Source organism: Rheinheimera sp. (assembly GCF_036782235.1).
Taxonomy (GTDB): domain Bacteria; phylum Pseudomonadota; class Gammaproteobacteria; order Enterobacterales; family Alteromonadaceae; genus Pararheinheimera.
In genome coordinates, this window is sequence record NZ_DAIPZL010000006.1 from 114,376 (window position 1) to 172,046 (window position 57,671).

Annotated in this window: 53 protein-coding genes and 1 tRNA gene (1 of these 54 running past the window's edge); 25 read left to right on the top strand and 29 right to left on the bottom strand. The window is 50.3% G+C overall.

Translation table 11 applies throughout. The features are described 5' to 3' along the window. Window positions 1-71: 71 nt before the first annotated feature. A complete protein-coding gene (locus tag V7P87_RS09130; protein ID WP_333797160.1) occupies window positions 72-542 on the bottom strand; it encodes a YybH family protein in 471 nt (156 codons plus the stop codon). 271 nt (window positions 543-813) lie between these two features. On the opposite strand from V7P87_RS09130, the gene V7P87_RS09135 reads away from it, so the two are divergent. The 3 genes from V7P87_RS09135 to V7P87_RS09145 all read left to right on the top strand — a co-directional run bounded on the left by V7P87_RS09135 (window position 814) and on the right by V7P87_RS09145 (window position 3,842). Beyond that, window positions 814-1,500, top strand: coding sequence for a heavy metal response regulator transcription factor (locus V7P87_RS09135; RefSeq protein ID WP_260658149.1), 687 nt, complete (start codon window positions 814-816; stop codon window positions 1,498-1,500). After that, entirely contained in the window at window positions 1,490-2,902 is a 1,413-nt protein-coding gene (locus tag V7P87_RS09140; protein ID WP_333797161.1) for a heavy metal sensor histidine kinase, read from the top strand. Before V7P87_RS09135 ends, V7P87_RS09140 begins: the two co-directional genes overlap by 11 nt. Before the next feature lie 133 nt (window positions 2,903-3,035). Further along, a complete protein-coding gene (locus V7P87_RS09145) occupies window positions 3,036-3,842 on the top strand; it encodes a hypothetical protein (protein WP_333797162.1) in 807 nt (268 codons plus the stop codon). Window positions 3,843-3,989: 147 nt separating this feature from the next. Here V7P87_RS09145 and V7P87_RS09150 read toward each other — a convergent pair whose 3' ends face one another. The 12 genes from V7P87_RS09150 to V7P87_RS09205 form a co-directional block, all read right to left on the bottom strand. Then, on the bottom strand, window positions 3,990-4,463 hold the full coding sequence (locus V7P87_RS09150; protein WP_333797163.1) for a GNAT family N-acetyltransferase: 474 nt from the start codon (window positions 4,461-4,463) through the stop codon (window positions 3,990-3,992). A gap of 75 nt (window positions 4,464-4,538) precedes the next feature. Beyond that, window positions 4,539-6,368 carry a glutamine--fructose-6-phosphate transaminase (isomerizing) gene (gene glmS / locus V7P87_RS09155; protein WP_333797164.1) on the bottom strand — a complete coding sequence of 610 codons (1,830 nt, stop codon included), beginning with the start codon at window positions 6,366-6,368 and terminating at the stop codon, window positions 4,539-4,541. A 2-nt stretch (window positions 6,369-6,370) separates the two neighbouring features. Then, window positions 6,371-7,159: a DeoR/GlpR family DNA-binding transcription regulator gene (locus tag V7P87_RS09160; protein WP_333797165.1), complete on the bottom strand. Its 789-nt coding sequence runs from the start codon at window positions 7,157-7,159 to the stop codon at window positions 6,371-6,373. 96 nt (window positions 7,160-7,255) lie between these two features. Continuing rightward, window positions 7,256-11,134 (bottom strand): two-component regulator propeller domain-containing protein, encoded by a 3,879-nt coding sequence (locus V7P87_RS09165; protein ID WP_333797166.1) that lies wholly within the window; start codon window positions 11,132-11,134, stop codon window positions 7,256-7,258. Between the two features lie 72 nt (window positions 11,135-11,206). Next, entirely contained in the window at window positions 11,207-11,398 is a 192-nt protein-coding gene (locus V7P87_RS09170) for a hypothetical protein (RefSeq protein WP_333797167.1), read from the bottom strand. Between the two features lie 264 nt (window positions 11,399-11,662). Continuing rightward, window positions 11,663-13,075, bottom strand: coding sequence for an HDOD domain-containing protein (locus V7P87_RS09175; RefSeq protein ID WP_333797168.1), 1,413 nt, complete (start codon window positions 13,073-13,075; stop codon window positions 11,663-11,665). 141 nt (window positions 13,076-13,216) lie between these two features. Continuing rightward, a complete protein-coding gene (locus V7P87_RS09180; protein WP_333797169.1) occupies window positions 13,217-13,540 on the bottom strand; it encodes a DUF2288 domain-containing protein in 324 nt (107 codons plus the stop codon). Between the two features lie 45 nt (window positions 13,541-13,585). After that, window positions 13,586-14,938, bottom strand: a complete 1,353-nt coding sequence (locus V7P87_RS09185) for a sigma 54-interacting transcriptional regulator (protein ID WP_333797170.1) — start codon at window positions 14,936-14,938, stop codon at window positions 13,586-13,588. Window positions 14,939-14,940: 2 nt separating this feature from the next. Next, complete coding sequence (locus V7P87_RS09190) at window positions 14,941-15,519, bottom strand: hypothetical protein (RefSeq protein ID WP_296298166.1); 579 nt, start codon at window positions 15,517-15,519, stop codon at window positions 14,941-14,943. Then, the gene (locus V7P87_RS09195) at window positions 15,516-16,934 is read right to left on the bottom strand and encodes a sensor histidine kinase (RefSeq protein WP_333797171.1); all 1,419 of its coding nucleotides are present in this window, start codon (window positions 16,932-16,934) and stop codon (window positions 15,516-15,518) included. Before V7P87_RS09195 ends, V7P87_RS09190 begins: the two co-directional genes overlap by 4 nt. 188 nt (window positions 16,935-17,122) lie before the next feature. Next, window positions 17,123-17,317: a hypothetical protein gene (locus V7P87_RS09200; protein WP_296298171.1), complete on the bottom strand. Its 195-nt coding sequence runs from the start codon at window positions 17,315-17,317 to the stop codon at window positions 17,123-17,125. A 393-nt stretch (window positions 17,318-17,710) separates the two neighbouring features. After that, complete coding sequence (locus V7P87_RS09205) at window positions 17,711-19,687, bottom strand: TonB-dependent receptor plug domain-containing protein (protein ID WP_333797172.1); 1,977 nt, start codon at window positions 19,685-19,687, stop codon at window positions 17,711-17,713. A 58-nt stretch (window positions 19,688-19,745) separates the two neighbouring features. Between V7P87_RS09205 and V7P87_RS09210 the strand changes: the two genes are divergently transcribed. Next, a complete protein-coding gene (locus tag V7P87_RS09210; protein ID WP_333797173.1) occupies window positions 19,746-20,360 on the top strand; it encodes a YfiR family protein in 615 nt (204 codons plus the stop codon). Next, window positions 20,357-21,952, top strand: a complete 1,596-nt coding sequence (locus V7P87_RS09215) for an ATP-binding protein (RefSeq protein WP_333797174.1) — start codon at window positions 20,357-20,359, stop codon at window positions 21,950-21,952. Before V7P87_RS09210 ends, V7P87_RS09215 begins: the two co-directional genes overlap by 4 nt. Before the next feature lie 62 nt (window positions 21,953-22,014). Here the strand turns inward: V7P87_RS09215 and V7P87_RS09220 are convergent, their stop codons facing one another. Then, window positions 22,015-23,244: an adenosine deaminase family protein gene (locus tag V7P87_RS09220; protein WP_333797175.1), complete on the bottom strand. Its 1,230-nt coding sequence runs from the start codon at window positions 23,242-23,244 to the stop codon at window positions 22,015-22,017. Window positions 23,245-23,378: 134 nt separating this feature from the next. Beyond that, window positions 23,379-23,465 (bottom strand) — tRNA-Leu (locus V7P87_RS09225). Window positions 23,466-23,956: 491 nt separating this feature from the next. Between V7P87_RS09225 and leuA the strand changes: the two genes are divergently transcribed. From leuA to leuD, 4 genes are read left to right on the top strand one after another with little or no spacing between them, the layout of a single operon-like run. After that, window positions 23,957-25,510, top strand: a complete 1,554-nt coding sequence (gene leuA, locus V7P87_RS09230; protein WP_333797176.1) for a 2-isopropylmalate synthase — start codon at window positions 23,957-23,959, stop codon at window positions 25,508-25,510. Between the two features lie 53 nt (window positions 25,511-25,563). Next, window positions 25,564-26,634 carry a 3-isopropylmalate dehydrogenase gene (gene leuB, locus V7P87_RS09235; protein ID WP_333797177.1) on the top strand — a complete coding sequence of 357 codons (1,071 nt, stop codon included), beginning with the start codon at window positions 25,564-25,566 and terminating at the stop codon, window positions 26,632-26,634. Between the two features lie 2 nt (window positions 26,635-26,636). Then, a complete protein-coding gene (gene leuC / locus V7P87_RS09240) occupies window positions 26,637-28,097 on the top strand; it encodes a 3-isopropylmalate dehydratase large subunit (RefSeq protein WP_333797178.1) in 1,461 nt (486 codons plus the stop codon). Then, complete coding sequence (leuD, locus tag V7P87_RS09245) at window positions 28,094-28,696, top strand: 3-isopropylmalate dehydratase small subunit (protein ID WP_333797179.1); 603 nt, start codon at window positions 28,094-28,096, stop codon at window positions 28,694-28,696. Before leuC ends, leuD begins: the two co-directional genes overlap by 4 nt. A gap of 194 nt (window positions 28,697-28,890) precedes the next feature. Here leuD and V7P87_RS09250 read toward each other — a convergent pair whose 3' ends face one another. Together V7P87_RS09250 and proB are read right to left on the bottom strand one after the other, a co-directional pair. Next, complete coding sequence (locus V7P87_RS09250; protein WP_333797180.1) at window positions 28,891-30,159, bottom strand: glutamate-5-semialdehyde dehydrogenase; 1,269 nt, start codon at window positions 30,157-30,159, stop codon at window positions 28,891-28,893. Beyond that, entirely contained in the window at window positions 30,159-31,292 is a 1,134-nt protein-coding gene (gene proB / locus V7P87_RS09255) for a glutamate 5-kinase (RefSeq protein ID WP_333797181.1), read from the bottom strand. The genes V7P87_RS09250 and proB overlap by 1 nt, the downstream gene beginning before the upstream one ends. Window positions 31,293-31,502: 210 nt before the next feature. On the opposite strand from proB, the gene V7P87_RS09260 reads away from it, so the two are divergent. Continuing rightward, on the top strand, window positions 31,503-32,141 hold the full coding sequence (locus V7P87_RS09260) for an OmpA family protein (protein ID WP_333797182.1): 639 nt from the start codon (window positions 31,503-31,505) through the stop codon (window positions 32,139-32,141). A gap of 202 nt (window positions 32,142-32,343) precedes the next feature. Continuing rightward, window positions 32,344-33,189, top strand: coding sequence for an EamA family transporter (locus tag V7P87_RS09265; RefSeq protein ID WP_333797183.1), 846 nt, complete (start codon window positions 32,344-32,346; stop codon window positions 33,187-33,189). Window positions 33,190-33,204: 15 nt separating this feature from the next. On the opposite strand, the gene V7P87_RS09270 is transcribed toward V7P87_RS09265, so the two are convergent. Both V7P87_RS09270 and speE read right to left on the bottom strand, forming a co-directional pair. Continuing rightward, window positions 33,205-33,657, bottom strand: a complete 453-nt coding sequence (locus V7P87_RS09270; protein WP_333797184.1) for a DUF4124 domain-containing protein — start codon at window positions 33,655-33,657, stop codon at window positions 33,205-33,207. A 141-nt stretch (window positions 33,658-33,798) separates the two neighbouring features. Further along, on the bottom strand, window positions 33,799-34,659 hold the full coding sequence (speE, locus tag V7P87_RS09275; RefSeq protein WP_333797185.1) for a polyamine aminopropyltransferase: 861 nt from the start codon (window positions 34,657-34,659) through the stop codon (window positions 33,799-33,801). A 129-nt stretch (window positions 34,660-34,788) separates the two neighbouring features. On the opposite strand from speE, the gene speA reads away from it, so the two are divergent. The 3 genes from speA to V7P87_RS09290 all read left to right on the top strand — a co-directional run bounded on the left by speA (window position 34,789) and on the right by V7P87_RS09290 (window position 38,596). Continuing rightward, a complete protein-coding gene (speA, locus tag V7P87_RS09280) occupies window positions 34,789-36,675 on the top strand; it encodes a biosynthetic arginine decarboxylase (protein WP_333797186.1) in 1,887 nt (628 codons plus the stop codon). 98 nt (window positions 36,676-36,773) lie between these two features. After that, window positions 36,774-37,664 (top strand): acyltransferase, encoded by an 891-nt coding sequence (locus V7P87_RS09285; RefSeq protein ID WP_333797187.1) that lies wholly within the window; start codon window positions 36,774-36,776, stop codon window positions 37,662-37,664. Further along, on the top strand, window positions 37,661-38,596 hold the full coding sequence (locus V7P87_RS09290; protein ID WP_333797188.1) for an acyltransferase: 936 nt from the start codon (window positions 37,661-37,663) through the stop codon (window positions 38,594-38,596). The genes V7P87_RS09285 and V7P87_RS09290 overlap by 4 nt, the downstream gene beginning before the upstream one ends. Here V7P87_RS09290 and V7P87_RS09295 read toward each other — a convergent pair. Continuing rightward, window positions 38,542-39,774, bottom strand: a complete 1,233-nt coding sequence (locus V7P87_RS09295; protein WP_333797189.1) for a methyltransferase — start codon at window positions 39,772-39,774, stop codon at window positions 38,542-38,544. The genes V7P87_RS09290 and V7P87_RS09295 overlap by 55 nt on opposite strands. A gap of 145 nt (window positions 39,775-39,919) precedes the next feature. On the opposite strand from V7P87_RS09295, the gene V7P87_RS09300 reads away from it, so the two are divergent. Further along, window positions 39,920-40,309 carry a response regulator gene (locus V7P87_RS09300; protein ID WP_333797190.1) on the top strand — a complete coding sequence of 130 codons (390 nt, stop codon included), beginning with the start codon at window positions 39,920-39,922 and terminating at the stop codon, window positions 40,307-40,309. On the opposite strand, the gene V7P87_RS09305 is transcribed toward V7P87_RS09300, so the two are convergent. From V7P87_RS09305 to V7P87_RS09320, 4 genes are all read right to left on the bottom strand, one after another. Then, on the bottom strand, window positions 40,306-41,277 hold the full coding sequence (locus V7P87_RS09305) for an FHA domain-containing protein (protein WP_333797191.1): 972 nt from the start codon (window positions 41,275-41,277) through the stop codon (window positions 40,306-40,308). The two genes, V7P87_RS09300 and V7P87_RS09305, sit on opposite strands and share 4 nt — an antisense overlap. Beyond that, window positions 41,268-42,521: a S1 family peptidase gene (locus tag V7P87_RS09310; RefSeq protein ID WP_333797192.1), complete on the bottom strand. Its 1,254-nt coding sequence runs from the start codon at window positions 42,519-42,521 to the stop codon at window positions 41,268-41,270. Before V7P87_RS09310 ends, V7P87_RS09305 begins: the two co-directional genes overlap by 10 nt. A 68-nt stretch (window positions 42,522-42,589) precedes the next feature. After that, window positions 42,590-43,429, bottom strand: coding sequence for a tetratricopeptide repeat protein (locus tag V7P87_RS09315; RefSeq protein WP_333797193.1), 840 nt, complete (start codon window positions 43,427-43,429; stop codon window positions 42,590-42,592). A 41-nt stretch (window positions 43,430-43,470) separates the two neighbouring features. Then, window positions 43,471-43,749 (bottom strand): hypothetical protein, encoded by a 279-nt coding sequence (locus V7P87_RS09320; protein ID WP_296298217.1) that lies wholly within the window; start codon window positions 43,747-43,749, stop codon window positions 43,471-43,473. 84 nt (window positions 43,750-43,833) lie between these two features. Here V7P87_RS09320 and V7P87_RS09325 point away from each other — a divergent pair, with 84 nt between their 5' ends. Together V7P87_RS09325 and ilvN are read left to right on the top strand one after the other, a co-directional pair. Next, a complete protein-coding gene (locus tag V7P87_RS09325; protein ID WP_296298219.1) occupies window positions 43,834-45,582 on the top strand; it encodes an acetolactate synthase 3 large subunit in 1,749 nt (582 codons plus the stop codon). Window position 45,583: 1 nt separating this feature from the next. Next, window positions 45,584-46,075: an acetolactate synthase small subunit gene (gene ilvN / locus V7P87_RS09330; RefSeq protein ID WP_296298221.1), complete on the top strand. Its 492-nt coding sequence runs from the start codon at window positions 45,584-45,586 to the stop codon at window positions 46,073-46,075. An 85-nt stretch (window positions 46,076-46,160) separates the two neighbouring features. On the opposite strand, the gene V7P87_RS09335 is transcribed toward ilvN, so the two are convergent. After that, entirely contained in the window at window positions 46,161-47,450 is a 1,290-nt protein-coding gene (locus V7P87_RS09335) for a cation:proton antiporter (protein ID WP_333797194.1), read from the bottom strand. 270 nt (window positions 47,451-47,720) lie between these two features. Between V7P87_RS09335 and V7P87_RS09340 the strand changes: the two genes are divergently transcribed. The 3 genes from V7P87_RS09340 to V7P87_RS09350 all read left to right on the top strand — a co-directional run bounded on the left by V7P87_RS09340 (window position 47,721) and on the right by V7P87_RS09350 (window position 50,854). After that, a complete protein-coding gene (locus V7P87_RS09340) occupies window positions 47,721-47,993 on the top strand; it encodes a hypothetical protein (protein WP_333797195.1) in 273 nt (90 codons plus the stop codon). A 36-nt stretch (window positions 47,994-48,029) separates the two neighbouring features. After that, window positions 48,030-49,940 carry a tetratricopeptide repeat protein gene (locus tag V7P87_RS09345; RefSeq protein WP_333797196.1) on the top strand — a complete coding sequence of 637 codons (1,911 nt, stop codon included), beginning with the start codon at window positions 48,030-48,032 and terminating at the stop codon, window positions 49,938-49,940. A 131-nt stretch (window positions 49,941-50,071) separates the two neighbouring features. After that, window positions 50,072-50,854, top strand: coding sequence for a peptidylprolyl isomerase (locus tag V7P87_RS09350; RefSeq protein WP_333797197.1), 783 nt, complete (start codon window positions 50,072-50,074; stop codon window positions 50,852-50,854). Between the two features lie 28 nt (window positions 50,855-50,882). On the opposite strand, the gene V7P87_RS09355 is transcribed toward V7P87_RS09350, so the two are convergent. From V7P87_RS09355 to V7P87_RS09365, 3 genes are read right to left on the bottom strand one after another with little or no spacing between them, the layout of a single operon-like run. Beyond that, window positions 50,883-51,110, bottom strand: a complete 228-nt coding sequence (locus V7P87_RS09355) for a cysteine-rich CWC family protein (RefSeq protein ID WP_333797198.1) — start codon at window positions 51,108-51,110, stop codon at window positions 50,883-50,885. Next, window positions 51,110-52,297, bottom strand: a complete 1,188-nt coding sequence (locus V7P87_RS09360; RefSeq protein ID WP_333797199.1) for a benzoate/H(+) symporter BenE family transporter — start codon at window positions 52,295-52,297, stop codon at window positions 51,110-51,112. The genes V7P87_RS09355 and V7P87_RS09360 overlap by 1 nt, the downstream gene beginning before the upstream one ends. 28 nt (window positions 52,298-52,325) lie before the next feature. Further along, window positions 52,326-52,592 (bottom strand): GNAT family N-acetyltransferase, encoded by a 267-nt coding sequence (locus tag V7P87_RS09365; protein WP_333797200.1) that lies wholly within the window; start codon window positions 52,590-52,592, stop codon window positions 52,326-52,328. Between the two features lie 222 nt (window positions 52,593-52,814). Between V7P87_RS09365 and purT the strand changes: the two genes are divergently transcribed. The 3 genes from purT to V7P87_RS09380 all read left to right on the top strand — a co-directional run bounded on the left by purT (window position 52,815) and on the right by V7P87_RS09380 (window position 55,171). Then, complete coding sequence (purT, locus tag V7P87_RS09370) at window positions 52,815-53,996, top strand: formate-dependent phosphoribosylglycinamide formyltransferase (RefSeq protein WP_333797201.1); 1,182 nt, start codon at window positions 52,815-52,817, stop codon at window positions 53,994-53,996. Window positions 53,997-54,168: 172 nt separating this feature from the next. Continuing rightward, a complete protein-coding gene (locus V7P87_RS09375) occupies window positions 54,169-54,867 on the top strand; it encodes a nucleotide-binding protein (RefSeq protein WP_260658182.1) in 699 nt (232 codons plus the stop codon). Window positions 54,868-54,880: 13 nt separating this feature from the next. Beyond that, the gene (locus V7P87_RS09380; protein ID WP_333797202.1) at window positions 54,881-55,171 is read left to right on the top strand and encodes a ribbon-helix-helix protein, CopG family; all 291 of its coding nucleotides are present in this window, start codon (window positions 54,881-54,883) and stop codon (window positions 55,169-55,171) included. A gap of 18 nt (window positions 55,172-55,189) precedes the next feature. Here V7P87_RS09380 and V7P87_RS09385 read toward each other — a convergent pair whose 3' ends face one another. Beyond that, window positions 55,190-55,552: a hypothetical protein gene (locus tag V7P87_RS09385; RefSeq protein ID WP_333797203.1), complete on the bottom strand. Its 363-nt coding sequence runs from the start codon at window positions 55,550-55,552 to the stop codon at window positions 55,190-55,192. 355 nt (window positions 55,553-55,907) lie between these two features. Between V7P87_RS09385 and ccoG the strand changes: the two genes are divergently transcribed. Then, complete coding sequence (gene ccoG, locus V7P87_RS09390; protein ID WP_333797204.1) at window positions 55,908-57,326, top strand: cytochrome c oxidase accessory protein CcoG; 1,419 nt, start codon at window positions 55,908-55,910, stop codon at window positions 57,324-57,326. A 114-nt stretch (window positions 57,327-57,440) separates the two neighbouring features. Further along, window positions 57,441-57,671, top strand: the 5' portion of a protein-coding gene (locus tag V7P87_RS09395) for a serine/threonine protein kinase (protein WP_333797205.1). Its footprint extends 753 nt past the window's final position; only the first 231 of its 984 coding nucleotides appear in the window; it begins with the start codon at window positions 57,441-57,443; the stop codon falls past the right edge of the window.

Sequence of the window (57,671 nt, forward strand, 5' to 3'; positions counted from 1 at the left end):
ATGTGGTGCGACAAGCTGTAAAGGGAAAAACAGGCTGCAGTTACACCACAGCCTGAACAGAGGGACAGCAGTCAGGACCAATGCACCAAGACTATTTGCCACTGACCTTGGATATGACGCAGCACCAGCGACTCGGTGCCGGTGCGGTCAATTTTTTTGCCTTTGATCTCGCCTTTTTGGCTGCTGCGGCTCACGGCATAAGCAACATCACCAATAATTTCAATTTGCTGCTCCAGCAATTTACTGCTGATCTGTTTTAAATAATTGATATCGGCGTCCAGGTGATGTGCTTTGTATTCATCGCGTGAACGCTCCACGGCCCCCCCTTCAAAAATTTGTACTGATGGTGAGAGTTGCGCCAGCACAAGATCGCGGTTGCCTTGTTGCAGCGCCTGATGAAACTGCTGCACCACCTGACCGGCCGCGCTTTGGTACACTGCGCTGTTCACGCCTTCAGTGCTGCTGCTTTTGCCATGGGCCCAGAGCGGGCTGCTAAAAGCCGCCAGCAACAAGGCCAGAGAAAAGTTGTGATAAAACTGCATTGTGGTTCCCTTGTTAATTTTTATGATGCTGAAAAAGACCTGGCTGTTGTTCAGCAGTGACTCAACTGCTGGTGCAATAGAGTTTGCTGTTGAGCTTGTAGCCAACAAACCAGGTTTCAGGCAGTGTGCCGCCTGCTGCATTGCAGTACTCTGTCACAAAGATGACAATATTGTCATTTATTCCTCAGGCCACAGCCCCCTGCTATGCCTGCCTGACAGATTGGGCTAAGCTGGAGGCCGCTGTCGCCCTGGCGAAACCGTGGATACTCAGATGCGTTTATTAATAGTTGAAGATGAAATTAAAACCGGTGATTACCTGAAACAGGGTTTTACTGAAGCTGGTTTTAACCCGACTTTATGCCGCAATGGTCTGGACGGGCATCACCTGGCCATGACCGAAGACTTTGAACTGATTATTCTGGATTTAATGTTGCCCGACGTTGATGGCCTGCGCATTTTAACGGCGCTGCGTCAGGCTGGCCGTTATACCCCGGTGTTGTTACTCAGCGCTCTGGACAGTGTGGACGACCGCGTGCGCGGGCTGGAGCTTGGCGCTGACGATTATCTGGTGAAACCTTTTGCTTTTAACGAACTACTGGCGCGGGTACGCACTTTGCTGCGCCGTGGCCAGTTGCAGCCCCAGGCCGACAGATTACAGGTGGCTGATTTAATTCTGGAATTTAGTAAACACAAAGCCAGCCGCAACGGTAAAAAGCTGAACCTGACACAAAAAGAATTTGCGCTGCTGGAGCTTCTGATGCGCCGCGAAGGGGAAGTATTACCGCGGTCCTTGATTGCCAGTCAGGTCTGGGATATGAATTTTGACTCAGACACCAATGTGATAGACGTGGCGATACGGCGGCTACGCAGCAAAGTGGACGACGACTTTGCGGTAAAACTGATTCATACAGTGCGTGGCATGGGTTACAAAATAGAGGCGCCTGAGCATGAGCTTTAACAGGGCGCCGCTGTCACTGGCCAACAGGGTGATGCTGTTTGTTGCTGTGGCCGTGTTGTTATGTGCCATGTTGCTGGCGTCGATGTTACAAAACTCCATTGAACAACATTTTTCCGAACAGGATGCCGGTGAATTACAGGCAGTGGCGCACTCGGTATTACATGCACTGGAAGATGATCAATTATCCCCACAAAATTATCAGGCGCATTTGCATCAGGTATTAACCGGCCATCATCAGAGTTATTACCTGGTGCTGGACAGCAGCGCCCAGCCGGCACTGAGTGCTGACGGCGCCGATCTCACCCCTTTGTTAAAACTCACGACCCCGGTGCGGCAAATCCGGCCGACAGATTTAGTCAGCTGGCAGCAGGACAACAGGCATTTTCGTGGTGCTATTTTACAGGGCGACAGCGGCGTTAAAGTGGCTGTGGCCATGGAAATGGAATTTCACCTGCATTATCTGCATTTATTACGCTGGACTTTATGGCTGACTATAGCGGCTGCGGTGGCGGTGATTCTGCTGGCCGCCTGGTTTGGGGTACGACAGGGGCTGCAACCTTTGGCCAAACTCAGCAGTGACATTCGCCATATCAGCGCCGAACATTTGCACCTGCGGCTGGAACCTTCGGCGGTGCCACAGGAACTGCGCGAGCTGGTAGAAAGTTTTAACGAGATGATCAACAACCTGCAGCAGGGATTTACCCGCTTGTCGGAGTTTTCTGCCGACATCGCCCACGAACTGCGCACGCCGTTAAGTAACCTGATCACCCAAACCCAGGTGACACTGGGTAAAGAGCGCAGCCTGGAAGAATACCGCGAACTGTTGTATTCCAATCTGGAAGAGCAGGAACGGCTGGCCAAAATGGTCAGTGATATGTTGTGGCTGGCCAAAACCGACCATGGTTTGCTGAAACTAAACCCACAACAAGTGGCGCTGCAGCCATTAATGAATCAGCTGTTTGAGTTTTTTGAATTATTAGCCGACGAAAAACAGGTCAGGCTGACTTATACAGGGCCAGAGTTGCAACTGCTGGCCGACAAAGTAATGCTGCAACGTGCTTTGTCAAACCTGTTATCCAATGCCATTCGCCATGCCGACGCCGGTAGCACCGTCAGCGTTAAGCTGAGCCAACAACCCCACTCTTGTTGTATACAGGTGAGCAACAGCGGCACCACTATAGCGCCCCAACATTTACCTTTGTTATTTGACCGTTTTTACCGGGTGGATCCGTCCCGGCAGCGCCACAGCGAAGGTGCCGGACTGGGCCTGGCCATGGTGAAGTCTATTGTAGAACTGCATGGTGGTCAGGTGGCTGTTAGCTCAGAGCAAGGCCTTACCTGTTTTAGCCTGTACTGGCCAATAGCAGCAGCGCAGCCAGCGCCCGGCAAAACTCAGCATTAACACTCAGACAAGCTCTGCTTCTTTGTGGTCTGCTGCAGGCTGAGCAGGCGGGCTTTTGCTACAGTAATAACATTCTTTTGCAAAAGTGGCAGCGCTGCTGACAGGATGCCGGCCTTTGCTGCAGGTGAGCCTTATGCAAACCCTGTATATCGGCGTTTTTTTGTTGTTATTGCCCTGCTGCGCCCCGGCGGCGCCGGAACAAATGTGGTTGCTGCTGAATAACACCAGCGACAGCAGAGACAGCCGCGGTGATGTGGATATTCAAATTCTGGCTTTGTTGCAGCAGCTGGCGCCGCCCGATTTAAAAATAGAACCGCTGCGCCTCGGCGATGCCCGCACCTGGAAGCTGCTGCAGGCCGAAGGCAATTATTGCGCCTTAAGTAAAATCCGCACTGCTGAACGCGAAGCTTTTTTATTATTTTCCAAAAGACCCACTTCGGTCTATCCGCCCGTACAGCTTATCAGCAATCACAAACTGGCCGACCATCCTGTTGATTTGCAATTGTTATTCCGCCAAAACCCCAGAATGAAAATTGGCATAGTGCAGGGGCGCAGTTATGGGGAAAAACTCGATGAGCTGATCAATCAATATCCTCAGCATTTTTATCAGCGCAGTGGTGAATACGCCGCCGAAACTTTATTACAAATGCTGGCCAAACAACGGCTGGACGCACTGTTGGAATTTGCCGCCACTGCGCGCGGCCATCAGGCACAGGTGCCACAAAGCAGCCATTTTGTCGCGCATCAGTTACTGAATCAGCCGGTAATTATGGGTTATCTGGTGTGCACCCAAAGTGAAAACGGCAAAAAGCTGATTAGTCTAATCGATGCCAAAATGCAGTTACCGCACTACCGCAAACAAGCCATTGAACTGCACCGGCAATATTTTACGCCAGAAGATTTTTTGCTGATTGAAGCGGATTTACTGCAGATTTTTTAGCACTGCAGCTTGGCCAAACTGCAGGATTAAATGCTCAATCTGAAGCTTTGCTAGTGAAGCCAGACCCATCCCAATAACAGTATCAACAGGCACTTCACCTGCAGCAAATTTAAGTTTTGCACACTGCTGACTGGTTGTGATGGTCGTTCAGCCACTGGCAACAAGCTGACACTGCATCACAGTGACCCAATGGCCTTCATACCATTCGGTATGATGCAGCTGCCAGCCCAAACGCTGATAAAATGCCTGCTGATCTTCGGTAAACAGATACAAGGTGTTGATGTGCAGCAAGGCGGCTTGCTGCATTAATTGTTGCACCAGCCAGCTGCCTAAACCTTGTCCGCGCACCTCGGGCCGCAGATAAATATTGGCCAGCCAGGGACTGAGTTCCTGATTGGTGGTCATATCGTGCACCAATATTGACCCAGTACCAACAACCTCTCCGGCTGCATCCAGCAACAACCAGCTTTGCGGTACTGCATCCTGGGTCAGGCACAAGGCTAATTCTGCCGAAAAATCCGCCAGGCTGCGCTCAGGAAACAAGGCGCCCCACTCGGCAAAATGCCAGGGTGCAATAAGCTTAATAGCCTCAGGCCTTTGGCGTAGATTAATCAGTTGCATCACTGTGCTCTTGTGTTCTCGAAACAATAAAAAACCCGGCATCAGCCGGGTTTTATTTAAAAACAACGACTTAAATTATTCCACAGTCACAGATTTTGCCAGGTTACGTGGCTGGTCTACATCTGTGCCTTTGATAATGGCAACATAGTAACTTAATAACTGCAGCGGAATAGTGTACACAATAGGTGCGATCAGCGGATGCACGTGTGGCACGTTCACTACACGCTGAGTCGCGTCTGATTTAAAGTGGGCATTGGCGTCGGCGAACACATACAAAATACCACCACGGGCACGCACTTCTTCCACGTTCGACTGCAGCTTTTCCAGTAGTTCGTTGTTTGGCGCGACGACGATGATTGGCATTTGAGCGTCAATCAGCGCTAAGGGGCCATGTTTTAATTCACCGGCGGCATAAGCTTCAGCGTGAATATAAGAAATTTCTTTGAGTTTCAGCGCACCTTCCATTGCAATCGGATACTGGTCGCCACGGCCTAAAAACAGCGAATGGTGTTTATCGGCAAACTCTTCCGCCAGCGTTTCAATGCTACCAGCCAGCTTTAATGTTTCTTCCAGCTTGGCAGGTAAAGAACGCAGCGCTTCAACCATGTCTTTTTGCTGGGCAGCAGTTAAACCATTGTATTTACCAATGGCCAGCGTCAGCATAGCCAAACCAACCAGCTGAGTGGTAAAGGCTTTGGTTGAAGCCACACCAATTTCAGCACCGGCGCGGGTCATAAAGGCTAAATCAGATTCACGCACCAAAGACGAACCGGCCACGTTACAAATGGTTAAGCTGCCAACATAACCAGCTTCTTTGGCCAGACGCAGCGCTGCTAAGGTATCGGCAGTTTCACCCGACTGAGAAATGCTGACTAACAGGCTGTTTGGCTGTACAAAAGATTTGCGGTAACGGAATTCCGACGCAATCTCAACGTTACAGGAAATGCCACCTAAAGATTCCAGCCAATAACGGGCCACCATGCCTGAGTGATACGAAGTACCACAAGCCACAATTTGTACGTGTTTTACTTTTTTAAACAGTTCTGCAGCGCCGTTACCAAAGGTTTCGTCCAGCACAGACTCACTGCTTAAACGGCCTTCCAGCGTGTTGTTAATGGCATTTGGCTGCTCATAAATTTCTTTGAGCATAAAGTGGCGGTATTGGCCTTTGTCGCCGGCGTCATAACTGACGTTGGACTCATGCACTACACGGTCAACCGCCATACCGTCTTTATCAAAAATGCGCACTGTGGTGCGGGTAATTTCCGCCACGTCGCCTTCTTCTAAAAACATAAAACGACGGGTCACCGGCAATAACGCCAGCTGATCAGAGGCAATAAAGTTTTCGCCAATGCCTAAACCTATCACCAGCGGGCTGCCAGAACGGGCAACCACTAAACGGCTTGGGTCGGTTTTGTCCATTAAAACAGTACCATAGGCACCGGAGAATTGTTTCACCGCTTTTTGTACTGCGGCTAATAACGACTCGGCGGTTTTTAATTCTTCTTCCACTAAGTGTGCAATGACTTCAGTGTCAGTGTCTGAATTAAACACATAACCTTTGGCTTTAAGCATATCGCGCAGCGGGTTATGGTTTTCAATAATGCCGTTGTGTACTACGGAAATTTTGCCGGAAACATGAGGGTGGGCGTTACGCTCTGAAGGTTCACCATGAGTGGCCCAACGGGTGTGTGCAATACCGGTGCCGCCTGGGGTTGGCGTCAGTTTTACCGCGTCAGCCAACTCTTTGACTTTGCCTAAACGGCGAATGCGCTGCAGCTCACCGCCCGGGCTAACCACGGCCACACCTGCTGAGTCATAACCACGGTATTCCAGGCGGCGTAAGCCTTCTACCAGAATGTCGACTACATCACGTTGCGCTACTGCGCCTACTATTCCACACATATTTACTCCGAAAATTCCGTATTGAGTTGCACAGGGGCACAAATCACTCTGACACCCTGCTGTTCTATTTGCCTTTTTGCCGTGTCGGGTAACTTGTCATCTGTTACCAGGATTTTTATCGACGTCCACGGCAGTTCGAGATTATGAATTTTGCGGCCGATTTTATCGGACTCAACCATCACCACTACTTCACGTGCCACCTCAGCCATTACCCGGCTTAAGCTGGTCAGTTCATTAAAAGTGGTAGTGCCGCGTTGTAAATCAATGCCATCAGCACCGATAAACAGCTGATCAAAATCGTAAGCGCGCAGCACTTGTTCCGCCAGCTGGCCCTGAAAAGACTCAGACTGAGCGTCCCAGCTGCCGCCGGTCATCAGTAATTTGGGTTCGTGTTCCAGTTCGCGCAGGCTGTTGGCAATAAACAACGAATTGGTCATTACCACCAGCCCCTGTTTTGCAGACAGTTCCGGTAACAAAGCGGCTGTGGTGCTGCCGCTGTCAATAATAATGCGGTAGTGGTCACGGATAAGGCCGGCAGCGGCTTTGGCCAGCGCCTGTTTACGGGCTGAAATTTTACCTGCGGATTCGGCCATTAGCTCTTGTGGTAGCGGCACTGCACCACCGTATTTACGCAGCAATAAACCGTTATCTTCCAGCGCTGTTAAATCTTTTCGAATGGTGACTTCTGAAGTTTCAAACCGTAACGCCAGTTCATCCACACTGACTTCGCCCTGCTGATTCAGCAGTTCCAGAATAGCTCTGCGGCGTTGTTGGGTATTACGTTTATTCATCAGTTTCCGCTTAAGTTTCGATTCGAAAGATAAATAACAAACTCGAAAGACATTCTATCTATTCGAAAGATAATTGCAAGACGAAAACGGCGGCTTTTATGCAGGCCGCCGTTGTACTGGTAACAGAATGCGGTAATACACGCCCTGACCTGTTTCACTGCTGACATAAATGCTGCCACCCAGTTGTGCTGTGACCAGATTGTAGACGATATGTGCGCCCAGGCCGCTGTTGCCGGCACTGCGTTTGGTGGTAAAAAACGGGTCAAATAACCGTTTTAACGTATCACTGTCCATACCCACACCATTGTCGCGGTATTCCAGCTGAATTTGCCCGCCCTGACGGCTCAGTTTTAAGGTGATTTTTGGCTCGGCCGACAAATCTCCGGTAAAACCATGCTGCACCGAGTTCATCACCAGATGGGTTAACAACTGCGCCAGCGAACCGGCGTCTGCATACAGGGTTAAAGCTTCGTCACTGTCGAGCTGCCATTGGCAATGACAACGGTTCAGCTCAGGCTGCAACGACGCCATCACTTCCTGCAGATAAGCCGACAAATCAAATTCACGGGCGCCACTGGCCGACTTATCCACCGCCACCTGTTTAAAACTTTGAATCAGCTGCGCCGCCCGCAGAATATTACTACTGAGGATCTCTGCTGTTGCAGTGGCGGTTTCGAGAAAACGGTTAAATGCCTGCGCGCCAAGCTGTTGTTGCTGATGGGCTTTATTCACACTATTTAGTTCGGACTGCAGATGACTGACGGCTGTCACGCAAATGCCCAGCGGGGTATTCACTTCATGTGCCACGCCGGCCACCAAACCGCCCAAAGAGGCCATTTTTTCCTGCATCACCAGCTGCTGCTGAGTTTGTTGCAACCGCGCCACTATATTGGCATTAGCCACCGCAATGGCAATATTGCTGGCCAGGGTGCGTACCAGATTCACTTGCTGTGGGCTAAAAGCAGCCTCCACCGGACTTTGGACTGTCATACAACCGATTTTTTCGTGATTGACCACCAAAGGCAAATACAACACCGACTGCATAGGTTCGCCCATCAGCGGCTGCGGAATTGCGCTGAGGAAGTTCAGGAAATCCTGCCGCTTTTGAATATTCATTTCGCGCTGCTGATTAAAACACACTGTCGCCAGGTGCTGCTCCGGTTGTAGCTTCAGCTCAAAGGGTGCCATCAGCCGGCCGTTTTCCAGCCAGTGGCTAAACTCCAGCGACTGACGTTCAGGCCGGTAAATACCAATAGCCAGCACATGCACATCCATAATTTCGTTCAGGTTTTGATGGCACAAAAACAAAATTTCCTGCAAATCCAGCGAAGCAGTAATTTGCTTGGCCAGCATTTGCAGCAAGGTCATATCGCGGTAAGAATCGGCCAGCGCCTGATTTTGGGTTTGTAGTTCAGCAGTGCGGTTACTGACCACCTGCTCCAGCCAGTTGCGGGTTTTGCGTTCACTGCGCAGCCGGTATTGTAACAACAACCAGATGCTGCCAAATAACAACACCATCGCTGCCAGTTTGCTGTACCAGGTCAGCCACCAGGGCGGCAGAATACGGATTTGCACTTTGCTGACTGCTGCCTGATCCCAGTCCTGGCCCGGGCTTTTTGCCATCACTTCAAACTGATAATCATTGGGGGCCAGCCGGGTATAAGTCGCACGCCTGCTGTTGGCGTCTGTTTCTATCCAGTCACGGTCAAAACCAATCAGCCGGTAGCGGTAGCGTGTTTGTTGTGGCTGCACATAATCCAATGCTGAAAACTGCAGCGTAAACATATCCTGTTCGTAATCCAGCCTGATTTCATCGGCATACCCTATGGCTCTTTGTAATACCGCGTCAGGGCTGTTTTGTGGCCGTACTTTTTTGTTAAATAAATTAAAGCCGGTCAGCCGCACCGCCAGCGGTGCCGGAGTGGCAGGGAGCTTGGCCGGTGAATAATAATCCAGCCCCTGATTACCACCACGCAGATGCATGCCTTGTTGGTTCACCAGCCAGCTGCCAATCCAGGTGGTGGCCATAAAACCATGAGGCTCACCAAACTGCACTAAATCCTGCTGTAAGCTGGTGCGGTACAACCACAAAAAGTGAAAAGCCTGCCGTAACTTTAAATCAGCATCTTCTGCGCCCAGATAGGACTTAAATCCTTCAATCAGGGTTGGATCCTGACTGTTTCTCAGCACTCTGTGATTGATATTACCAGCGCGCACCCAGAGCTCACCAGCTTCCTGATAAATCAGCTGAATACCATTAAAACGTAAACCTGCACTTTGACCCGCACCTTCACGCCAACTCTGAATTTTGCCGGTTGAATGCTGCAATCTGGAAATGCCCTGATCGGCATACCCTATCCATAAATCGTGATAACTGTCGGATTGCAAAGTGCTGATGGTATCGCTGCCAAGGCCGGTGTCGGATGCCGGGTCCTGCTTATAATGGCGAATCTGACCCGGCTTTAATAAAAACAAACCGTCTCCTCGGGTGCCCACCCAGAGTTGTTGTAATCCGTCTAAATACAACACGCCAATATTCGGTTGATCAGGTTCGGCATTTAATGCAAAAGGTTGCCACTGGCCTGTTTGCCGGTCGAGCTGAAAAAGCCCAGTGTCTGTGCCTATCCAGATCACCCCGTCCGGATCCTGCAATACATGGCGCGCCAAAGTCGGTTTGCGTTTGACATTATCGGCGACCTGAATGGGCCAGCGTTTTACACTGGCAGTTGCAGCGTCAAACAGGGCAATACCGCCATCGCGATTGGCAAGCCAATATTTGCCGGACTGTGCTGGAGTAATGGCAAACACATCGTTATGCGCCAGCAAATTTGGGTTGCTAGGATCCGTGGGCAAAGAGCGAACTTGTTGCGCCATCGCCGATAAAGCAAACAAACCCGCCGGGCTTTGTAGCCACAAAGTGTCCTGGGTATCGAATAACAAACCGGTCAGGTTATTACTCTGGATTTGATAGGGCACCATAGGATTGGCTTTAAACTGCTGCCACTGCTGCTTTTCCGGCGGCAAGAACCAAAGACCCCGATCATAACTGCTGACCCAAAGCGAACCGTCAGCAGCAAAATCAAAGTCAGTGATCTGGCTCTGCGCCAATGATTGCGGTTGCCCAGGCATCACCCTGAGTTTGGCCGAACTGGGCTGATAATGATACAAACCACCGCCATAACTACCGAGCCAGATTTGCCCTGCTGCATCGGTTTTAATTGCTGTCACAGCAGCTGCCGTCAGAGCAGAGTTTTGTACCGTAAATAATTGCTTATCGAGCCGCTCTGGATGCCAGCGCAAGGCGCCACCTTTGGATTGACCACGACTGCGTAGGGGCGCATTGCCGGTGCCTATCCACAGATAACCGTCCAGATCACGCAGCAGCGTGTTGATGTACTGACCATCAATTTCACTGGCCACACCTGGCAACTGCACAGCTTCCAGTTCTTTGGTTTCGGCCAGCCAGCGGAATAAACCAGCACCATGGGTACCCACCCAGATTTCATGCTGGTTGTCTTGATACACAACACTGATTTCAACCTGCTGTGCCACACCACTGCCGCGCGGCAACGGAATACGGCTAAATTTTTCCGTCGCGGGGTCAAACAGATTCAGCCCCCCATAACGGGTGCCTATCCACAGCTGGCCGCGCTGGTCAACCAACAAACTGGAAATCCAGTCTGCTGATAAGCTGTTGTTGTCACTTGGACTAGAACGGAAAGTTTCAATTTCCTGACCATCATAACGGTATAAACCATGCTGAGTGCCAATCCAGAGAAACCCTTGTAAGTCCTGGGTCAGGGCTGTGGCCTGAGATAAACCGGGATGTTGGCGGGACAAATGAATGAATCGGCTGTAAACAGAAATTGGTTCTGCTGCTGTGCGGCCAACTGAGGCATTCACATTGTTTTGTGCCAGAAGTGGTGCGGCGAAGAACCAGCAACAGCAATAAACCAGTACCCACTTTAACCACATAGCCGCTCTGTTCCGACAACCTGATGTTAAAGTCTAGTATTGTTGCTTTTTGCCGGCGTCGCAATAGCTCAGTTACAGCATGATGACGGCTTTGACCAAAGAACAGCATAACAGCAACAACACCAGCGCAGCTGCCAGTAACAATACCCGTCGGTCGAGCGACTGATACAGCAGATAGTCGATACCAATCAGTACCAAACCAGGTAACAGCAGCAATAAAGTCAACATCAGCTGTACCGGCATCATCGTTTGCATCTCCAGCATGTTTTTCTCCCTGTTCCGGCAGTACAAACTCAGACGGAAACCCTTGGCCGGATAAAAACAGCATAATTTAAATGAGAACTATTTGCAATAACTCAAAAAGGCTTGTATAGTTTCTGCCGTCAGGAAGACAAACCGTACTTGCACGGTTGACACAAGGATGAGACTCCACGGTGTAAATGCTTTTCTGCAGTTTGGGAGCAGGCCTGTACCTGCTCCCTTTTTTTGCCCGGCACAGGAGTAAGGCCAGGTTTTTGAAGCCGCCTGTTATAGCGGAGGATGATTATCCTGAAACTGCAACATCATTTGCAGTGTTTGCGCCACCAGCTGAAACTCAGCAAACTGGCGGTTGGTCAGCGCCCGTCCGGCGGCATCTGCATACAACAGCGCAAAAATCCGTTTTTCCACTTTTAAGGCAGCGACCAGACAATCCCCATCATGAGGTAACAACACCTCGAGCCGGCCTAATGGTTGTGACGTTGTGTTTTGCGTACGCCAGATGGGTTGTTGATGGGTGAGCAAGTCATGTAATAACTCACCTTTTTGCAATTTATCCAGCTCAATTTTTAATTGCTGACGCCACAACAAAGTGTCACGCCCTGCCACATAACGGGGTTCAAACGACTTACTTTTGTAGTCCATCAACATCAGGCTGACCCTTGGCAAGGCTGCACCTTCCTGCAGGCACAACACAGCGGAATGCAGAATTTTTGACAGATTGTCCTGTAGGCTGAACAACTTAAATAACATATTCAGATGGCGTACCAGCTCAAAGTCAGTCACTGAATATTGCGCTGTCACTTCCAGCACTTTTTGCCGGTCCGGCAATTGCGGCAGAATTTTATCGGCACCATAACTGCTGGCGACAACAGCAGCTTCGTCTGCCATCAGCAGAATTTGTTGTTGGCTTTCTTCGAGCTTTAAATGACACATCATGGCCAATTGCTGGCAGTTACGCGCCATCTGAGGCGAGGTCAGCCCTTGCATAATATGCTGACTGATACTGTCGGCCAGATTGATCACTGCGCTGATGGCATTGGCTTTTGCATTTGGATTCACCACATCCTGCAACATGTCTCCCAGCTTCCATTCTTTCACCAGCTCCCGGTTTAGAGTGTCGATGCCCACCCCCAGATATTTCATCGCTATAGCGTGCTCATCGTCCGGGTACAGATCACGCTCAACAATAAACTGTTCAGCGGCTGGCTCTCCGCTCGCCAATAAAGCCAGCTCAGCCACATGGCGTAATAAAGCGGCAATAAACACCTGCTCGCGTCTTTCGCTGTCCAGTTTAGGCACCATAGCGCGCGCCTGCACTGCAGCGTGAAAAGAGCGGGCCAGCCGTTGTAACAACAAGGTTTTTGGTTTGCCGGTGAGAAAACTGTCAATCAGCACACTGGCCAGTGTAATGTTTTTTACCTCAACAAAACCTATCTGCACTATCGCACGCGACACCGTTTGGATAGGTTTACTGGATCTGTTGTAGTGTACAGTGTTGGCCACCCGCAACACTTTGGAGGTCAGGCTGGCGTCACGCAAAATAATTTGTGCCAGATCATCTGCACTGCTTTCGGCGCTGTCATTAAGCTGACACACCTCCAGCACCACACTCTGGATGGCCGGCAATTTGATTTGACCAAGCAACCGCATCCAGGCCGCCGGCCCTCTTACTTCAGCCATCTTAGCCTCCACAACACCGGCAGCGACACCTGGCCGGCAAATGACAATCTGATGTCAGTGTAGTGCCAGCTCAAGGCAAAACACAGCGCCAACAAAACTTGCCTGCACTGGTGTGACTGCAATAAGCGGCTGATGACGGTTTTAATGGGTGTCGCGTTCGGTTTTTTGCACCAGCACCCAGGGGGAAATCACCACAGCCCAGAGTTCAGTTTTTTGCTCATACCACTGCTGCGCCTCTGCAGGTTCTACCCGCGCTATCTGATGTTGTGCCAGCCAGCTTGCCACCTGGGTTTTGTCATCCACGGCAAAAGCATAAGCCACATCCACCAGGTCCAGCCGCGCGCTCACCTGTAACACCGCCCCCGAAGCATAAAACTTTTGTAATTCCAGCCAGCTGATGCGGGCTGTTTCTGCGGTAATTTTGGTTTTCAGGACTTCGGGTTCGACTGCAAAATTTTCATTCATGCGTCTGATTCACTCTGATCACGGCGCCTGCTGGCGCCTGGGTTGTTATTCCGGCTCATCACCCTGCTCTGACACCTGAGCCGCACTGAGCTCATGTTTTTTCAGCAGTTTATGAAAATCGGTTCTGTTACGTCCGGCCAGCTCAGCCGCACGGGTGACATTGCCTTCTGACATTTTCAGCACCCGTACCAGATATTGCCGTTCAAACTGATCGCGTGCTTCGCTTAAGGTCGGCCAGAAACTGCGGTTCTGCGCCAGCGCCTGTTCCACCAGCGCCAGACTGATCACCGGGCTGCTGGTTAAGGCCACACATTGTTCCACCACGTTGACCAACTGGCGCACATTACCCGGCCACTGCGCCGTCACCAGCGCCTGCATCGCGTCTTCGGAAAAACGGTTCACCTGTACATGATGGCGCTCGCCACTTTGTGCCAGCACATGGCGCGCCAACAGCGGAATATCTTCAGCCCGCTCGCGCAGAGTCGGCAGCTGCAAATTCACCACGTTCAGGCGGTAATACAAATCTTCGCGGAAACTTTGCTCCTGCATCGCCTGTTTTAAGTCGCGGTGGGTGGCGGAAATAATCCGCACATCAATAGGAATAGACTTGGCGCTGCCAACGGGGCGGATTTGCCGCTCCTGCAGTGCCCTTAATAATTTCACCTGCAGGGGGAGCGGCATATCACCAATTTCATCGAGAAAGAGTGTGCCACCGTCGGCTTCGCGGAATAAACCGGCGTGTTCAGTGACAGCACCGGTAAAAGCGCCTTTAGTATGGCCAAATAATTCAGATTCAAGCAGATGTTCCGGCAAAGCCCCGCAGTTAATGGCCACAAAAGGCCGGCGCGCTCTGGGGCTGGCCTGATGAATGGCCTTGGCCAGCAACTCTTTACCAGTACCACTGGCGCCTGTGATCAGTACACTGACGTCACGCTGCGCAACACGGTAAGCCTGCTCCAGCACCTGTTCCATACTTTTACTGCGGGTCACTATGGCCTGACGCCATTCGTCTTTGCTCGGTACGTGCGACTGATGCACGGCTTTTTGCAGAATGTCCCTAAGCTCAACATTGTTCAGGGGTTTGGTTAAAAAACCAAAGACACCACGCTGCGTGGCGGCGACGGCTTCCGGAATAGAACCATGGGCAGTCATCAGTACCACAGGCAAACCCGGATTACGTTTGGCAATTTCGTCAAACAGCGCCATACCATCCAGCCCAGGCATGCGCAGATCACTAAGCACTACATCCACCGGATTTTTTGCCAGTAAAGTTAAGGCGGTTTCAGCACAGTCGGCGCTAATTACCTGATAACCTTCACCTTCCAGTCGCAAGGTCATCAACCGCAGCAGGCTTGGATCATCGTCAACCAACAATAAACGGGCGTTGTTACCACTCATGTTTAACCTCCGCCATTCTGGTTCAGCTTGGCTTCGATCTGGGTCAGAGCGTCTATTTTCTTCTGCAGATCAGCATTTTGCTTTTGCAAACGGTCCAGATTGTCTTGCTGCTGACCATTGAGCCGCCCCAGCGCTTTGACTGCCGACTCCGACTCCAGCAGTTTCTGATTGTAGGCGTAGTCCCAGCGCAATAACTCGGCCAGCCCTTTGGGCAAAATGGTCAGCTGTTCACCCAGCTGCATCTGCGCTTTAAAACGCACGGCATAAGGGGTGTCGGGGTGAATACGGATCAACAACTGCTGCAAATTGCTGACCGCAGAAGGGGCCAGCTCTTTACTGAGCGCGTCACGTTGCTTGCCATTCATGGCAAGCAACTCACTGCGAAACTTTGCCCAGGCCGTTAAACTCAGCGCATCGTCGCTGATCGCCAGCACGGGTTTTACCGGCTCTGGTGCCTGGCGTGGCAACTCCACCACTTTTTCTGGTGCCGGCAAGGGTTTGTGCACCACAGGCAGTTGCACCGGGCCACCCTGACATCCTGCCAGCAACACAGTTCCAGCCAGCACAGACCATAACTTCATAACGATTCCTCAACCAAAGGTAAACGGATGCGGATACACACATCGGCATAATTCACATCAACAATTTCTGCCAGGCCACCGAGTAAACGGGCGCAGTCGGCCACAATAGATAATCCTAAACCTGACCCCTGCACTGCATCAAAACGCGGCGCCGTGCCCCGCTGGAAAGGTTCAAACAGTTTAGCCCGCATTTCTGCCGGAATAGGAGTACCGTTATTGGCAACATCAAGCAACATAAACTTGTCATGTTGTTTTAAGATCACCCACACCGGACTGCCTTCAGCGCCATAGGCTTGGGCGTTGTTAATCAGGTTGTCCAGAATACGGCGGAATAACATGGCGTCGGTATAAATACGCGGTAACTGACAATCCAGCTCGATATATTGCTGACGCTGCTGTAACGACAACGCATGGTCATTAAAACAACTTTGCAGCAGCTGTTGGCTGTTATGCCAGCCAAACTCCGGCTTGGCCTGTTGTAATAATCTGTTGTAGTCCAGCAGCTGTTCGGTCAGCTGACTGAGCCGGTCGGCACTGCCATTTAATAAGGTCACCACTTCCATCTGCTGCGGATTTAAACTGCCCACCAGCTGCTCGGACAACAAAGCACAACCTTCGCGGATACTGGACAACGGGGTTTTTAATTCGTGAGAGGCATGGCGCAATAAAATCAGCCGCAGCGCTTCGAGTTGTTGTAACCGCGACGCCAGCCAGCGTAGCTGCTCACCCAGCTCCGTCAGTTCGCGTGGCCCTTCCACTTTTTCATTTGGAAAATGATGACTGGCCTGACCGACAGAGCGGATCATGGTATCCAGTTGTTTAATAGGTGAAGCAATACGGGCCGACGCCCAAAGCACCAGGAACAACGTCAGGATCACCAGCGCCACACTTTGCCACGCCAGCTGGTTTTGTGCGTCCACCACATAATTTTGTTGGGTTTGCAGCCGAAGTTCTAACAGCTTCCAGGTTTGTTCAGTCAGCTGTGCCTGATTTTGCCGCAGCGCCAACAGCACAGGCGACAACTCTTCAATACTGCTTTGCGGATAGACCTGCAGCAACACCGCCAGCTGCCGCTGTTGTTGTTCACACAGCTCTTTAGCATCCAGATTCTGACAAACGGTATCCAGCATTTGCTGATAATTGCGCAGATGGGTGCCAGCCAGCTTTGCCAGCGCTTCGGTGCGTAAAATACTGAACTGACGCACTGCCCTTTCAATATCAACCACCAGATTTTGCATGTTTTCTGTCACTTTAACGCTGTCGACCGAATTCTCAGCTTCCACCACTGCATAACGGCTGACATCGGACAAAGCACTGTTACTTTGCCACAGCAGCACTCCCAACGGGATTAACGCCAGAAAAAAACTTAATAAAATAAATTGCCTGAGTGACGCAGGCTGAAATGGCATACGCATAGAAGCCAGTGCTCCGGAACAAAGGAAGCCAACAAAAGCCTATCATAACGGATTTAACGGTGCGGCCAAACCTAATCAGAAAACTGCGTTGAAAAACAAATCTTTAACCTGACATCTGGCATAAAAAAGGCCGGTATAAAACCGGCCTTTTCAGGATTTGTGTACTGATGCCCCAGCATCAGTGGAACTTAAGCGCGGGCAGCAACACCAGCAGCACGGGCTTTACGGATTTTGGCAGACTGACGGGCATAAGCATCAGCAAACTGCGCTTTTTCCAACTGACGAACAGCAGTACCGTTCAGGTCAATTTTGCGTAAGTAAGTAACAAACACTAAAGCATTAATCACGAAGAATACGGCTGCTGCGATTAAAAATGTGTCCATGGTGTACCTCTGTCATGTTGCCAGTCGTCGGACCGGGCTTAAATTTTTTCACTACACTGCTTGTTTCATCAGGTAAAAAACGGAAGTGGAACCTTGTGTATCACTTGCGTTATTTACCTGGACAATCTGTTTAATGCAGGCGTTGTGCCAACTTTTAAAAATTAATTTTTACTGATTAATATCAACAACTTAAAACACAGTCGAGCACAAATATAATAAGGACACCTGAAACTGACCAGATGATCTGTTGCTAATTAGCGACAGCGATCTGCAGCCATAGAAAATATCTATGTTATTCAACATGTTAGCATGTATCTTTTTTGCGACACTTAACCGAGAATTTTGCAAACCTATGTTTTTAAGTTATTTTTCAACAACTTAAGATCATAGGTTTCAGAGGGGCAGATGCAGACTTAACCGGACACGCCGGCCCGCTGCTGCAGGAATGGTATTGATGGTCTGGCCAACAAACTCGGGCTGATAGATATCTTCATCCAGCAGATTGGCCACATAAAAACGCAGCTCAGCACGTTCAGGCAAAGCGGCAATCGCAGTGAATGGCAGACGCCAGTGTAAGTCGAGGCTGTGATAAGCATCAGCCGGGGGGTTCAGCAATAACCTGTTGGGGTTACGCACTGCAATGTCGGTGGCTGTTCCGGTGTAACTCCACAACAGCGTCAGGTTGCCATAAGCGCCGGGCAATGCCAGTTCGACCGAAGATTTTGCCAGCCAGTTTGGCACTGTGGTGAAATCTGTGATCTGATTCACTTTATTCTGCTGGTAAGTTACCGCTGTGCTAAATCTGACGTGCTCGGCCCACTGCTGCTGCGCTTCAAGCTCAATGCCCTTTAATTGCATCTGGCCCTGATTGACAAAATCAATCACCCTGTCGGCCGCCCTTTGTCTGCTGATCAGGTCACGGGCTTCACTGTGAAACAGCGTCATCGCTAGGTTTAACTGTGAGTTTTGAAAAAACCACTGCAGATCTGTACTGTCTATTTGTTCGGCCAATAATGCCGGGTTACCGCGCAAACCGCCGGTGATTTGGCCGGCAGCATTACGCAGCACAATATTAAAATCGGTTTCCACTGCATAAGGGTCACGATAAGCGCGCGCCTGTAACAGCTTCAGCCCCCACTGTTCTGTCAGCTGCCACACCAGGCCGAACCTGGGCAACCAGTCGCTGCCGCTGCGTTGACTGCGGTTAAACTGCACGCCGGATGACAGACTGAAGTTATGGAGCAGTTGCCAATCGGCCTGCAGATAAGCGGTGTCTCTTCTGTTATCGGTATCAGGCACCGGTGCTGCCGCCAGACCGGCTTTGGTACCGAAGTTTTGCCACCAGCGGGCAATACCGCCTTGCCACTTCCAGTTGGGGCTGGCCTGCCAGTGTTGATCCAGCTCCAGCAGTAAGTCGTTGGCATAAGCGTCGTAGTTGTAATGGGAAAAATCCATCCGCGCCCAACTTAAACTGCTTTGTAACCAGCTGTGTTCTTGCTGTTGCCACTGATGTTGCAGCGCAATATGCTGACGACTGCTATCCACTTCCCGCTCGTCAGGTGCTATACCACCACTCCAGTTGGTGGCGGCACCAAAAAAATCCTGCTGACTGCGGGCAAAGTTCCAGTCCAGTTGCCACTGCTGATAACTGGCAGAAGCAAAAAGCCCGAGGTTTTGCTGACCATAATCAATCTGGCGCCACTGTCTGTTGTTGTCATAAGAAGCAAAAGGCCAGCCGTCGTCCTGCTGCAATTTTGCAGCTACATTCAGTACCCAGTCTTGCTGCTGCAAATGGCCGGCCAGGCCGGCGCTGTGTTGTCCTTGCTCACCGACCCCCAGCTGCAGCTCAGGCGCAATCTGTTTGGCTGTCACCAGGTTAATCACGCCCACATAAGCATTAGAGCCATAAAGCACAGAGCCTGGGCCACGGATAATTTCAAGTCGTTCAATGGCCTGCAGCGGAAAAGCGTTATAGATAGCAAAGTTAATACCGCCGGAATAACTCTCACGCAGTGGCCGGCCATTTAGTAATAACAACACATGATTGTCGGCGTGGGTCAGCAGATTTCCGCGGATAGAAGCGACATTACGCGGGAAAAAATGCGAACCTGTCATATAAAAACTGCTGACCTGCTGCAGCAGTTGCTGCAGGTTTTCCGCCCCCAGATTGCGGATACGGCTGGCGTCCAGCACTGTCATTACCGCCGCAGCGCTGCTGAGGTCTTGCTGGTATTTACCGGCCGTCACCACGGAGACTTCAGCCAGTTCTTCCAGCGATAATTCAAATAAGTCTGTACTGTCTTGGGCTATGGCGGTGCCGGCAAAGAGGCAAAGGCTGAACACAGGAAAAATTCGCTGCAGTTGATGCATATTGACACTGATTGACTAGACTCTGTTGTAAATAGCAGTTTAGGAATCAGTATCTTAAATGACAAGGCGGTCTGAAATTAAAGTTAAATCACAGCTCAGAGCGCCCAGAACCCGGACGTTATTTGTGTTGCTGGCAGGCTTTTGTCTGGCTCTGTCCGGCAAAACCGCCGCCGAATCTGCCCTGGATCAACAAAAATTTATCAGAGTACAGGCTGCTTATATTTTTAACCTGGCCCGTTTTGTTCAATGGCCAGCTCTTGGCAGCAGTACTTTTCAAATTTGTCTGCTAGGTGAGTTGCAACAAAAACTGACCACGCAGCTGCAGCAAGGCACCAAAGACAAAACCATTCAGTCTTTACCAGTGCAGATCCTGGCCATCGATCCGGCTCTGTTATCACAGGCAGAAGCCGAACAACAACTGCAACAATGCCGGGTGCTGTATCTGACCGCAGATCCAGCCGAAACCGGCTGGGCTTTGCTGGCACAACTGAGGCAACCTCAGATTTTGCGTATTGCCGCCCCCCAGGTCACCAGCCAGCATTTTTCGCAGGTGAACCTGGTGTTTGAGCAAGGCCGGATTTTATTGTATCTGAACAGTGACAGCCTGCAGCAGTCGGGTTTGCAGGTAAATCCGGCGTTATTGTCTATTGCCAGACAAAGGACAAAATCATGAAAAAAGTGTCGTTTCAGCACAAAGTATTCTGGGGTTTTGTGCTGGTGGCCTTGTTAAGCCTGGTTTTGGTGGTGCTGCCGGTGCTGTGGAATATCAGCAATCAATTTCAGTTGCAGCTGGAAGCCTATAACAGATCCCAATCCAAAGTCCTGGCCGATATGAGCGCCGCCGCCATGATGTTTGATCAGGCGGATAGCGCGTCGTCGTTATTACGATCGCTGCAACAATCACCCGATATTCTGCGGGCGGCTTTATATAAAACCGATGGTGACCAACACCGGCTTTTTGCAGCTTTTGGCCCTGAAGCCCCGGCGCAGATCAACCCGGCGCACTATATTCACCCGGTACGGCAGCAAGGCATGTACCGGCTGCTGACCCCTGTGACACTGGATGACAATGTTATTGGTTATTTGTTGCTGGACAGCAACTTACAGCCGATGGAACAAAAACTCACCCAAAGTTATGCCCTGGTACTGACCACAGTGCTGATTGCCATAGTGCTGGCCAGCTGGCTGGCATTAAGACTCAGCCGCACCCTGTTACAACCGCTCAGCGATCTGCGAGCTGTCACCAGTTCTATTGCCGATACCAAAGATTACAGCCGCAGGGCTCAGCTGTCGGATGACCCTGAGTTGGCGATTTTTATCCGCTCTTTTAACAGCATGCTGGACGTCATCCAGCAATTTAATCAGCTGCAACAAGACAAAGAACAACAAATTCTGGAACTGAACAAAACACTGGAACAAAAAGTGACCGAGCGCACAGCACAGCTGGAACATAGCCTGAACGACTTAAAAAATACCCAGAGTGCGCTGGTAGAACGGGAGCGTTTGGCCTCTTTGGGTGGGCTGGTGGCAGGCGTCGCTCATGAAATTAACACCCCTGTGGGCGTGGCCATGACAGCTGTGACCCATTTAACTTACCTGACACAACACCTCAATGATGAAATGCAGGATGGCACCTTAAGTAAATCCGGCTTGCTTCGGCATATTGCAGATCTGAACGAAAGTGCGTTGATTATTCTGAAAAATCTGGAGCGGGCCGCCGAGCAAATCCGCAGTTTTAAAATGGTGGCTATTGATCAGTCGACCGAAGAAGCACGCGAGTTTTATTTATTGGAATATTTGCAAAGTATTGTGTTGTCGCTGCGGCCACAGCTTAAAAAAGGCGCTTATCAGGTGAAACTGGATGTTGACCCCGGGCTTCAGCTGTACAGTTTTCCCGGTATTTATTCGCAGATTTTTACCAACCTGATTATGAATTCGCTGATCCACGGTTTTGCCGGGCAAAATCAGGGCGAGATCCGTATTGAAGCTCAGCTGCAGCCCAATTTTTTACAGCTGAATTATTACGACAACGGCAAAGGCATAGATCCAAAAATTAAACCTAAATTGTGGGACCCTTTTGTCACCAGCAACCGTCAGCAAGGCGGCAGTGGCCTGGGCACTTATATTCTGTATAACTTAATTACCCAGGCACTCAAAGGCCGGATTGATCTGGTGGAAGATGTGCCTAAAGGGGTGCATTTTGCGTTATTGATCCCACTGACAGACCGTAAAATTGGGGTAGATCAGCACAACGACCAGGCTTAAAGCTCATTCAAGAGTGGCTGGCAGCGCCATTACAGCGCAGCCATGGAACAACCAACAGCTGGTTAATAAATAAAACCGTATTTACGCGCCACCTTGTCAAAATATTCCAGGCACTGTTTGGCATATTCGCGTTTTTCCACATAACTGCCCGGGAAAAAACTCTTTTTAAAACCATAAGCGACTATGTCTTTTAAGCGTTTGAGCGGGATATCAAAGTTATCCACCGCCAGCTGATATTCACGGCTGACCGTGGTATTGGACACCAGACGGTTGTCGGTACAAATCACAGTCGCCATGCGGTTTTCCAGCATATCGCGGAACTTATGCTGTTTAATGTCGGTAATAGCCGGATTGGTTTGCAGGTTCGAGGTCAGACAGACTTCGATGGCAATACGTTTATCGGCAATATAAGAGGCTAATTCTTTGATATAACGCTGTTTATCGGTGATTGTCGGATCCTGAATCATCTCAGGAATAAACATCGAATAACCATGGCCAATACGGTCGGCATAACATTCGGTAATGGCTTCAAACACGGATTCGGCACCATAAGCTTCACCGGCGTGCAGGGTTTTTAATAAAAAGTGCTGATGGGCATATTCATACACTTCTTTAAAATTATGCGCCGGATAACCGGATTCCTGTCCGGCTAAATCCAGTGCCACTATCGGCACCCCTTCTTCGTCGCGCAAACGCACACTGGCGCGTACCAGTTCCATCGCCGCCAGTTTAATCACCTGCATAGGTTCAAAATCGCGCATCAGCTGGAACAAATTGGTGTAATAAGGTGAAAAACCTTTGTCGCCAAACATCCGCATGGCGCAGTTGATAATGCCATAAGCAAAAGGGGGTTTGTCGCCGGCAATTACCGCAGCCTGTTGATTATATTCAGTTTGCGCCTGCTTTAAGCCGTTATTCACCGCATGCATCACTTTGTCAAAATCAATACCGGCCGGTAAATCAATCAGCAACTGGGGAGCAAAACGCACTTCGATGTAATTGACACCTTCCTGCTGGTTATCAATGGCCAGCTCATAAGCGGCCTGTTGCAGGTTTTCCATATTCCGCAGCACACCACAGGTGTACTGGAAACAATGCAGGTATTCACCAAGGTTGTTGTAAGACTCTTTAAACACCAGCTCTTTTAAACCCGCCACTGTATCGGATGGCAGCTGTAACTTACTGCGTTTGGCCATCTCAATCAGCGACTCTAACCGCAAACTGCCATCGAGGTGCAGGTGCAGATCAGACTTTGGCATTTCTCTAATAAAATCAGCGGAATAAAACGGCATTTGATGGGCTCTTTGCATAACAGAACAGGTTTTTAGTTATAGCAGCTGGACGCATCGGGTGCGATAACAAAAATTTTGGTTTTGTGGGAAGTATGAGATTTTTAAGGGATGTAAAAACAATAAGCGGGAGCAAATGGTGCCCGGGGCCGGACTTGAACCGGCACGCCCTTTCGAGCGAGGGATTTTAAATCCCTTGTGTCTACCGATTTCACCACCCGGGCAGAGTCATGTGTGCAGAAAGCACTGGCAGAACGGCGCGCATTTTAAGCCTGAGTCCGGCAAATTGTCATGTTATTTTTGTCATTTCCGGCAAAAAAATGTCAGTTTGTTGTTTTTTCCGGCAAAAACCAGCAAAAAATAGCGGCGGCAAAGCTGATGATCCTGCTGGATAATTTGAAACAACAGCCGGAACTGCCCAAAATAAAACCAGCTGGTTTGGCCATCTATACTGTTGCATTTCCAAAAGTGCCGTGATATTACTAAAAGCATCAACCCAAGCGGTGCAGAAATAACCAGAATTTTTATGAACAACCAGAACCCTGTAAACGCCATTATGCTCAACCTCCTCGTGCTCCTACTCAGGCCACGGGGTTTTGTGCATTGGTAATACAGGTTTACCTGAACCAGCAAAAACCCCGTGCCACAGGCCGGGGTTTTTTGTTACCTCCAGGTCTGATAACGGGATAAAAAATCAGCGACAGAGGAACAAAGTATGAGCGGCCAAGACAAAATCTGGATTTTTGATACCACCTTAAGAGACGGCGAACAGGCGCTGCGCGCCAGCTTAAGTCATAAGCAAAAAATCCAGCTGGCGCACGCCATTGCCAGGTTAAATGTCGACGTGATGGAAGTGGGTTTTCCGGTGTCATCCCCAGGTGACTTTGAATCTGTGCAGGCGATAGCCCAAAGTGTCAAAGGCCCTATTATTTGTGGCCTGGCCCGCGCCGTTGCCGCCGACATTGAAGCCTGTGGCGCCGCGTTAAAAGACGCCGAACGCCGCCGCATTCACACCTTTATCGCCACCTCACCGCTGCATTTACAATACAAATTACGCCGCACTTTAGAACAAGCCACCGAACAAGCTGTTGCCGCCATTCAGCTCGCCCGCCGTTTTACCGACGACGTGGAGTTTTCCTGTGAAGACGCCGGCCGCACACCCATCGACGATTTGTGCCGTATTGTTGAAGCCGCCATTAAAGCCGGTGCCCGCACCATTAATATTCCGGATACTGTGGGTTACACCATTCCGAACGAGTTTGCGCAAATTATCACTGGCCTGCGCAACAAGGTACCAAACATCGATCAGGCCATTATCAGCGTGCATTGCCATAACGACTTAGGTTTAGCGGTGGCCAACAGCATCAGCGCCATTCAGGCCGGTGCAAGGCAGATTGAATGTACCGTCAACGGCATTGGTGAGCGTGCCGGTAACTGTTCGCTGGAAGAAGTGGCGATGATTATTAAAACCCGCGCCGACGTGTTGCCGTTTTACACCGACATTAAAAGCACCGAAATTTACCGCTCCAGCCATCTGGTCAGTCAGATTTGCCATATGCCGATTCAGCCAAACAAGGCCATTGTCGGCGAAAACGCTTTTGCCCACAGCTCAGGCATTCACCAGGATGGCGTGTTAAAAGCACAAAACACTTATGAAATTATGTCGCCTGAGCAGGTTGGCATTCGCCAAAACGAATTAAACCTGACGTCGCGCTCAGGCCGCGCTGTGATTGCGCACCGTTTAGCCGAATTAGGTTATGGCAAAGAAGATTATGATTTAGAACAGATTTATAGCGCCTTTGTGGCCTTGGCTGACCAAAAAGGCCGGGTTTTTGACTACGACTTAGAAGCTTTGGTGTTTTTCCAGAATCTGCAGGATGACGATGAACATTACCAGTTAGAGTTTTTAAGCTCTAGCACCCACACCGGCCATGTGGCCAGCGCTACTGTTGGCATCAAAGCAGGCAACGAAGTGTTCACCGAAGCGGCCACCGGCAACGGCCCGGTGGAAGCAGCATTTTCGGCCATTCACCGCATCGCCAAACTGGATGTGAAAATGGTGGATTACAACTTACAAGCCAAAGGTGAAGGTGAGAACGCCTTGGGTCAGGTCGACATTATTGCCGAATATCAGGGGCGCCGTTTTCACGGTGCAGGTTTGGCTACCGACATAGTGCGCTCTTCAGTTTTAGCCTACGTGCACGTATTGAACCTGATTGAGCGCAGCAAACGCATTGATGCTGTTAAACAAGCACGCAAACAGGCCTGAATCAATCAGCTTGAATAACCCGATTTCAGAACAAAATTGAACCAGAGAACAAAATGAAAACTTATAAAATTGCAGTATTGGCCGGTGACGGCATAGGCCCCGAGGTGATGCAGGAAGCATTAAAAGTGCTGGAGGTGGTGTCCGATAAATTTGGTTTTGCCATTCAGACTGAAGCGGCCTTAGTGGGCGGCGCCGCTATTGATGAACATGGTGAAGCCCTGCCCGCCACTACTCTGGATTTATGTAAACGCAGCGATGCTATTTTATTTGGTTCTGTTGGTGGCCCCAAATGGACCAGCCTGCCACCGGCACAGCAACCGGAGCGTGCTTCGTTATTACCCCTGCGTAAAACCTTCGATTTATTCTGCAATTTACGCCCGGGCAAAATTTACCCGGCCTTTGCCGAATTATCGCCGTTACACCCACGCACCAGCAGTCAGGGCATGGATATTTTGTGTGTACGGGAACTTACCGGCGGCATTTATTTTGGTGAAAAAGGCCGCTCGCCAGACAGCGCTTTTGATACCCAAACCTATAGCGTGAAAGAAATTGAGCGTATCAGCCGGGTTGCTTTTGAAGCTGCAACCAAACGCAATCACAAAGTGACATCTATTGATAAGGCCAATGTGCTGGCCACCTCGGTGTTGTGGCGTGAAGTGGTTGAACGCGTTGCCAAAGATTATCCGGGCGTTGCGCTTGAACATATGTATATCGACAACGCCGCTATGCAGCTCATTCGGGCCCCCAAGCACTTCGACGTGCTTTTGTGCGACAACCTGTTTGGCGACATTTTATCCGATGAAATTGCCGCCATTGCCGGCTCTTTGGGTTTATTACCATCCGCCAGCTTAAACGGCTCCAACTTTGGTTTGTATGAACCGGCCGGTGGCAGTGCACCTGATATTGCAGGCCAGGGCATCGCTAACCCTGTGGCACAAATTTTATCGGCCGCTTTATTACTGCGCTTTAGCTGTGGTGAGGAAGCCGCAGCACGCGCTATTGAGGCCGCAGTTGAACAAACTTTAGAGCGCGGCATTGTTACCCGCGATATCAACCCACAATCCACTTACAGCACAAGCGATATTGGCAATGCCATAGTGAATGCTATTCGCGAAGGAGCATAAAAATGAGCCGCACTCTTTCTCAGAACCCTGCTGAGCAGCAAACAGGTAAAACCCTGTATCAGAAAATTTATCAAAGCCATGTGGTGGGCGCGTTAAATGGCAGTACCGACTTATTGTTTGTTGACCGTCACCTTATTCACGAAGTGACCAGCCCGCAGGCGTTTTCCGGTTTAAAACTGGCTGGTCGCAAAGTACGGCGGCCGGATTTAACCTTCGCCACTATGGATCACAACACCTCAACCCAGGTGCGCAGCTACGACGCTGCTGGTGAAACTTCCCGTAAACAGCTGGAAGCCTTAGCGGCCAACTGCGCCGAACATGGCATTGAATTGCTGGATTTATATCATCCGGATCAAGGCATAGTGCATGTGATAGGCCCAGAGCTGGGTTTAACCCAACCTGGCATGGTGATTGTGTGTGGCGATTCCCATACCTCCACCCATGGTGCTTTTGGCGCCATTGCTTTTGGTATTGGCACCTCTGAAGTAGAGCATGTGCTGGCCACCCAAACTTTGCCACAACAAGTGGCTAAAACACTGAAAGTGGAAGTGACAGGCCGGTTATCACCTTTTGTCACGCCTAAAGATGTGATTCTGGCCATTATCGGCAAATTAGGCACTGCAGGCGGTAACGGTTATGTGGCGGAATTTTGTGGTGAAGCCATTCGGGGCATGACAATGGAAGGTCGTATGACTTTGTGCAATATGAGCATAGAAATGGGCGCTAAAGCCGGTTTAATTGCGCCGGATGCCACCACTTTTGCTTATTTGCAGGGCAAAGCCCATGCGCCCAAAGCAGAACATTGGGATGCCGCAGTGGCCTACTGGCAATCACTGTATTCAGACGCCGACGCCAGCTTTGATAAAGTAGTCACTATTGACGGCAGCCAGATCAAACCTCAGATCAGCTGGGGCACCAACCCTGAGCAGGTAATAGCCGTAAACGAGCCGGTGCCTGCGCCTGAGTCTTTTACCGATTTAATTAAAGCCGATGCCGCCAAACGTGCTTTAACCTACATGGGTTTGGAAGCGGGTCAAAGGCTGACCGATATCAAGGTGGATGTGGTGTTTATCGGCTCCTGCACCAATAGCCGTATTGAAGATTTACGCGCTGCCGCCGCTGTGGTGGGTAGCCAGAAAGTGGCGGCCGGTGTGCGCGCTTTAGTGGTGCCGGGCTCTGGTCAGGTCAAACGTCAGGCCGAAGCTGAAGGCTTGGCTGACGTGTTTAAAAATGCCGGTTTTGAATGGCGCGAACCTGGTTGTTCTATGTGTTTAGGTATGAATGACGATCGGGTTGATGCCGGTCAGCGCTGTGCATCGACGTCAAACCGTAACTTTGAAGGCCGGCAGGGCCGCGGCAGCCGCACCCATTTAGTCAGCCCTGCTATGGCAGCAGCGGCCGCTATTGCCGGTAAGTTTGTCGATGTTTCCCAGATTTCATTTTCAGAAGGAGCGCAGGCATGAGCCAGATTTTCGCCAAGGGTTTAGTCTGCCCGCTGGATAAAAATAACGTGGATACCGACCAAATTATCCCAAAACAGTTTTTAACTTCGGTCAGCCGTGACGGTTTTGCGCAGGCGCTGTTTTTTGACTGGCGTTATCAGGCCGATGGCAGCGCCAATCCGGATTTTGTGCTGAACGAGCCGCAGTATCAGGGCGCGTCTATTTTGTTGACCCGTGCCAACTTTGGTTGTGGCTCGTCGCGCGAACATGCGCCCTGGGCCATTCAGCAATATGGTTTTAACGTGATTATTGCCGAAAGTTTTGCCGACATTTTTTTTAATAACAGCGTCAACAATGGCATGTTATTGATTAGCTTAAGCGCGTCGAATATCGAGTTTTTATTTAACCGCTGCAAACAAGGGCCGCAGCAGTGGCAAATTGATTTGGCCAATCAGGAAATTCTGCTGGGTAATAATGCTGCTGTGGGCTTTCAGATTGATCAGGACGTAAAACAGCGGCTGCTGTCTGGCCTGGATTTTATTGGCGCCAGTGAAACCTTAAGTGCGCAGATAGCCAACTACGAACAGCAGCGCCGCCAAAACACCCCCTGGCTGGGCTGATTGGCGACTGGGACTCAGTGGGCATAAGCTGCAGGAGCATGCGCGAGCAGTTGAGGCCTGAACACACCGATGTACCTTGGGTTCACCGCATAAAAAACGCAGGATTTTCCTGCGTTTTTTATTTAAGCCAAACTGCGATTGCGGTATTTGGCTCGTTAGCTAACTCTTTATTCGCTTTTTACTTTTCTCAGCCTTTAACTGCGTACCTGGCCGTCACCAATCACTATATATTTTTCCGTGGTTAAAGACTCCAGCCCCATTGGGCCATAAGCATGTAACTTACTGGTGGAAATGCCAATTTCAGCCCCTAACCCCAGCTCGCCGCCATCAGAAAAACGCGATGAAGCGTTTACCATCACCACAGCTGAGTTCACCACTTTTAAAAACCGCTGGGCACGGCTGATATCCTGGGTGCAGATCACTTCGGTATGGCCTGAGCTATGTTGTTCAATATGCGCGACAGCAGCGGCAAAGTTGTCGACCACTTTCACCGACATGGCCAGCGCCAGATATTCAGTATCAAACTGATCGTCTGCGGCCTGTTGCGCCTGTGGCAGTAAGGCAATAGTGCTGGCACAGCCAAATAGTTGTACACCTTTTTCTGTCAAAGCCTTGCCGGCCAAAGGTAAAAACTTAGCGGCAATATCAGCATGCACCAGCAGGGTTTCCAGCGCATTACACACGCCTGGCCTTTGGGTTTTGCCATTCAGTAACAGCGCCAGCGCTTTGTCAAAGTCGGCCGCTTTATCCACAAATAAATGGCAAACGCCTTTATAGTGCTGGATCACCGGAATACGGCTGTGTTCGCTGACAAAACGGATTAAACCTTCGCCGCCGCGCGGGATCACTAAATCCACGCTGTTGTCCTGCTGCAGCAGGCTTAACAATAACTCCCGATCCGGATTAGGCAGTACACAAATCGCCGCCGGATTGATCTGGTGTGCCACCAGCACCTGCTGCAACACTTTGGCAATGGCCAGACTGGAATTGAGTGCTTCACGGCCGCCGCGTAAAATCACCGCATTACCGGATTTAAAACACAAGGCACCGGCGTCGGCCGTCACATTGGGCCTGGCTTCATAAATCATCGCTATCACGCCAAGCGGAATGCGCATGCGCCCCACCTGAATGCCATTGGGTCTTGGCGCCAGCTGCCGGATTTGCCCGACAGGGTCAGCCAGACCCGCAATTTGCCGCACTGCGCCCGCCAGCGCCTGAATGCGCTCCGGCGTTAATAACAACCTGTCCTGCATTGCAGCGGCTAAACCATTGGCAACAGCATTTTGCATATCCAGCTGATTTTGCTCCAGAATGCTGCTGGTTGCCGCCTCCAGCGCATCGGCCATCGCCAGCAATACCTGGTTTTTTTGCGCTTCAGACAACTGCGCCAATTGCCGGCTGGCCACTTTGGCTTGCTGGCATAAAGCCACTACTTCTGCGGCTGTATTCACTTGCTGCTGCATTATTGCTGCTCCATCAGAACTAAATCATCACGGTGAACCGCCACTTCGCTTGGACAATAACCCAGCACGGCTTCAATCTGGCTGCTGTGAATACCTTTGATTTTATTCAGCTCAGGTGCGCTGTATTGGCAAACCCCTTTGGCCAGTCTGGTACCTGCGCTGCTCACCAGCCAAATTGCATCCCCTTTATCAAAATCGCCCTGAACAGCCGTCACCCCTTTGACCAGCAATGAAGCGCCTTTATGTAATAAGGCATCCACAGCACCGGCGTCCAGTGTCACTTCAGCACTGGCTTTGCTGCTGTGTAATAACCAGTGTTTTTTGGCCGATAAGTGGCCAGGCTGAGCACAAAACAAAGTGCCCGCTGCTTTTCCTTGCAACAACGCATCAAAACTACCGGCTTTCTGGCCATTGATGATCAGAGTTTCAATGCCCTGAGCTGTAGCTTTGGCAGCTGCCTGTAACTTCGTCACCATACCCCCTGTGCCAACACTGTGGTGGCTGCCACCGGCCATCGCATAAATATCCGCCGTGATGGCTTCAACCCGGGCAATAAACCGGGCGTCCGGATTGGTTTTGGGGTTGGCACTATATAAACCGTCAATATCAGAACAGATGATCAATGCATCAGCGTCTACCACAGTTGCTACCATGGCCGCTAAGTTGTCGTTATCACCTACTTTCAGTTCGGCTGTGGCTACTGTGTCGTTTTCATTGACCACAGGCAAAGCGCCATGGCTTAACAAAGTACGCAAGGTATTGTCGATATTCAGATATCTTTTGCGATCGCGTAAATCATCATGGGTTAATAAAATCTGCGCACAAGGCCAGTCCAGCAGCTTGCTCCAGATCATCATCATCTGACTCTGGCCAATAGCTGCCATGGCTTGTTTCACGTTGATGGGCAGCGGTTGATGGTTAAAGGGGATAGCGGCGCGACCTGCAGCCACACTACCGCTGGATACCAGCACCACTTCCACTCCCTGTAATTTGCATTCGCTGATAAAGCGGGCAATCGCCAGCAAATAACGGGTGGAACAACCTTTGCCTTCCGGCGCAATCAAAGCACTACCCACTTTGATCACAATCCGCTTCCAACGCAGCGCGTTCATCTTGTTAAAAACCTCTGTCATTCCGGTTAAATCCGGCCTGAGCTTAACTTTTCAGACGTATATATGTCCAGTTCAATCCAGTGGCCAGACTAGTTCAGTAAAATACAGCCAAATTTACTGGCATCCACGCCTTGCTCTGACTACACTGCCGCCGCCTTTAAACCAGAAATTCAGCCAAAATTCAGTTCTGCCGAACTAGGCTGCCTTTAATGCTTACATCAAGGAACGCTGATGAATACACGTCATTTTTTGGTTGCAGCCTTATGCACCAGCTTAACTTTAAGTGGTTGTGCCACTATCAATCAGAACAACACCACTAAAGGCGCGGCTATTGGCGCCGCAGTGGGTGCCATTGCAGGTAAAGCCACTGGCAACCACAAAAACAAAAGGTTAGCCATTGGTGCTGCTTTGGGTGCATTAACAGGCGCTGCAGTGGGCCGTTATATGGACAATCAGGAACAGGCATTGCGTGAGCAGCTATCGGGCACTGGCGTAAAAGTGTATCGCGACGGCGATATTCTGCGTCTGGACATTCCGGCTCAGGTCACTTTTGCCGTTGGCCGCTCTGACATTCGCGCCGATTTATATCCGGTGTTAAACGATATCGCCAAAGTGCTGGGTGAATACAATAAAACCATGCTGGTGATCACAGGTCACACCGACGACACAGGCCCAATGGCGCTGAATATGCAGTTGTCACAATCCCGTGCTGACGCAGTAAAAAGTTATCTGATTGCCCAGCAGGTTGACCCTATCCGCCTGGAAACCCGCGGTGTAGGCCCAAATTATCCGGCAGTACCTAATACCAACGAAGCCAACCGCGCTATGAACCGCCGGGTTGAAATTCATATCGAACCCGTGACCGAATAAGGTTGTCCCAGGGGCGGTTGTTGGTTGTTTTTTAAACCGCCCTTTTTTCTGCTGAATTCTGCGCTGTATTGCCGACATCCACCCCCCCCACTCAAACCTGATGCTGGTTTTACATATCAGCAGCATAGCCCCACCGCCATACTGTTTAATCCGGCGAAAAAACGGTAGTCTTGGCCGGTTTTGACATCAAGGGCAATTTTGCATGCAGTTATTAATCTGGGTGACACTGATCTGGTCTTTTAGTTTTTCACTGATTGGTGAGTTTCTGGCAGGTAAAGTCGACCCTTATCTGGCGGTTGGCAGCCGGATGGCACTGGCGCTGTTGTTGTTTTTACCCTGGTTAATCCGTTATAAAACGCCGCCCGGACAAGCATTGGCATTGGCCGGTATTGGTGCAGTGCAGCTTGGGCTGATGTATCTGTTTTTTTATCACAGCTTTTTATATCTGACAGTGGCTGAAGTGCTGCTGTTCACTATTCTGACACCGGTTTATGTAGTGCTGTTTGATCGCGTTTTGCAGCGCCAAGCCATCAGCTGGCGCTGGCTTGGGCCGGCCACTTTGGCCGTGCTGGGTGCCCTGGTGATCCGCTTTACCGCCCCAACCACAGATTTCTGGCTCGGTCTGATCTTGGTGCAGGCTGCCAATCTTTGTTTTGCTTTTGGTCAGGTGGCTTACCGTCAACTGAACCTTGGCAACAGCATGCAACAACAACAGAGTTTTGGCTGGTTTTTTGTCGGTGCTTCCCTGGTTGCAGCTTTGGGCGCCTGGTTATTTGCAGACTGGCAAAAAATGCCACAACAAGGCAGCGACTGGGTCATTTTAATTTGGTTGGGGCTGGTAGCCTCTGGTCTGGGTTATTGGCTGTGGAATGCCGGCGCCCGGCAGGTGAATGCCCATCAGCTGGCTGTGATGAATAACCTGTTGATCCCGGCCGGTTTATTGGTGAATTTTGTGCTCTGGCAGCATCAGGTGAACTGGCTGACTTTTAGTCTGGGGTCGCTGTTGATTGTGTTGAGTTTAGGCTGGGGTAAAAGGCTCAGCAACTAGCTGAGCCGAAGTGAATTAGTTCACTGCATACTGACGTTGTAACGCGTTCATTTGATTCTGCAAAGCGGCGAGCTCGTGTTTCTGCTTTTGCTTCTGCTCGGCAAATTCCTGCCGCAGTTTTTGCATTTTCTGATTCAGCATCGTCAGATAATTCGACTTCGCGCCTTTTTTCTGCGCTTCGTAATATTCATTTTCAAGTGCTGTTAACTGCTGCTTTTGCTGTTGTTCAGTCAATGAAAGTTGATACTCCAGATAACGGCCTTTTTTCTTCAGGCTTTCCATCTGCAGATCGGTTTTTTTATTGCTGCTCAACACTACATTACCAGCGTTAACTTCCTGCGCCAGTTCAGCGCTTTCTTCACAAGGAAACTGACTGAAAGTAACTTTGCCGTCCTGCTCGCATTGATAGACGTTGGCATGTGCACTGGTGGCACAAAGTAATAATAAGCAAAGGCTATGACTTTTCATCGGCAGTTCTCCCAACTTGAACGTTAAATGTACAGAAGCATTTAAGATCAAGCAAGTACTGAACCAACAAAGTTACATATTTCTGACGATGTCACAGCTGGTTAACAACAGACGCCGGCAGCAGCGCCGGCGTCAAAGCCTTTAACCACGCAGCTTGCGGCGCATAAAGTTAGGCAATGCCATAGCAGCCTGATGGATATCGGCGTTGTAATATTCAGTGGGAAAATCGGCGTTATCGGCATCTTCACGACGGAAACCATCAAAAGACTGACCTTTACGTGCCAGAGTGCAGGTCCACCAACCACTTGGATACACCATTTGTGGAAAATTCAAAGTTTGCAGTGCGGCAAAACCAGCGTCTTTCATCGCTTCACGCATGGCGTTCAACAGCTCCAGGTGGATCAGCGGCGACTCACTTTGTTGCACCAGAATGCCGCCTGGTTTTAACGCATGAAAACAGCTCTGATAAAAAGCGCGGTTAAATAAACCTTCACCAGGACCAATAGGATCAGTTGAATCCACAATCACAACATCCAGGCTTTCAGGCGCCGCTTCGCGCATATATTTAATGCCGTCATCAAACAATAAGGTGACACGCGGGTCGTTATTGGAGGCACACAGCTCAGGGAAATATTGCTCCGCCATCCGGGTGACCTGCTCATCAATATCGATTTGGGTAACAGCTTGTACTGATCGATGTTTTAACACTTCACGTAAGGTACCGCAGTCACCACCGCCGATGATCACCACCTGCTGCGGATTGGGATGAGTAAACAATACCGGATGGCTTAACATCTCGTGATACAGGAAATTTTCCCGACTGCTGAGCATAATCACGCCGTCTATCACCATCATATTGCCGAATTCAGTGGTTTCGTAGACTTCAATATGTTGGAAAGGAGACTGAACTTCAGCTAACTTTTGGTGAATTTGCAGCGAAAACGCACTTCCGCTTGGTTGAAAAATCTCGGTAAACCATTGTTTAGAAATAAGTTCTGACATAGCTCCACTCCGGGCACTGGCAAAGGGGGCAATTATTTTGCCAGTGAAGCCGCTTTGGGACAAATTTTTCATGTTTTTTTGCTGCTATTGCACTTAAAATAGCGGCCTAATTTTTTGAAGGGCACGACAATGGCAGAATGGGGTATCGACAAAGCAAGATCCATCTATAACGTAGCAGTCTGGAGCGAAGGCTATTTTGACGTCAACGCACAGGGCGATCTCGTTGCTTATCCGGATCAGGATCACAGCAAACCAGGCATTAGCTTTCCGGAGCTGACTGCACGTTTTAAAGAAGAAGGATTAACGCTGCCAGTGTTGGTACGTTTTACCGACATTCTGGAACATCGTGTTGATACGCTGATCAAGTCTTTTGCCAAAGCGAAGCAAGAGCGTGAGTATCAGGGCGAATACACAGCGGTTTACCCAATCAAAGTAAACCAGCAGTTTTCCGTCGTCAGCAAACTGGTCAGCCACCACAGTGGCAAAGTGGGTCTGGAAGCAGGTTCTAAACCAGAACTGATGGCCATTTTAGGCGTCACAGAACAGCCACTGCGGATTGTCTGTAACGGTTATAAAGACAGCGAGTTTTTACGCCTGGCCACTATTGGCCAGATGATGGGCCACAGCGTTTACGTGGTGGTTGAAAAACTGTCGGAATTAAAAACCCTGATCCGCGAAATTGACAGCCTGGATGCGGCGCCTTTTATCGGTATCCGTATCAAACTGAATTCAGTGGGTAAAGGTAAATGGCAAAACACTGGTGGTGAAAAAGGTAAGTTTGGCCTCACCGCCACTCAGGTGCTGCAAGCCATTGATATTTTAAAAGAAGCCGGCAAGCTGCATTTATTACAACTGGTGCATTTCCATATTGGTTCACAAATTGCGAATATCCGTGATATTCACAACGCTATCCGTGAATGTGCCCGTCATTATGCTGAACTGCGGACCTTAGGCGTGCCTATCACCACAGTGGATGTGGGTGGTGGTCTGGGTGTGGATTACGAAGGTTCGAACTCCCGTTCTGCCTGTTCGATGAACTACACCATGTACGAATACGCCCGCAACGTCGTGTACGGTTTAAAAGAAGTCTGTGACGAATACGATTTGCCACACCCGAATATCATCACTGAATCTGGCCGCGCCATGACAGCCCACCACGCTGTACTGGTCACAGACGCTATCGACGTCGAACGCGCACCTGGCCTGCGTCATCTGCCGGAGCCAAGCGAAGATTCACCTCAGGTAGTTTGGGCTTTATGGGATTCTTACCAGAATGTCACGGCCCGCTCTGCGGTTGAGGCTTATCACGACGCTGTGCATTATTTTACCGACGCCCATGCCCAATACGTGCACGGTTTGCTGACGTTAAAAGACTGGTCGTTACTGGAGCAGATTTATTTTGCCACCATTAACAAAGTGAAAGACAAGCTGGATTTATCCTCACGTTCACACCGTGAAATTCACGATGAACTGAATGAAAAACTGGCCGACAAGTTATTCGTTAACTTCTCATTATTCCAGTCGATGCCGGATGCCTGGGGTATTGACCAGCTCTTCCCGGTGATGCCTCTGGAGCGGATGAACGAATCACTGGAACAACGCGCCATTATTCAGGACATCACCTGTGACTCAGACGGTGCACTGAAGAGTTATGCCGACGGCAATGGTATTGAATCCAGTTTGCCGCTGCCAGCGTATAAAGAAGATGAACAGTACCTGCTGGGTATGTTTATGGTCGGCGCTTATCAGGAAATTCTGGGTGATTTGCACAACCTGTTTGGCGACACCGACTCAGTGCATGTTGAACTGAACAACGATGGCAGCTACAAACTGACCAATGCCATTAAAGGTGACACTGTCGCAGACGTATTACGTTATGTGCAGTTTGACGCGGAAAAACTGCTGCAGTCGTACAAGAACCAGCTGGCGACCTCGAAGTTTAACCCTGAACAACAGGCCTCTATGCTCGAAGAGCTGAAAGCCGGTGTTTATGGTTACACCTATTTCGAAGATTAAGGTACACTGACACAGGTCGGAGCAGTCTAACACTGTCACGATGCATTGAGATACAAAGAGCAGGCCACCCTGCTCTTTTTATTTGTGGAGGAATACTTATGTTGCACTTTTTGCCTAAGCCTTTGATTGGCATTATTTCTTTTCTAATGTATCTGCTGAATACCCTGTTCTGGGCCGGCCCTGTTTTGTTATTGGCTATGTTAAAACTGCCGCCGATCCGGTTATGGCAGGTGGCCATCACCTATTTACTGGATACCTGTGCCAGTGCCTGGATCAGCCTGAACAACTTCACCACTAGTTTATTCAGCAAAATTCACTGGGATATCAAAGGCCTGGATAAGTTGTCAGTGAAGGATTGGTATCTGGTGGTGGCCAATCATCAGTCCTGGGTCGACATTCTGGTTTTGCAAAAAGTGATGAACCGGCAAATCCCGTTTTTGAAGTTTTTCCTGAAAAAAGAGCTGATTTATGTGCCTGTGATTGGCCTGTGCTGGTGGGCGCTGGATTTTCCTTTTATGAAACGCTACAGCGCGGCTTTTTTAAAAAAACATCCGCAGCTCAAAGGCAAAGACATTGAAACCACCCGCAAAGCCTGCGAAAAATTCCGTTATAAACCGGTGTCTGTGATGAATTTCCTCGAAGGCACCCGCTTTACCCCGGAAAAACAACAACAGCAGCAGTCACCATTCCGGCATTTATTAAAACCCAGGGCCGGTGGCATTTCTTTTGTGCTGAATGCCATGGGCGAACATCTGCATAAACTGCTGGATGTGACCATCTATTACCCCAAGGGTGCGCCAAGCTTCTGGGATTTTATTTCTGGTAAAGTGCACGACATTAAAGTAAGAGTAAGGGTACTGCCGATTGAACAACATTTAATAGGCGACTACGAAGATCCGCATTTTCGCGAACGTTTTCAACACTGGGTTAATCAGTTGTGGCTGGACAAAGACCGGCAACTGAGTGCTCTGCAACAGGGAGAAGTATGATGCTGATGGATGTATTCCGGTTGTTGCGTGCCCCTTTGGCGCTGCTGCTGTTTAGTCTGAACCTGAGTCTCTGGGGCATCATTGTGACAGTTTGCGGCCTGCTGAAACTGCTGCTGCCAGTGCCTGCGCTGCAGCGTCAGGTCTCGCGGCTGGCGCACTGGGCGTACCGCCACTGGTCGTTGCACAACCGTCAGCTGATCAACCTGTTTAACCCGGTCGAGTGGCAACTCTCCGGCATGACCGAACTGAAACAGGACAGCTGGTATTTATTAATATCCAACCATAAAAGCTGGCTGGATATTCCGGTATTGAGTCAGTTTGCGCTGGAACGTATTCCGGAGCCGAAGTTCTTTTTAAAAGAAGAACTAAAATGGGTACCTTTTATTGGTTCAGGCTCCTGGGCGCTGGATATGCCTTTTATGAAAAGGTACAGCCAGGCGCAAATTCAGAAAAACCCGGCACTCAAAGGCAAGGATATTGAAACCACAAAAAAATCCTGTGAAAAGTTCCGCCATACGCCCACCACTATTATTAATTTTGTCGAAGGCACCCGCTTTACCCGGGCTAAACATAAACACAAAAACAGCCCGTTCCGGCATTTATTGCCGGCCAAAGCAGGTGGTATTGCCTTTACGCTGGCCAGTATGGGCTCGCAGTTTGATGCTGTGCTGGATGTCACCTTAATTTACCCTGACAACCCCAATCATGTGCTGATCGACATGTTATTGGGTAAGTTAAAGCGGGTGGTGATCCAGGTGGAAGTGCTGCCGGTGGATGACAGCATTATTGGCGATTATTTTAACGACGAAGCTTTTCGCCAGCGCTTTCAGCAATGGCTGAACCAACGCTGGGTGCATAAAGACCAGCAAATCAGCCATTATCTGGGCACTGCGCCTGTCACTCTGACAGAGCTGGATTGTTCGTCGGTGTAACTATAAGCACTGAGCAGCAGATTGCGGGGGGTCACACTGGCCTGACACAACTGCTGCAGCTGCACCTGATACCCCTGCTCCGCCAGATATAAAGCCCGATCCAGCACCAGCCACAGTTCCAGCGGCCGGCGAAACAAATGTTGCACCAGCTCAATGCGTCTTTGCAGCAACAACAACTGTGCCGCCTGAACTAAATAACGATGGCCATCCTGCCCTGCCGGCCACTCAAGCTGATGCTGCGCCGCAGCCCAACTGGCAAAGTCGGCAAAAGCGCCACTAAACCAGTGTTTAGCGGTCGAAGGCAAAGCTCGGTATAAAGTACTGCCGCTTTGTTCACTTAGCCACAGCTGATAAGCCCGGCGCCATAACACTTCGGTATGACGTAACCGTCGCACCCGCTCGCCCGCCGTGTTTTGCCCCTGCACCGCCAGTTTCAGCTCAGCACGGCTTAACCGCAAACGGCTTGCCAAAGCCTGCTCCGACAATGGCTGATAGCACTCATCCTGCTGCAAATGGTAACAACAGGGCAGCAAATGCAGTTCAGGGCAACGGGCAGCCACCCCGGCGGTCAGCGCCACCCGGTGTAAATCACCACAGGCATGCAGCGCCACCAGCTGATCAACACTGGCCAATAACGGCTGCGACTGCGCTTCCAGCACATTGTGTTCGATAAAAAATTGGTCAAGGTTAAGTTTATTGGCACTAAGCTGGCCTTGTTGACATAACTCAGCCTGCCATTCCAGGCTTGTCACCTTATTTTGATAAGCAAAACACAACACTTTACCTAAATGGCCTTTACCGGCGCACCACTCCAGCACCTTGCTGCCGGGTTTGCCAACAGCTTCGGCAAACAAGCTGATTTGTTGCCATTTGCGCCCACCAATATCGGTGCTGAGCCAGAAAGGTAATTCCAGCCCCTGTGGTGCAAAGTGCTGAAGCTTTGGTAAAGCCGCAAATAACAATGGGAAAAAACCGGCAAAATACTGCTGTTGTAATGCCGGGCTTTGGTCGATAGCGTCACATTGTTCCAGACTGAAAGATAACAACAGCTCGTTTAGGCTGTGATCGGCAAAAGGCAGATCATTTTGCTGCATCGGCTGCAACCGCCAATAAGCTTGCTGCTGCTCCAGTAGCTGGTCCAGCTGTAAAAACCACAACTTCAGATCGTCAATCGACACAGATTATCCGCTTTTAAGGCCATATCAGATTGGCATTATACGAAGGCAAGTTGCAGCAAAGCTACTGTTCCGGCGCCCGGCACTGGCCTATGCCGCCCAGTTATGCCAGACTAAAACAACCCCGGTTTTTGCGCAGAATAAACAAATGAATGATTTAGTTCGTGTAATGCATGTTGAAGATGATCAATCTATTCAGGATGTTGCCAGAGTGGCACTGGAAATAGTCGGCGGTTATCAGGTGTGCACCTGCAGCTCGGGTCAGGAAGCCCTGGACAAATTCAACAGCTTTGCACCGCAGCTGGTGCTGCTGGACGTGATGATGCCTGGCATGGACGGCCCCACCACCCTGAAACAGCTGCAACAAAGGTACGATCTGCGTCTGGTGCCGGTGGTGTTTATGACGGCCAAGGTGCAGGCCAGCGAAATTGAATCTTATAAAGCGCTGGGCGCCAGTGACGTGGTCGTCAAACCTTTTGACCCTATGACCTTATCAAGCCAAATCCGGCAGATCTGGCTTGATGGTCATCAGGCTTAATCCTGCTCCTGCCGCGCTTTAGCGGCAGTTTCAAACAACTGATTGTTTTGTGAGGCAAAATCTTCGGCCGAAACAGGGCTATTCAGATAAAAATTCAGTGGTAATAAGCTGTTATCAAATTTAGGCGCCAGCTGGCGCGATTCATCAAACCAAAAACCCAGCCCCAGGCTTTGTACACTGAGTAACAACGCCAATCCAAAAGCCATGGCTATTTTTTTACCGGTGCTGACCTGCATCGCCAGATAAAAATTCGCCCCCAGCAGCAAGGTGAAGATCAGCAAACGTCCGCCTTCCTGCAACCAATTGATAGCGGCGGCTCCGTCAAAACTGAAATTGAGGATCACCATCAGACCCTGCCATACCGCCAGCACACTGAGCCCTATAAAAGTGATGCCTAACTGGGGTAAAAATCTGGCTTCGTGCTGATTAATTTTGGACCAGAGCGCCAGCACGGCCGGCCATAAAGTTAACACCAGCAATAACAAGGGCAAATTGGCCAGACTGCGCGACCACTGCGCCTGTTGTTGCTCCGGTGCCGACAACCAGAGATGAAACACTTCTTCCAGCACTACAAACAGCAACAGCAGCAGGATCATGCCAAGATGACCACAACGCAACAGCAGTTGTTCCAGTGGATTAAAAGGCAAGGCCGGCACCACCTGATGGCTGTCGTCGTAAATACGCACCGCTTGTTCACCCAGCCAGCACAACTGACCCGACGCCAGCGGCTGAGCTTCGGTCAGTGGTTGTTTTGGTTGCAGATAACTGCCATTCATCGAGGCCAGATCCCGCAATAACCATTGCCCTTGTTCGTCCTGCACCAGCTCGGCATGATGTGGACAAATATGTTTGTCGTACAAAATCACATCATTGTCATAAGCCCGGCCCAGCGCCACTCTGTGCTGGCTGAATTTATGGCGTTCTGTCACTTTGTGCTGTTTATTCAGCACCTCAATAATTATTGCCATAACACAGCCTCACTAAATTTGCGGGCAAAAGCCTGAGCGTTTTCCTGACTGACCCCTGACAAGGTAAAGTGGCTGATCACCCCTTGCTGCTGATGATCGAGCGAAGCCGCCAGATATAACACATCAAACAAAGCGGCAAAGTTGCGGTAAGCCCGCACACAAAAAATAGTTTTGGCGTGTTGGCCATTGGCCTGCTGCACCACCTTGTGCTGACACTCAAAAGAGGTCACATCTTCTTTGCTGGCCTGATTATCGGCATTGGCACTACTGATATTCTGCTGATAACGGTTAAAAAACTGCAGCGGATGTAAAGCAGCACCGTGTAACCACTCAAACTGCATCTCAATACGGCCGGTGCTGAACTGCTGAGACAGGAAAATTTCTTCGCCCTGACTACAAAATGCCGCTACTTTTTTCAGCTGATCTTTGCTTTTTTCCACATTGGATTCACCCCAGCAACGGATAAAAGGCACCACTTCGTCCGGCACCTTGCCCGGGCCAAAATCTTTGAGTTGCCAGTTAGCCGCTAAAATTTCACTGAACATTTTTTGCTGACTGTCAAACAGCTGCTGCGCTATTTGTTTGGGTAAATCGGCATCATTCTGTTGTTGCTGATAACTGGCGAGCAAGCGCTGCAGCGCATCGGCTGGCACCAGAAAACCTAGCTGATTACCGGCAGAAGCAACATTCACCCCAACCACCTTGCCACTGGCATCCACTGTGGGGCCACCGCTCATGCCGGCATTCACAGCGCCAGTAAAATGAATGCGCGGGTAATAACTGTATTTTTGCAGGCCATTGTAGGTGCCGGGTACCAGGATCATGCCCAAATCATGCGGGTTGCCCAGTGAATACAAGGTCGCGCCCTGCACCGGCTTTTCGGTCTGAATACTAAACCTTGCCTCTGGCTGATAATCGGTTTGCACCAGCGCCAGATCGTTGACCACATCCACAGCCAACACTGTTAAAGCGCCTTTTTGCTGGTTGACCGCCAGATATTCCAGCTGATATTTGTCGGGAAATAACACAGCTTCCGACACCACGTGGTAATTGGTGACCAGTAAATTCGGTTGCTCCAGCACAAAACCGGTGCCAATCGAAGACTTGGCGCCCGAGGCTTTTTCCAGCACCCGCACCTGCAATAACGCAGGTTCATAACGGGCAAATAATTGCTCGGCCGAATCGGCTTGCACCTTCAGAGTGGTGAGCAACAACAAACAACAGCAAAACCAAATCCAGCGCATAACAGATCCTTGTGTACTCAGATGCCAGCACGCATCTGCAACAGCCGCAAACCGGCTGTATTGCCAGGTTAATACAACAAACTATACAGCTTACGCCGGTAAGTTGCGGTCAGGGCATCCCCTTTGGGTTGCACCGCCAGCATATCCAGCATCAGTTTTTTACTTTCGCCAAAATTTAAATCCTGTTGCAGAATTTTATACAACAGCGCCAGCGCATCAGCCACTCTGTTGGCTTGCTGATACTGCACAGCCAGCTGCTGACACAACAATAAATTATCCGGCTCTGTTGCCAGCTGCTGTTCCAGCGCGCGGATCTCCGGGCTGTCGGCTGCTTGCTCGGCCAATTCGATTAATGCCAGCACCTGCTGATACAAGCCATCCTGATCGGCCAGCAGCACAGTGCCCAGCAACTGTTTGGCTTCGTCAATTTTGCCAAGTGAAGCAGCGCAATAGGCCAGCATTTTGCGGATATCCGCCCGCTCTGGTGCCATTTGCTGCGCCTGAGCTAACAGCGGATAAGCCTCGGCCCACTGCTGCGCTGCCAGCAGCGGCTCTGCCTGTTGCAACAACAAGTCGTCTGCTTTGGGCAAATAAGGCTGCAAGCGCTGACGGATTTGCGTTTCGTTTTCCGCACCGGCAAAACCGTCCACCGGCTGGCCATTTTGAATAAAGAGCGTGGTTGGCACACTGCGTACGCCAAATTGCATTGCCAGTTCCTGTTCCAGATCGCAGTTCACTGTGGCCAGCACTAATTGTTCCGGATAAGCACTACTGATCCCCGACAACAACTGCAACAACATTTTGCTTTGTTCAGCACGTTCAGACCAAAACGCAAAAATCACCAGTTTTTGTTGGGATAAGGCTAATAAATCCCGCACGTTTTCAAAACCAGCCGCAACCTGATTCACCAAGACAACACCTGTAACTGAATTAACTTATTGATTTAATACTATGTGGTCAGGCCGGTGTTTTTGCAAGGCACAGCCTTGCCGTTGCCGTAATTGTCGGCAACGGCCGGAAAATATGCCGCCAACAGCGGCAAAAGCCAAAAAAGAAGTCGACAAAGCCTGAGTTTTTCCCTTAGAGTAACGCCCTGACGAGCCTGCAAAATGAACTTCTGAGCACAGAAGTCACCACTAAAAATCAGGGCCGTAGTTTGAACTATTTGTTGCCAGTGCCTTACGCTGCCAACCTGTCCACGTAGCAAAAGAATTTCTTGTTTCGACAAGACCCAACCGGAACTGCGCCCGTGTTTTTTCACCACAGCCGCAGCGCCGATATTTTTGCATACGCGAACTATGAGACCTGAGTCATGAGCCAACAAAACCAACCAGAAATGCTGTCTGGCGGTGCCATGTTAGTTCGCGCCCTGCACGATGAGGGCGTGGAATACGTTTATGGTTACCCCGGCGGCGCCGTGTTACATATCTATGATGCGCTGTTCCAGCAAAATGATGTGAAGCATGTGCTGGTCCGCCACGAACAAGCTGCAACCCATATGGCGGACGCATATGCCCGTGCCAGCGGCAAAGCTGGCGTCGTGCTCGTCACTTCAGGCCCTGGTGCCACCAATGCGGTCACCGGCATTGCCACTGCTTATATGGATTCTATTCCGATGGTGGTGATTTGTGGTCAGGTGATGAGCCACCTGATTGGCGACGACGCTTTCCAGGAAACCGATATGCTCGGTATTTCCCGCCCTATTGTGAAACACAATATGTCGGTCAGAAACCCGGCTGATATACCGGAAATGGTGAAAAAGGCCTTTTATATCGCCCAAAGTGGCCGGCCTGGCCCCGTGGTATTGGATATCCCAAAAGATATGACCATGCCCAATCAGAAATTTCCGTATTCTTATCCTAAAGATATCAAGCTGCGCTCTTATAACCCCAATGCCAAAGGCCATCCGGGGCAAATTAAAAAGGCGCTGCAAACCTTATTGGCCGCCAAAAGGCCGGTGCTTTATTCAGGCGGCGGGGTGATTTTAGGCCGCGCCTCTGAAGAGCTGACTGAGCTTGCCAGAAGGTTAAATTTACCTGTCACCAATACCCTGATGGGACTGGGCGCTTATCCGGCGTCGGATAAACAATTTATTGGCATGCTGGGTATGCACGGCAGTTATGAAGCCAACCAGGCCATGCATCATGCCGATGTGATTTTTGCTGTGGGCGCCCGTTTTGATGACAGGGTCACCAACGCCACCAAAAAATTCTGCCCCAATGCCACTATTATTCACATCGATATAGACCCGGCCAGTATTTCCAAAACAGTCAACGCTCATGTGCCTATTGTGGGTTTGGTTAAACCTGTGTTGCAGGAAATGCTCAGCCAGCTGGACAAACAGGACAGCAAATCTCAGGCACAGCTGGACCAAACAGCGCTCAACCAGTGGTGGCAGCAAATTCAGCAATGGCGTGAAGTGCATGGCGGCCGTTATGAGCAGCGCTCCGATCTGCTGAAACCTCAGGCCGTGATTGAAGCCGTGCACCGTCACACCAAAGGTGAAGCTTATGTCACTTCTGACGTGGGCCAGCACCAGATGTTTGCGGCGCAGTATTACAAGTTTGATAAACCCAACCGCTGGATCAACTCAGGTGGCCTTGGCACCATGGGTTTTGGTTTACCGGCCGCTATGGGCGTAAAACTGCATTACCCGGACGCTGAAGTGGTCTGTGTCACAGGTGAAGGTTCCATTCAGATGAATATTCAGGAGCTGTCGACCTGCAAACAATATGGCCTTGGCGTCAAAATCATCAACCTGAACAACGGTTATCTGGGCATGGTGAAGCAGTGGCAGGATATGAACTACGACTCACGTTATTCCAGTTCATACATGGATTCGCTGCCGGACTTTGTCAAGCTGGCCGAAGCTTATGGCCATATTGGTATCCGCGTCACCAGTCCGGAAGAGTTAGAACCAGCGCTGGAGCGGGCTTTTGCCTTAAAAGACCGGCTGGTGTTTCTGGATATTCATATTGATCCCAAAGAACATGTGTACCCGATGCAGGTGCCGGGTGGCGCCATGAATGACATGTTCTTAAGCAAAACGGAGCGGACTTAACATGCGGCACATTATTGCAGTTCTGCTGGAAAACGAGTCCGGCGCCCTGGCCCGTGTGGTGGGTTTGTTTGCCCAGCGGGGTTATAACATTGATTCGTTAACAGTGGCTGCCACTGAAGACCCAACCATGTCACGCCTGACCTTGGTCACGCGCGGTGACGACCAGGTCATAGAACAAATCACCAAACAGCTGCATAAGCTGATTGAAGTGGTCAAGCTGGTGGACTTAAGCGAAAGCGCTCATATCGAACGGGAGCTGATGATGGTGAAGGTGAAAGCCAGCGGCGAACAGCGGGAAGAAGTCAAACGTTGTGCCGATATCTTCCGCGGCCAGATCATCGACGTATCGCCTACTACTTATACCATTCAGGTGGTAGGGACCAGTGACAAACTGGAAGCTTTTATTGAAGCCATGCGCAACACCCAGATCCTGGAAGTGGTACGTACCGGCGTTTCGGGCATTTCCAGAGGCGAAAAAGCGCTGGCCCTCTGAAACCGGGCACTCTCACAAGGGTAAAAACAACCAGGGGCGCTGCTGCCAATAGCAGCGCCCCTTTTTTATGTTGCACCAAATGAACTCAGCCCGCTTTCAGCGCTGTTGGATTGATATCCTGCTCTGCGGTTTGGGGCGCTGTTTTGGCCATATGCCGGCCGTACACCAGCTGAAATAATGGGGTGGCCATTAAGGTGGTGACTATCGCCATTAACACCATAATGGAAAATAATCCCTGCTGGATCACGCCATAACTCAACGCAATATTAATAATAATCAGCTCCATCAAGCCACGGGAGTTCATTAAAGCGCCCACTGCCATTGCAGTGCGGTTATCGGCTCCGCCAATACGCGCGGCAGCCCAACAGGCCACGCCTTTGGCAAAAATAGACGCCGCCAGAATAATCAGTGCTGTCGAAAACACCTGCCAGGAGCCCAGCACATCAAGCTTGGTTTTTAAACCTGAATAAGTAAAAAACATCGGCAACAGCACAAACACAGTGATGTTGCTTAAACGGGCGCTGACCATTTCAGTCATTTTGCCTCTGGGCATCGCAATACCCAATAAAAAACCACCAAACACAGCGTGCAGGCCCACCCACTCCATGGCATAAGCTGACAGCGCCCACAGCAGCAGCACCAGCAAAAACACCGGCTGAGTTAACACTCCGGTGTGGTCGACCTTGTCGGCCAGCGGCTGTAACCAGCCACGGACTTTGGTCAGCATCAAAGAAGCGTAAATGGCTCCACCCAGCACAGCCTTGATGGCCAGCAAAGCCCCACCACCAAAACTGGCCAGGACCACAGCAAGCACTATCCAGGCCGCAGCATCATCAATAGCACCGGCAGCCAGCGCAAGGGTGCCTAAAGCAGTGCCTGCCAGTTTACGTTCATAAATAATGCGCGCCAACATTGGAAAAGCGGTAATGGCAATAGCAGCGCCCATAAAAAGTGCGGCATTGGTGTAGGAAATATTGGCGGCGAATAAACCGGGTTGCTCCAGCAGCCATACACACAATAAAGCACCGACGATAAAAGGCACTATCATGCCAGCAAGCGAAACCCCGACAGCACTGCGGGCTTGTTGTTTAAATAACCGGGTATTAAATTCCAGCCCAACCAGAAACATATAAAGGCCAACACCAATTTGGGCACCTATGTACAAAATGGGCATAGTGTCGGCGACAAAAATACCTTGTTGCAGCTCTGGCCAAAACAAACCAAACAACGAAGGTCCCAGTACCACACCGGCAATCATTTCGCCCACCACCCTGGGTTGGCCGATAAATCTGGCCAGATAACCAAACAGCTGTGCAGCCAGCAAAATAATCACTAACTGTTGGGCAAAAGCCCAGGCCAACTCGGTATTTGTCATAGATATCACTCGCTATTGCTGTTGTTTTGTAGGCAATGCAGGACAGAGGGTTGTGCGCAGATTGCACCTGGGGATCGGACGCTTGACCGATTCACCGCCGGCTGTGACCGGTCTGTTATTTTGACTCAGCACCATAACGCTGCCCCAGGCCCATAGCAAGCATTTTGTCGTGTGGCTTTTTACGCAGCAATGCCGCTATTTATCACTGTCGCGCCTAGGCAACACAGGCCATTTCTGGCATGCTGCAGCTTTTGCATACGGAATACACTGATGTCAAATCATGAGTCTGAACAGGTCGATCAAAGCCTGCTGTTTGAAGTGATCGAAAACCAGCTGGCAGATGCTTATCCGGCCAAAGTCAAAGCCACTTTAATGCGCCTGCGTATGACGGGTCACAGCCAGGAAGAAGCAATGGAACTGATTGCCTGCGCGCTGGCGCCGGAAATGCTGGCCGTGGTTGAACAGCAGCAACAGTTTAATCTGGCCCGTTATGAACAACATCTGGATCTGTTGCCACAAACCCCTTGGCTGGAAGCCGAATAACCATTTTTATTGTTGCTCAAAACAGGGAAGCACCTTGTGATCTTGCGTCTGATAAGCCTGTGTTGTTGTCTCTGGTTGTTGTCTGGCTGTCAGAGTAAAGTTGCTGCGCCCACCGAAGCGCAGTTGTATCTGCAAACCATCAGCAATTTACCCGCCGCCGAACAGCTGCCGCCTTATGCCACCTTGTATCAGAGTTATCTGCAAAGTACAGAAGTAGCCAAAACGGCTCAAGCCTGGAAAAAATGGCAACAGCAAGCGGCCGCAAAACAGTGTCAGCAGCTGGACTGGCAACAAGGGCAAAAAGACAATTTCTGGACGCTGGCGTTTTATCGCCATGCGATTCAGTGTTTTAGTGAAAAGCCGGATCAGGCTCAGTTAAAACACTGGCATGCATATCTGAACTATCTGCGCAGCGGCATACTGCAAACTGGCCACGGCAAAACATCTTATGGCGCTTATCAGATCAATCTGTATCAGGACGGGCACGATCTGATGCAACTGCTTGGCATGCAGGTGCTGGATTATTACGCCGAACTGTCCGCCGGCAACAATGCGCTGCATTATGTGCTGCAGGTGTACGACAGCAGCGATCAGAAATTTAAAGCCATTTATCTGGAAAACCAGCGTTATCTGCATGCACTCGATCAGATCCCTTTTCCTTTTACCGGCCTGGTTGACGGCTGGAGCCGGCAGATGCAACCGGAATACACCAAAACCAACTCAGTGTTGCTGGTGCCTGTAGCGATGATGCTGCAACAACAAGGTGACACAGCACAGGCGGTTAATCTTTACCAACAAGCGATCAATGCGGGGTCGCATCAGGCCGCGGTCAAACTGGCTGAACTCTGTTATCAGGCCGAGCTGAACCTCAGCAAAAACCAATGTCACCAATGGTTACTGGCTGCTGCAGACGATGACTATGTGCCGGCGCTGCAATTTTTACTGTTCCTGCATCAAAGTGGCCGGCTTGGCAAAGTGGATGAAGGCAATATCAGATTGCAACGCGCGCAAATCAACGAGCTCGCCGGTGCTGGTCAGGCGGAGTTACAGCTGTCGCGTTATTATTTTGGCAATAAATTTGGCAAGTCCGACCCGGCACAAGGTGATTTCTGGTTAAAACAAGCAGCCGCTGCCGGTATGCAGGACGCCATGGCATTTTATTTGCTGTCGCAGCTGGAACAGCATCCGGAGCAACACGCCGCTCTGGCTGAACAGTTAAAACCTTTTGCCGATCAAGGCAATAGTATTGCCGCTTACCTTTATGCATCTCAGCTGATACAACAAAATCCACCACCGGCCAAAGTGCCGGCCGCCGAATCTTATTTGCTGCAGGCCAGCAAAAACTGGCATCCGGAAGCCCTGTATCTGCTGGGTTACGGTTATGAAGAAGCCCTGTTTGGCGAGGCTAAACCGGAACTGGCACTGCATTATTACCGCTTGGCGGCCGAACGGTTTTTTAGCAGGGCTATGCTCAGGCTTGGTACTTTATACCGTGATGGTGAACTGCTGCCAAAAAACAGTGAACTGGCTAATCGCTGGTTTATGTTATGCAGCAAACAAGGCAATGTGGCCTGCGCTTTTAATGCCGGCCTGATGTTTGATGATGGTGACGGTGTGGCAGCGGATGCTAAAACGGCGGCGTATTTTTATCAGTATGCCGCAGCAGAAGGTTATACCCCGGCTAAAAACCGGCTGGCTTTGTTGTATCTGTTTGGCAAAGGCGTCAAAGAGGATACCACCAAAGCTTTGGCGTTGTTCACCGAAGCGGCCGCTGCCGGTAGCCACAGCGCCAACTATTATCTCGGACTGCTGTATTTTGAAGGCAAAGTGGTGCCGCGCGATTTTGCCAAAGCCAAATTGTATTTTGAGCAGGCTGGCGAACACCCGAATGCCATCCGCTATTTGCAAAACTGGCAACAGATGACTGGGCAGCAGGTCAGGCCCTGACTTCCGCTCAATTAATAACCAGTTGTTTTACAATGATCTGTATTCAATTGGTGACTAAATGTAATGGCGCTGGCATCTACACTCAGCCGTCGTATAAGCTGCGGCAGATATTCAAATCCGGAGTAACCCCAATGCAGAAAAAAACCGCCCCAGTGCTGGCCAGTCTGGCCGCCGCTATGCTCTTTGTCTGTGCACCAGTCAGCGCCACAGTGGTGCTGGTCAAAACCAGTCTGGGTAATTTTGAAGTAAACCTGTTTGATCAAACCACGCCAGCCACAGTGAATAACTTCCTGGCTTATGTCAAAAATGGCAGTTACCAGAACACTGTGTTTCACCGTAGCGTCAAAGGTTTTGTGTTGCAGGGTGGTGGTTTTCGCTTTAGCGGTGACAACAATGCGCCTTTTACTGCTGTCCCTCAGCTGGCTGCCGTTGTTAACGAACCTAAGTTATCCAATGTGCGCGGCACTATTGCCATGGCAAAAATCAGCGGTAACGCCAACAGCGCAACCAATCAATGGTTTATTAATTTAAGTGACAACAGCGCCAACCTGGATCTGCAAAATGGTGGTTTTACCGTTTTTGGGACTGTGACGGGCACAGGTATGGAAATTATTGACTCCATCAGTAACTTACCAAATAACCTCAATACCAATTATCCGGAAGTCCCGCTGCGTAACTACACAGCAGCCGACGGCGCGGCCAAAACGCCGGTCACCAGCAATAACCTGGTGACCATTGAAAGCATCACAGTGATCAACGCTGAAGTGAATACAGCTGCTGGTCTGAATCCAAAAACCAATACGCTGATCACCAGCAAACCTGACAGCGGAAGTTCAGGCTCATCAGGCGGCAGTCTGGGCTGGTTCAGCTTGCTGGCAGGTGCCTTCCTGGTTTGGCGCCGCCGCAGCTGTTAAGCCAGTCACACATCATATGTACAAAACATCAACCGGGCTTTTGCCCGGTTGCTGTTTTCTGCTCAGTGCTGGCTTCAGTGACGAGTTTTGCCGCCAATGTTGTCAAACAAGACTGACAATAACAAAGCGCTGTTGCCGGTAAACCGGCTTGTTCAGCCAGGCCAAAGGGCAAACGCAAACACCAGCAGCTTTCGGCCGGTTCACCGGCGCTAACCGCACACAGATTTTCTTTGCCACAACCCGGACATACACTCATCACAACCTCCGCCGCCAGTTCAGTAGCAGCATAGTGACCACACCAGCCAGCAAGCCCCAGAAAGGCGAAGCTATACCCCAAAAACTCTGGCCGGACGCCGTCACCAGAAATGTCAGCATAGCGGCATCACGATGCGGCGACTCCGCACTGACCTGCGCCAGATTAGCGGCGATAGTCCCAAGCAAAGCAACACCTGCCACTGTTGCCACTAAGGCCTCAGGAAAAGCGGCAAACAGCGCCACAACAGTGGCTCCGGCCACGCCGGTGCACAAATAAAACACCCCGGCAGCAATGCCGGCCGTATAACGTTTGGCCGGTTCCGGATGTGCTTCAGGCCCGCTACAGATGGCCGCCGTAATAGCAGCAAGATTAATTGAGAAGTTCCCCCAGGGCGCGCTCAGCAAAGTGACCAGGCCTGTCCAGCTTAACAGCGGTGACGCCGGCAGTTGATAACCACTGGCCTTCAGTACCGCAAGGCCGGGAATATTCTGTGACGTCATAGTGACCAGAAACAGCGGAATTCCAACACCAATCAATGCCTGCCATGACCACTGTGGACTGACCCACACCGGCTGCACCGGTGTCCATGCAACTTGTGATATATCCAGTTGCCCCATGGCAAATGCCAACAACAAACCGCTACACAACACCAGCGGCACCGCATAACGGGGTAACCATCTTTTTGCCACCAAAAACACTACTAACATGGTCAGCACCAGCACAGGGGAATCCGGCAAACTGATAAAAATAGCCAGGCCAAACTTCAATAAAATGCCGGCCAGCATTGCTGCGGCTAGGGGTAACGGGATACGGCTACTGAGTTTATCAAACCAACCACTCAGGCCCAGCAATAAGGTCAGCAGTGCACTAAACATAAAAACGCCAACAGCCTGCCCTAAACTGACTTCGGTTAAACTACTGGCCAGTAAAGCCGCACCTGGCGTGGACCAGGCGGTCAATACCGGAGCTTTAAAATACCAGGAAAAGCCAATACAGGTGATGCCCATGGCAAAACCCAGCACTGCAATCCAGGAGGCCGTGACCGCCTGATCAGCCCCTGCAGCGCTTGCCGCCTGAAATACGATGGCCACTGAACTGGCAAAACCTACCAACACAGCAACAAAACCGGCTACCACCGCCGACACACTCCAGTCTTGCCATTGCATTGGCGTTTTTTCCGGTTTCATCAGCACTCCAGTTCGGTCAAAACAGTCACTAACGCAAAAACTTCGCCACATACCAGCAGCTGGCGACCATCTGCAGCTGCTGTGTCCTGGCCCAGTTCAGCCCTGCCCGCACCAGCTGTTCGGCCAGCCCCTGACCTCGGGCTGCTTCAGGGACAAAAGTATGGGTAAAATTGACCTGCACAGCATGACCGGCGGCATCGGTACTGAGCTGATAGTCCAGCCTGGCTTGGTGGCCGGCAAAGTCCAGCACAAAACAATGTTGCTCCGGCAAATGTCGGATAACTGCCTGATCCATAATGGACTCCTTCGCTGCTCTTCTCAAAAAACGACTCTGCTACTTTACGCCGCAGCACCACAAAGTACCAGCACCCAGCACAACCCTCCCACCCTAAGGGCGGCAAAGCACAGCAGCGCAACTACTGATAAAACTGCAGGCAAAGCGCCAATTTCTTGTTAATCTACCAAAAAATTTTCGCCCTGGCCCCAAGCGCCCGGGGCTTTTTCAGATGGAGTGGTTATGACCCGCATTGGCACCCCGGCCAGCCCAACCAGCACCAAAGTCTTGTTACTTGGCGCCGGCGAGTTAGGCAAAGAAGTATGTATCGAATTAAAACGTTATGGCTGTGAAGTGATAGCGGTTGACCGCTACGTAAATGCCCCTGCCATGCAGGTGGCAGACCGCCATCATGTGATTTCAATGCTGAACGGCGCAGCCTTGCGTCAGCTGGTGATCAAAGAAAAACCTGATCTGATAGTGCCGGAAATAGAAGCTATCGCCACTGCAACTTTACTGGAACTGGAACAGGAAGGTTTTCAGGTGATCCCAAGCGCCCGCGCCGCTCACCTGACAATGAACCGTGAAGGCATTCGCCGCCTGGCCGCTGAAGAGCTGCAGCTGCCCACTTCGCGTTATCAATTTGCCGACGACCACGCCAGTTATCTGGCTGCTATTGCCACCGTGGGTTATCCCTGTGTGGTCAAACCCATTATGTCGTCGTCCGGTAAAGGCCAGTCGGTATTAAAGTCTGATGCCGATGTTGAAACGGCCTGGGCTTATGCTCAGGAAGGCGGCCGCGCCGGCAAAGGCCGGGTGATAGTGGAAGCCTTTGTTGATTTTGACTACGAAATTACCTTGTTAACCGTTTGCTCGGTCAGTGGCACCCAGTTTTGTGCGCCCATTGGCCATCGTCAGGAAAAAGGCGATTACCGTGAGTCCTGGCAGCCGCAAGCCATGTCTGACGCAGCCCTGGCCAAAGCCGAAGATTATGCCCGCCGTATTACCCAGGCCTTAGGTGGCCGCGGTGTATTTGGTGTTGAATTATTTATCAAAGGGGACAATGTCTGGTTCAGCGAAGTATCACCGCGGCCACACGACACCGGCATGGTGACATTAATGTCACAAAACCTGTCGGAATTTGCGCTGCATGCCCGCGCTATTCTGGGTTTACCCATTCCGGCGATACGGCAGCTTGGCCCTACCGCCTCTGCAGTGTTACTGGTGCAGGGACAGTCACAACAGATGCAATTTCATGGGCTTGACCGCGCATTGACCGAAGCAGATACTGAAATTCGTTTATTCGGAAAACCTGAAGTACATGGTGAACGCAGGCTTGGAGTTGCGCTGGCACAAGCCGGCACTATTGAGCAAGCGATAGAAAAAGCCCTGAATGTGATCAAGCAGATCAGGGTGGAGTTATAAAGGGACACAACAACTGCAAAGACTTATTGGCAAACTTTGCCAGTCTGCAGAGTTGTCTCCTACACTAAGAAACTGATAGTCAGCAACATCTGTGCACTGAACTATCAGTTTAACCTGCAGTTCTGCAGCAGCAGTGCTGAATTGTCGTGGTCGCAACGAAGAGGGAATGTGCATGATTTTGTTAGTCGGTGGGGAAAAAGGCGGTAGTGGCAAAAGTTGTCTGGCCCAGAACATCGCCGTGTATTTTTCAACCCAGAAAAATGCCAACGTGATTCTTGTGGATTGTGATCCACAACGAACCACATCTGATTGGGTGCAGGAACGTCATCTGTCACCGAACGTACAATGGATCAACTGTGTACAGATGTACGGCAAGATCCGTTATGAATTGAAGAGCCTTGAACACCACTACGACTATGTCATCGTCGACTGTGGTGGTCAGGATAGCGTGGCGCTGCGTTCCGCCATGTCGGTTGCCTCTCATGTGCTGTTGCCACTGCGGCCAAAACGCCGTGACTTAAAAACGCTGGAACACTTAGAAGATTTGGTCAGCAACTGTAATGTGGTGAACCCCGACATGATAGTTGCCTGTGTACTGACCCAGTGCCCGTCGTTACCCAATCAGGCCAACCGCATTCTCGACGCAAAAGAAGTGGTACGCAGCTTTAATTTACGGGTATTAAATGGCGTCACCTACAGCCGCAATATTTATGATGACAGCGAAGAAAAAGGTATGTCTGTGATGGACACTGAGCCGGATGGTAAAGCGGCTACCGAAATCAAAGACATTATTGTTGAACTGATGGCAATGAAGGCAATTCAAGAAGATGGCATTGACCGATCTGAAAAAAAATTCAACACGATCGAATAAACGCGCTTTCACCGTGGAAGAATTTATTGCCGATGCTGAAAACTACGCTATGGGGATCCCCAAAATCGTTAGTGTCAGACAGGCACCGGAAGAAGATTCAGCAACCCTGCTGAGTCAGGGGCCAATGCGTCATGCAACTTTCACTTTAAGTGCCGAAGCGATTGAGGTGTTAAACAATCTGAGTAAAGAAACTGGCGTATCAAAATCAAAATTGATCCGCCAGCTGATTCTCAGCGTCAACGAACAAAATCAGAGTGCCGCTGTGGGTGTAGGTAAGTCCGTCGTGGTGAAAAAGGTGGAATAACACCGCAGTGCGGTCTGGTTAATTTGTCAGACCGCTGCGGTTGTTCTCTATAACAGCACACACCTGCGTAATACTGTCACCATAGAGTTGTTGGTGAAACTGTCGTTCCACACAATAACGCTGATAAAACTCCAGAACATTAGCCGTACTACTGGCCACCCGCTCCAGTTCTGTTTGTTGACCTCTCCCCAGACTGTTACCTATTTCGGCAAACCGGGTTTTAATGGCCCTCATACTTTGATCTGATTTGACCTTGCTGGCATTGTGCGTTGAATCGCTGAATTTTGCATATAGCTGTTGTTTATAAGGCAGCAACACCGGATGATCTGACAATGTGGCAAGCGCCAGCACTAACACGATAAACCATAAGACTTTTTTCATTATTACACCTTTATTTGCGCATTGGCGCTTATTCTACGCATAAAACAAGCTGAACGAAATCCGGCTTTGTGCCTTGATGGTTTGACGCGCGTTCACCACCACAAGGTGTCATCAGTGTTGACACTCAGCTGTTGCCGAAGTTTACATTTTTTTGGCTGAACCTGCGCTTTATCAGGCTTTCAGGCTCGTCCAACTTTGGTACAAAAATTGCCTTTTAGGGCTGACTTTCAGGATATAGCCTGCGGTTGATCTACCGCAATGCAGGCAAGGCCATGATCCATCAGCATTTACTGCTATAATCGCCCACAGCGCCGGCAGACTTTTGCCGGCCTAGCTGCAGCATCAGAGGTACAGTGTGGAACCACAACAAAAGCAACAGACTATCCCAATTAAAGTGGATATGCACAATCCAAAAGAGCCGAAAAATTACCCAGTTCGGGATCGGATTTATGTGCGGGCAGTCAAAGGGTTGCATCAAAAATTACGCCGCAATATGGGTTTTGTTTTTATGGGCCTGTTTATGTTGTTGCCCTGGCTGCAGTTTGACGGCCACCAGGCCATTCTGCTTGATATTGGCGAGCAAAAATTTAATATTTTTGGCATGACCTTATGGCCACAAGATTTCACCATCATGGCTTGGATCTTTGTCATCGGCGCTTATGCCCTATTTTTTGTCACTACTTTTTATGGCCGGGTCTGGTGTGGTTATTTATGCCCGCAAACGGTCTGGACCTTTATTTTTATCTGGTTTGAAGAAAAGATTCAGGGCAACCGTAATAACAGAATGAAACTGGATAAAGACCCCTGGTCGGCGCAAAAAGTGCTGAAAAAAGGTTTGACCCACTTCGCCTGGCTGGCATTTTCTTTATTAACTTCGTTGATCTTTGTGGGGTATTTTACGCCTGTTGATCAACTGTTTATCGACTTCTTCACCGGCAATGCCAGCTTCTGGGCCGTGATATCTGTATTGTTTTTTATGGTATGTACCTATGGCAACGCCGGCTGGATGCGCGAAATTATGTGCACCCATATTTGTCCTTATGCCCGCTTCCAGTCTGCGATGTTTGATAAAGACACTTTTACTGTCACCTATGATGCAGTGCGTGGTGAAAACCGCGGCCCACGTTCGCGTAAAGACGCCGACTATAAAGAAAAAGGCCTGGGTGATTGTATTGACTGTAACCTCTGTGTGCATGTCTGCCCAACGGGGATAGATATCCGCAACGGCTTGCAATACGAATGTATCAACTGTGGTGCCTGTATTGATGCCTGTGATGACACCATGGACAAAATGGGTTATGCCAAAGGTCTGATCAGCTACACCACAGAGCACAGCCTGGCCGGTAAGCCCACCAAAGTGCTGCGGCCAAAGTTATTGGGTTATTTTGTGGTGTTGCTTGTGGTTTGTAGCGCCTTTGCCTGGACACTCTGGACCCGGATGCCGGCAGAACTGGACGTGGTGCGTGACCGCGGCAGCTTGTTCCGCGAAACCGATGAAGGTTTAATTGAAAACACCTACACCTTAAAAATCATCAATAAATCACAGCAGGATCAAACCTTTGTGCTGAGTTTCACCGGTTTGGAGCAAGCCAGCTGGATTGGTGAAAAAGAAGTCACTATCAAAGGCGGCGACACAGCCGGCATTCCAATCAGTTTGTCGTTGGATCCGGCCGATGCCACCAAACCAGTGATGGATATTGAATTCCAGGTGCGTGACAAAGACGAGCCAGACGTTGAACTGACCCAGGGCAGCAAGTTTTTTGCTGGCCGTTAATTCTGCTCTCTAAAGCCTGAACCGGAGCAGCAGTTTGTACTGCTGCTCCAATAAAGCCATCGCGGTCTTGTCCACAGCCGGTTACACTGCCCACTGCTTTTGATGAGGTTGGTTATGGCCGCTGCTTTTGATTTTTCGGAACTCTCGCCCGATTTAATTCTTGATGCCTGTCAGCATTATGGTTTTTATGCTGAATCCGGCTTATTGGCACTAAACAGTTATGAAAACCGGGTTTATCAGTTTAAAGCTGACGATGGCCAGCGTTATGTGGTGAAGTTTTACCGGCCTCAGCGCTGGAGCACGGCACAAATTCTGGAAGAACACCAATTTGCCTTTGAACTGGCT

What these genes read in the sequence shown, in the direction of transcription:
- V7P87_RS09130 (WP_333797160.1), bottom strand. Translation starts at nt 542, where the DNA reads ATGCAGTTTTATCACAACTTTTCTCTGGCCTTGTTGCTGGCGGCTTTT.
- V7P87_RS09135 (WP_260658149.1), top strand. Translation starts at nt 814, where the DNA reads ATGCGTTTATTAATAGTTGAAGATGAAATTAAAACCGGTGATTACCTG.
- V7P87_RS09140 (WP_333797161.1), top strand. Translation starts at nt 1,490, where the DNA reads ATGAGCTTTAACAGGGCGCCGCTGTCACTGGCCAACAGGGTGATGCTG.
- V7P87_RS09145 (WP_333797162.1), top strand. Translation starts at nt 3,036, where the DNA reads ATGCAAACCCTGTATATCGGCGTTTTTTTGTTGTTATTGCCCTGCTGC.
- V7P87_RS09150 (WP_333797163.1), bottom strand. Translation starts at nt 4,463, where the DNA reads ATGCAACTGATTAATCTACGCCAAAGGCCTGAGGCTATTAAGCTTATT.
- glmS (WP_333797164.1), bottom strand. Translation starts at nt 6,368, where the DNA reads ATGTGTGGAATAGTAGGCGCAGTAGCGCAACGTGATGTAGTCGACATT.
- V7P87_RS09160 (WP_333797165.1), bottom strand. Translation starts at nt 7,159, where the DNA reads ATGAATAAACGTAATACCCAACAACGCCGCAGAGCTATTCTGGAACTG.
- V7P87_RS09165 (WP_333797166.1), bottom strand. Translation starts at nt 11,134, where the DNA reads ATGTGGTTAAAGTGGGTACTGGTTTATTGCTGTTGCTGGTTCTTCGCC.
- V7P87_RS09170 (WP_333797167.1), bottom strand. Translation starts at nt 11,398, where the DNA reads ATGCTGGAGATGCAAACGATGATGCCGGTACAGCTGATGTTGACTTTA.
- V7P87_RS09175 (WP_333797168.1), bottom strand. Translation starts at nt 13,075, where the DNA reads ATGGCTGAAGTAAGAGGGCCGGCGGCCTGGATGCGGTTGCTTGGTCAA.
- V7P87_RS09180 (WP_333797169.1), bottom strand. Translation starts at nt 13,540, where the DNA reads ATGAATGAAAATTTTGCAGTCGAACCCGAAGTCCTGAAAACCAAAATT.
- V7P87_RS09185 (WP_333797170.1), bottom strand. Translation starts at nt 14,938, where the DNA reads ATGAGTGGTAACAACGCCCGTTTATTGTTGGTTGACGATGATCCAAGC.
- V7P87_RS09190 (WP_296298166.1), bottom strand. Translation starts at nt 15,519, where the DNA reads ATGAAGTTATGGTCTGTGCTGGCTGGAACTGTGTTGCTGGCAGGATGT.
- V7P87_RS09195 (WP_333797171.1), bottom strand. Translation starts at nt 16,934, where the DNA reads ATGCGTATGCCATTTCAGCCTGCGTCACTCAGGCAATTTATTTTATTA.
- V7P87_RS09200 (WP_296298171.1), bottom strand. Translation starts at nt 17,317, where the DNA reads ATGGACACATTTTTAATCGCAGCAGCCGTATTCTTCGTGATTAATGCT.
- V7P87_RS09205 (WP_333797172.1), bottom strand. Translation starts at nt 19,687, where the DNA reads ATGCATCAACTGCAGCGAATTTTTCCTGTGTTCAGCCTTTGCCTCTTT.
- V7P87_RS09210 (WP_333797173.1), top strand. Translation starts at nt 19,746, where the DNA reads ATGACAAGGCGGTCTGAAATTAAAGTTAAATCACAGCTCAGAGCGCCC.
- V7P87_RS09215 (WP_333797174.1), top strand. Translation starts at nt 20,357, where the DNA reads ATGAAAAAAGTGTCGTTTCAGCACAAAGTATTCTGGGGTTTTGTGCTG.
- V7P87_RS09220 (WP_333797175.1), bottom strand. Translation starts at nt 23,244, where the DNA reads ATGCCGTTTTATTCCGCTGATTTTATTAGAGAAATGCCAAAGTCTGAT.
- leuA (WP_333797176.1), top strand. Translation starts at nt 23,957, where the DNA reads ATGAGCGGCCAAGACAAAATCTGGATTTTTGATACCACCTTAAGAGAC.
- leuB (WP_333797177.1), top strand. Translation starts at nt 25,564, where the DNA reads ATGAAAACTTATAAAATTGCAGTATTGGCCGGTGACGGCATAGGCCCC.
- leuC (WP_333797178.1), top strand. Translation starts at nt 26,637, where the DNA reads ATGAGCCGCACTCTTTCTCAGAACCCTGCTGAGCAGCAAACAGGTAAA.
- leuD (WP_333797179.1), top strand. Translation starts at nt 28,094, where the DNA reads ATGAGCCAGATTTTCGCCAAGGGTTTAGTCTGCCCGCTGGATAAAAAT.
- V7P87_RS09250 (WP_333797180.1), bottom strand. Translation starts at nt 30,159, where the DNA reads ATGCAGCAGCAAGTGAATACAGCCGCAGAAGTAGTGGCTTTATGCCAG.
- proB (WP_333797181.1), bottom strand. Translation starts at nt 31,292, where the DNA reads ATGACAGAGGTTTTTAACAAGATGAACGCGCTGCGTTGGAAGCGGATT.
- V7P87_RS09260 (WP_333797182.1), top strand. Translation starts at nt 31,503, where the DNA reads ATGAATACACGTCATTTTTTGGTTGCAGCCTTATGCACCAGCTTAACT.
- V7P87_RS09265 (WP_333797183.1), top strand. Translation starts at nt 32,344, where the DNA reads ATGCAGTTATTAATCTGGGTGACACTGATCTGGTCTTTTAGTTTTTCA.
- V7P87_RS09270 (WP_333797184.1), bottom strand. Translation starts at nt 33,657, where the DNA reads ATGAAAAGTCATAGCCTTTGCTTATTATTACTTTGTGCCACCAGTGCA.
- speE (WP_333797185.1), bottom strand. Translation starts at nt 34,659, where the DNA reads ATGTCAGAACTTATTTCTAAACAATGGTTTACCGAGATTTTTCAACCA.
- speA (WP_333797186.1), top strand. Translation starts at nt 34,789, where the DNA reads ATGGCAGAATGGGGTATCGACAAAGCAAGATCCATCTATAACGTAGCA.
- V7P87_RS09285 (WP_333797187.1), top strand. Translation starts at nt 36,774, where the DNA reads ATGTTGCACTTTTTGCCTAAGCCTTTGATTGGCATTATTTCTTTTCTA.
- V7P87_RS09290 (WP_333797188.1), top strand. Translation starts at nt 37,661, where the DNA reads ATGATGCTGATGGATGTATTCCGGTTGTTGCGTGCCCCTTTGGCGCTG.
- V7P87_RS09300 (WP_333797190.1), top strand. Translation starts at nt 39,920, where the DNA reads ATGAATGATTTAGTTCGTGTAATGCATGTTGAAGATGATCAATCTATT.
- V7P87_RS09305 (WP_333797191.1), bottom strand. Translation starts at nt 41,277, where the DNA reads ATGGCAATAATTATTGAGGTGCTGAATAAACAGCACAAAGTGACAGAA.
- V7P87_RS09310 (WP_333797192.1), bottom strand. Translation starts at nt 42,521, where the DNA reads ATGCGCTGGATTTGGTTTTGCTGTTGTTTGTTGTTGCTCACCACTCTG.
- V7P87_RS09325 (WP_296298219.1), top strand. Translation starts at nt 43,834, where the DNA reads ATGAGCCAACAAAACCAACCAGAAATGCTGTCTGGCGGTGCCATGTTA.
- ilvN (WP_296298221.1), top strand. Translation starts at nt 45,584, where the DNA reads ATGCGGCACATTATTGCAGTTCTGCTGGAAAACGAGTCCGGCGCCCTG.
- V7P87_RS09335 (WP_333797194.1), bottom strand. Translation starts at nt 47,450, where the DNA reads ATGACAAATACCGAGTTGGCCTGGGCTTTTGCCCAACAGTTAGTGATT.
- V7P87_RS09340 (WP_333797195.1), top strand. Translation starts at nt 47,721, where the DNA reads ATGTCAAATCATGAGTCTGAACAGGTCGATCAAAGCCTGCTGTTTGAA.
- V7P87_RS09350 (WP_333797197.1), top strand. Translation starts at nt 50,072, where the DNA reads ATGCAGAAAAAAACCGCCCCAGTGCTGGCCAGTCTGGCCGCCGCTATG.
- V7P87_RS09355 (WP_333797198.1), bottom strand. Translation starts at nt 51,110, where the DNA reads ATGAGTGTATGTCCGGGTTGTGGCAAAGAAAATCTGTGTGCGGTTAGC.
- V7P87_RS09360 (WP_333797199.1), bottom strand. Translation starts at nt 52,297, where the DNA reads ATGAAACCGGAAAAAACGCCAATGCAATGGCAAGACTGGAGTGTGTCG.
- V7P87_RS09365 (WP_333797200.1), bottom strand. Translation starts at nt 52,592, where the DNA reads ATGGATCAGGCAGTTATCCGACATTTGCCGGAGCAACATTGTTTTGTG.
- purT (WP_333797201.1), top strand. Translation starts at nt 52,815, where the DNA reads ATGACCCGCATTGGCACCCCGGCCAGCCCAACCAGCACCAAAGTCTTG.
- V7P87_RS09375 (WP_260658182.1), top strand. Translation starts at nt 54,169, where the DNA reads ATGATTTTGTTAGTCGGTGGGGAAAAAGGCGGTAGTGGCAAAAGTTGT.
- V7P87_RS09385 (WP_333797203.1), bottom strand. Translation starts at nt 55,552, where the DNA reads ATGAAAAAAGTCTTATGGTTTATCGTGTTAGTGCTGGCGCTTGCCACA.